The organism is Kitasatospora sp. NPDC088742 (assembly GCF_055584905.1).
This window is the reverse complement of sequence record NZ_JBVJLD010000065.1, coordinates 1-44,831: the sequence shown is the minus strand read 5'-3', so window position 1 is coordinate 44,831 and position 44,831 is coordinate 1. Positions and strand designations below refer to the sequence as shown.

Below are 44,831 nucleotides of genomic sequence, written 5' to 3'. Positions count from 1 at the left end.
TCGGCGTTCTCCTTCTTCAACGCCTTCATCTGCGCGGACTCCTCCGTGGTCGTGCCGGACCGCTGCCCGGAGTCGACCTGGTCCTGACGGACCCACTTGCGCAGCGTCTCGGTCGAGCCGATGCCCAGCTTCTCAGCGACGGCCTTCAGCGCCGCGGACTCGTTCGGGTAGTCACCGAGCACTTCAGCGACCATGCGCACCGCACGACGGCGCAGCTCAAGCGGGTAGGAGGAGGGACGTGCCATGACTCGAATCCTTACACGAAATCGAGTCTCCGCCGAACCCGGAACGGTTCACTTCGTGGTGTCCATGTCGCTGGGCGTTCCGCTCGGCAACAACGGCACTTCCGCGACGGCGCTGCTCTGGTTCATCGCCGGTGCCGTCGTCTTCGCCGGCGTCTGGTCCCGCTTCTTCCGCCGCGGGCCGCTGGAGTACCTCGTCAACCTTGCCACCAAACCCGCAAGGTTCGTCCGATAACCGCCGACAGCAGAAAAGGAGAACGGTCGATGACCATCAGGCTGGCGAAGGGTGGCAACGTCTCCCTCGTCGAGGCGGCTCCCGGCCTCGTCACCGTCGGGCTCGGCTGGAGCACGGCCCCCGGTGTCGACCTCGACGCGAGCGCCCTGCTGTGCGACGCGTCCGGCCGGGTGCTGACCGAGCAGCACTTCGTGTTCTTCAACAACCTGCGCACCCCGGAAGGTTCGGTCCGCCACTGCGGCGGCGACTTCGCGGACGCCACCTCTGGAGACCGCGAGCGGATCGAGGCCGACCTGCCCGCCGTACCCGCCGCCGTCGAGCGCATCGTGTTCGCCGCCGCGATCTACGACGCCGACGGTCGGCGCCAGTCCTTCGCCCTGGTGACGAACGCTCACATCCGCGTGGTCGACCCGATCACCGCCACCGAGGTGGCCAGATACGACTTGACGGGCAGTGAGACGGAGACGGCCATGCTCTTCGGCGAGCTGTACCGGCACGGTGGTGGCTGGAAGTTCCGTGCCATCGGCCAGGGTTACGCCTCCGGGCTCGCCGGGGTCGCCACCGACTTCGGTGTGGACGTGCTGCAGCCCTCCACGCCACTGCCCGTCCCCGCACCGTTGCCCGCGTCCGCCCCGGTCCCGGCGCCGACGCCCGGTCCTGCCCCGACCATCCCCATGTCCAAGAAATCTTCAGGGAGTTCAACCATGACCTGCTTCTTCGACCCCTCGCACGGCGTCGGCACCACGGCCGTCCTGTGGTACCCGCAGTGGGGCGTGCCCCGCCAGATCCACGCCTGCGGCGGCTGCGCCCATCGCACCACCACGACCCCGCCGCCGTTCTACTCCCCGTCGCAGACCGACGGGTATCCGCAGCCGGCACAGCAGGGATACCCGCAGCAGGGCTACCCCCAGCAGGGTTATGCCCACATGCCCGGCCACGACCGGCCCGAGGGGGGCCGCCGATTCGGCACCGGTGCGCTACTCGGTGCCGGCGCCGCCGGCCTGGTGGGCGGCGCCCTGCTCAACGAGGTGTTCAGCGACGACGAGTGAGACCTGCAGTCCACGTACGGAGCGCCGGCCTGACGCGGTGTCCGGAAGACGTCATGCGCCTGACATGTTTCTGTTACCTCCTCCGTCTTCCGCGGTTCTATCTACGCGCGGATACTCGGGTCTGCACGCGGATACCGCCGCCCGTTCGCCCCCAACTCCAGTAGGAGGAACGGAAGATGATCGCCGTACGTAACATGCGCACCAGCGCGGCTCTCGCCGCCTCGGCCCTCCTCGCGGCCACCGTGACCGGGCTCGCAGGCCCGGCCGCTCCCGCCGCGGCGGCCACACCCCACCGGATCCTGTTCGACAACAGCAAAGGGGAGACGGCCGGCAACGCCGACTGGATCATCTCCACCAGCCAGCCCGACCCGCTGGCCCAGAACGCCAACCCCACCACCGAGAAGAGCTGGACGGGCGGGATCTCCGCCTGGGGCGTCGCCCTCCAGAAGGCCGGGCAGTACAGCCTGAAGACGCTCCCGTCGGGCTCGACCATCACCTACGGAACCGGCGGCACACTGGACCTCGCGAACTTCGACACCTTCGTGATCCCTGAGCCGAACATCAGGTTCAGCACCACCGAGAAGACCGCGATCATGAGGTTCGTCCAGAACGGTGGCGGCCTGTTCCTGATCTCGGACCACACCCAGAGCGACCGCAACAACGACGGCTGGGACTCGCCGGCCATCATCAACGACCTGATGACCAGCAACGGCGTCAACAACACCGACCCGTTCGGCTTCTCGGTGGACCTCAAGAACATCTCCACCGACAACCCCCGCGCCATCGCCGACAGCACCAACCCCGTGCTCAACGGCCCCTCCGGCAAGGTCACCGGCTCGATCCTCCGCGCCGGTACCACCTTCACCCTCAAGCCCGCCGACAACCCGGCCGTCAAGGGACTGGTCTACCGCACCGGCTACAGCGGCAACACCGGTGCCTTCTTCGTGACCTCCGCCTTCGGCAGCGGCCGGGTGGCGATCTGGGGCGACAGCTCGCCGGCCGACGACGGCACGGGGCAGTCCGGCAATACCCTCTACGACGGCTGGAACGACCCGGCCGGCACCAACGCCGCCCTTGCGTTGAACGCCACCGCCTGGCTCGCCAAGGCCGTCTGACCGTCCGCGCCCGCCCGACTGGTACACCGAAGCGACTCTGTGATCTATCCGGTTGAGGGGCCGGCGAGCCGCCGCCGGTCATGGTTGCGGCGGCCCGTCGCCTGGTGGTGTCCACGCCGAGACTGTGGTCCCCGCGTGTCCACGCCGTGCTCCAGCGGGACGGCGGGCGGTGCGGCCGACGCCGCATCGCCCGCCTGATGCGACGAGCCGGCCTGACGGGCCCGCACCGCCGGCGAGGACAGCGCACCACGGTCCCCGCCCCGAACGCCGCCGCCCGTCCCGACCTGGTCCTGCGCGACTTCGAGCCCAACCACGAAGCACTCGACCGGCGTTGGTGCGGCAACAGCACCTATGTCCCGGCCACCGAGGGCCGGCTCTACCCGGCCACCGTCATCGACATCGCCTCGCGCCGCGTCATCGGCTGGGCCACCGCCGACCACCCGCGGACCGAACTCGTCGCCGACGCCCTTCGCACCGCCTGCCACCAGCGCCGCCCGAACGGCCCGGCAATCTTCCACTCGGATCGCGGCTGCCAGTACCTCAGTCGCGAATTCGGCTTTCTGGCAACGGAGTTCAGCCTTCGACTGCCAGTCGGCCGCGCCGGGCAGTGCTGGGCAATGCGCTCGCCGAGCCCTTCTTCGCCACGCTGAAGCGGGAGTTGATCGACGAGCCCCGCTGGGTACGAAACCGTCCTGGCGGCCTGACCACCACAACGACGGTGTCCGTCAAAGCGGAGCAAGCCCAGAGGTAGCCGATCCGGCAGCCGACCACGAACGATCCTGACCGTGCGGACGGCAGTTGTGGCCGCCTGCCCTCAACGGTGCTGCTGCTGTGGGGGGTTGAGCCGTGGTCAAGCAGGTCACGATTGGGCAACGGCGCGCACTTCCTCTTGTCGGCCCAATTGTTAGCGTTAACAATCTCATCGGAACGAAACAGTGGCGTCACTTCCGGTTCACGCAAGCCGCCTGGAAGCGGCGCTGCCCGTCCGCTCGCACTACCGGGCTGTGTACTCCCGCCGTCACCAGGGCTCCACGTGCCGCACTCGGTAGGAGGGGGTCAGTCGGGCCCGCCACCCCCGTTTGCCCCTTCGCCCTGGTGCATGCACAGAACGATGAGGAGATGCCATGTCCGCGCTCGGTACCCGGCTGTCGCCGCTGCTGCTCGCCGTTTTCCTGCTCTTCGCCGGGGCGGTGGTGGCCGCCCCTCAGCGTGCGGCCGCCGCTGATCCGGGTTACCTGATGGTGCACTTCACCGGCGATTCCGCGAGCGGGCAGATGCTGTACCTCGCACACAGCACGGACGGCCTGCACTGGAGTGACCTCAACGGCGGGGCGCCGGTCCTGAACGCGAGGATCGGTACGAAGGGGGTGCGCGACCCCGCGCTGGTGCGCTCTCCCGACGGCAGCAAGTACTGGATCGTCGCCACCGACCTGTGCATCCGCTGCGGCTCGACGTACCAGAACGGCAGCCCCGACTTCGTGGTGTGGGAGTCGACGGACCTGGTGACGTGGTCGGAGCCGTGGCTGCTCGGCGCCGCCGGGCTGGTCCCCGGCGGGAAGAACGCGTGGGCGCCGGAGGCGATCTGGAACCCGGAGACCAACGACTACGTCCTGTACTGGGCGACGAACGCCACGGTGAACGGCGTCTTCAAGTACCGCATCTACTCCGCCCGCACCACGGACTTCCGCACCATCACCACCCCGCAGATCTGGATCGACCCGCCCGGCACCACGCCGGTCGTCGACACCCAGATGACCGAGGTACCCGCCGGCACCGGCCCCTACCGTTACCTGCGGGTCTCCGGCGACGGCCAGAACAACGTCGAGGGCACCAACTCGATCCTGGGGACGTGGACCAACCTCGGCAACCTCTCCAGCATCGGCCTCACCGGCAACGTGGTCGAAGGCCCGGTCTGGATGAAGTTCAGGGACCGTGCCGAGTGGGCCCTCTACATCGACTACAACAACCCGCAGGGCGTCCGCGAGTACCGGCCGATCCTGACGACCAACCCGTTCGACGTCAGCACCTACCGGCTCCAGCCGACGACCAGCTACGACATGGGCGGCACCGCGAAGCGGCACGGTGCCATCACGACCCTGACGGCGGCCGAGGAGAGCCGGGTGCTGGCCCGCTGGCCCAACACTCCCGCGCAGCGGTTGCAGTCGTTCAACTTCCAGGAGCGGTACGTGCGTCAGAGCGGTTTCGACGTGCGGATCGACGCGAACGTCAGCCCGCTGGACGACTCCCGGTTCCGGCTGCGGCCGGGTCTGGCGGGCACCGGCACCGTCTCCTTCGAGTCGGTGAACTACCCCGGTTACTTCCTGCGGCACGCGAACTACGACTTCCAGCTCGTCCGCAACGACGGCAGCGCCCAGTTCGCCGCGGACGCCACCTTCAACAAGGTCGCCGGCCTCGCCGATCCCACCTGGTCGTCGTTCCAGTCCTACAACCACCCGGACCGCTACATCCGGCACTACGCCTACCAGTTGAAGCTCGACCCCATCGCCACCACGACGGCTCGCGGCGACGCCACCTTCCGCGTGACCAGCTGAACCGCATCGCCGGAAGTGCCGGAGCCGGCGTCGATACGTCGCCCCGACCTGCCACGTCCGCACGGCCGAACAGCATGGCTGTGTCCGCTCACCCTCATACCCCCGCCCGATGAAGGAGTCTGTCGTGATCAAGCCACCGTGGATACGCAGTGCCGGGCGCGCGGTGCTCGCGGCCGGTGCCACCGCCGCGCTCGCCGCCGGCCTGCTCACCGCCACAGCCACCACCTCGCAGGCCGCCACCCAGGGGCCGTGCGACATCTACGCCGGAGGCGGCACTCCCTGCGTCGCCGCGCACAGCACAACCCGCGCCCTGTACGGGACGTACAACGGTCCGCTGTACCAGGTCAAGCGCGCGTCCGACAACGCGACCAAGAACATCGGCCTGCTGAGCGCGGGCGGATACGCCGACGCCGCCGCGCAGGACGCCTTCTGCGTGCACACCAGCTGCGTCATCACCGTCATCTACGACCAGTCGCCCAAGGGCAACAACCTCACCCAGGCGCTCAAGGGCCACTGGCCCGGCCCGGCCGAGAACGGGAACGACAACCTGGCCAACGCCTTCGAAGCGCCGGTCACCGTCGCCGGCCACAAGGCGTACGGCGTCTACGTGGCCCCCGGCACCGGCTACCGGAACAACAACACCAACGGCATCGCGGTCGGTGACCAGCCCGAGGGCATGTACGCCATCTTCGACGGCACGCACTACAACGCCGGCTGCTGCTTCGACTACGGAAACGCCGAGACGACCGGCAACGACGACGGCAACGGCACCATGGAGGCCATCTACTTCGGCAACAGCACGGGCTGGGGCTCCGGTAGCGGCAGCGGCCCCTGGATCATGGCCGACCTGGAGAACGGACTGTTCTCCGGGGTCAACCGCGGCGTGAACCCGGGGGACCCGACCATCAACCACCGGTTCACGACCGCCATCGTCAAGGGCGGCCCGAACCACTGGGCGATCCGCGGCGGCAACGCCCAGTCGGGCGGCCTGTCCACCTTCTACGACGGCGTGCGCCCCAACGCCACCGGCTACAACCCGATGAAGAAGCAGGGTGCGATCATCCTCGGCATCGGCGGCGACAACAGCAACACCGGCCAAGGCACCTTCTACGAAGGCGTCATGACCCAGGGCTACCCCTCGGACGCCACCGAGAACGCCGTCCAGGCCAACATCACCGCCGCCGGCTACGACAGCGGCTCGACCAGTACCGGAACCCTCACCCCCGGCTCCCGGATCTCCCTGCAGGCCACCACCGCGCCCTGCTGCACCTCCCACTACCTACGCCACGACAGCGCCGATACCAAGGTCGTCATCTCCAGCATCAACTCCGCCAGTTCGGCCACCGACAAGGCCAATGCCACCTGGATCGTCCGCGCCGGACTGGCCGACACCTCGTGCCTGACCTTCGAGTCCGCCGACAGGCCCGGCCAGTTCCTGCACCACTCCAACTACCAGCTCTACCTGAACACGGACAACGGCGTCAGCTCGTTCGCGAAGGACGCCACCTTCTGCCCCACCGCGGGCAACAGCGGAGTCGGCACCTCCTTCCAGTCCTCCAACTTCCCGGCCAAGTACATCCGCCACTACAACTACACGGCCTACATCGCCGGCAACGGCGGCACCAACGCCTGGGACAACACCAAGTCGTGGGCCCAGGACACCAGTTGGCTCACCGCGGCTCCCTGGAACTGACGAGGACCGAACCCGTGGGCGGCTCCCGGCCGGAGCCGCCCACGGGTTCTCCATCGGCCCGCACCTTCCTACGCCCCGGAGGCACCAGATGAGCGCACCACCCCTCCCGTCGCGCCGGCTCTTCCTCGGCATGGCCGCGGCCGTGCCGCTGTCCACCACCGGCGTGCTGACCCTCGGCAGCCGGTCCGCGAGCGCAGCGACGACCTCCCCGTTCGTCATGGCCTACTTCACCCAGTCACCGAGAAACCTCGGCACGGACTACGGTCTGCACCTCGCCGTCAGCACCGACGCGCTGCAGTGGATGCCGCTGAACCAGAACAACCCCGTCGTGACCCCGACCGCGGGCGACGGCGGCCTGCGCGATCCCGTCATCGTGCCCAAGCAGGACGGCACCTACGTCGTCATGGCGACCAACCTGAAGGGCACCGACTGGAGCAGGAAGAGCCCGTACATCCACGTCTGGGACTCCGCCGACCTGCGCTCCTTCGACAACTACCGCCTGCTGAAACTGCACGACATGGCCACCCACACCTGGGCGCCCGACGCCTTCTGGGACCCCTCCCGCGGCCAGTACGCCATCATCTACTCGGCCGTCAACAGCAGCGGCCACAACGTGATCATGGTCAACTACACCACGGACTTCCAGACCGTGACGTCGCCGCAGGTCTTCTTCGACCCCGGATACGACATCATCGACGGCACCCTGGTGAAGGACGTCAACGGCGTCAACTACCTGTACTACAAAGGCCACAACAGCCTCACGGGTGCGAAGTCCACCTCCCTCGCTCCCGGCAGCTTCACCCAGTTCACCTCGGGCCTGGCGCCTCAGGGAGGCATCGAGGGCCCGATCCTCGCCGAGGCCGCCGGCACCTGGTACCTGTGGGGCGACGCCAACGCACTCTTCTGCACCTGGCAGACCAGTGACCTCTCCACCGGCACCTGGACCGCCACCGACCGGCGCCTCCACACCCAGCCGCTGAACTCCAAGCACGCCGACATCAAGCCGATCCCCCGGACCGTCTACGACAACCTGATCGCCACCTGGGGAAGGCCCGCCTGGAACCGGCTGAAGTCCTACAACTTCCCCGACAGGTACTGGCGGCAGGCCGACTCCCTCGGCCGCATCGACCCGTACCCGTTCGACCCCTACACCGACTCGCAGTGGAAGCTGGTGGCAGGTCTGGCCGACTCCTTCGGCGTCTCCTTCCAGTCCGCCACGCAGCCGACCCGCTATCTGCGGCACCTCAACTACCAGCTGCGGCTGGAGGCCAACGACGGCAGCGTGAAGTTCGCCCAGGACGCCACCTTCCACAAGACGGCCGGGCTCGCCGACCCGTCCTGGTCGTCGTTCCGCTCCCACAACTACCCGGACCGCTACATCCGGCACTTCAACTACGGGCTGCGCATCGACCCGATCTCCACCGCCACCGGCCGAGCCGACGCCACGTTCTCCGTCTGGTACTGAGGCCACGCGCCCGTTTCGGCCACGCTTCACCTGGCGACCCCCGGCGCTGAGTTCCGAAGGGCGCGAGGAAGGGCTGCACGTGATCGAGGACTGACCTTCCCGCCCTGCAGCCACGGCGCGACGACCACGTTCATGCCCAGCGCGGTGGCGGCGTCCAGTGATGCGGTGTAGCTGTTCAACCAAGTCCCTGACGTGGTCGCCGAGTTGAACCCCAGGCGTACGGTGGTGGCACCGAGCGCCTGGAATCCCTCGAGGATCGCCGTGGACTTCGTGTACCGCCGGGACCCGCTCCCGGCAGCCCGGGGGAGAGGCGACCGGGAGCGGGGTGTCGGAGCGTCAGGAGGCGGTGCCGGTCACCGTGTTGCCGGACTTGGTCAGGTGGTAGGTGACGGTCGCACCGGTCCAGAAGCGGAAGGTGAGCGTCACCGGGGCGTCGTCCTTCAGCGACTTGAGGAAGTCGGCCTTGATCAGGGTGGTGTTGGCGCCGTAGTCGGCGCGGAAGTTGTCGAAGGACTGGTAGGTGGTCCAGGAGGCCGGGCCGGCGGCGGTGCCGTCGGCGTAGGTGGACTCCACGTTGGCCATCAGGGAGCCGTCGAACCGGGTCGGGATGGTGAGGCCGTCGGCCGTTCCGGTGGCACCGGACATCACCGGCTTGGCGTACGAGCGCACGAAGAGCTTCCACGGCACGCCGTCGGAGTACCGGACCTCAAGGGTGGCGTTGACCCCGGCGGCACGGTTTCCGGCCAGGCGGGTGAGGGCGTCGGCGGTCAGGGTGAGCTGGTCACCGTTGAGGGTGTAGTCGCGGTACGGCATCAGTGGGGTGTCGCCCTGCCACAGACCGGTGAACCACTGGCCGTTGCGGTTCAGCGTGACGGTCTGCGCCGCGATGGTGCCGGACTTCGGCAGGAAGAGGTTGTCGGTGGAGGCGGTGCCCGAGCGGGTCCGCCAGGAGGTCTGCATCAGGGACTTCATCTCGGGGACCACCCACTGCATGGTGGAGCGGTTCAGGAAGTCGTTGTAGGCGTCCCAGACCGCGGTGGTCAGGCCGTTGATCCGGGCCTCGTAGGCGACGTGCTCGAAGTACTTCAGCATCTCGCCGCGCTCGACCACGCCGGAGTAGGGCGAGGTGAGCAGGCCGTACTCGCCGAGGTAGACCGGGATGCCCTTGGCGACGAGGGTGTCGTGCACCCGGCGGAAGCCCTCGGTCAGGTCCTTCTGCGCCGTGGCGTCGTAGGTCGGGCCGTTGGCGATGTTCACGCTGAACGGGTACCAGCTGTAGTAGTGCACGGTGGCGACCAGGTTGCGGTCGTTCAGCGAGTTGATCGTCGTCGACAGGTCGTCGAGCCAGTGCTGGGCGTTGTTGGTCTCCTCCGAGGGCAGCACCAGCAGGCGGTCCTTGTTCATCCCGCCGGAGTTGCGGACGATGCGGTGGAAGGAGGTGTTGAGCTCGCGCAGGTACTGGGTCTTCTGGGCGTCGGTCGCGTCGGCGAACTGGGGCTCGTTGATGCTCTCCATGAGCAGCGCGCGGGGCTCGTCCTTGAAGGCGGTGGCGATCTGCTGCCAGGTGGAGTTGAACCGGGACATGACGTTGTCGTGGTCGGTGGACATGAACCTGATCCACTGCCAGGAGTCGTGGTGCACGTTGATCTCGACGTAGAGGCCGTCCGCCAGGGCCCAGTCGACCACCTGCTTGACCCGTGCCATCCAGGCCGGGTCGATGGTGTAGGGCGCGGTGGCGGACTGGTGGTCGGTCCAGGTGACCGGGATGCGGACGCTGCGGAAGCCCTGGGCCTTGAGGCCGTCGAAGGTCGCCTTGGTGGTGAGCGGGTTGCCCCAGGAGGTCTCGCCGGGGATGGCGTCCAGTGTGTTGCCGAGGTTCCAGCTGGGCTGCATGGCGGCGACCGCGGCCATCGGGTCCTGCGGGACGTAGACCGCCCGGTCCCGGGTCTTGTCGTGGTGGTCGGCCGGTGCGGCGACGGCGGTGCCGCCGAGGCTTCCGGCGGTGGCCAGGGCCACCACGAGGGCGGCCGTGCGGTGGAGCCGGCGGCCGCGGGGGCGGGTGGTCTGCTGGGTGTGGTTCACGGGGTGTCCCTTTCGTCGCGGACGGGGTGGGGGAGCCCCTGACGGGTGGTCAGGGGAGCGGAAGGGGCTCGTAGTCGAAGCGGTCGAAGTGGACGGTGCCTTCGGCGGCGTACATGCCGATGACCCGGCCGGTGAAGCCGCCGGCCACCTCGGTGGACAGGTAGCGGCCGCTGAGCGAGGCGAACGGGCTGAAGGTCCCGTCGGGCTCCTCGACGCCGAAGGAGAGGACGTCCGGCCCGGTGCGCGAGCCGCGCGGGGGCTCCGGAGCGGTCTCGACGCCGAGCACCACCGGCCCGGCGGCCACCGGCCGCGCGGCGACCTCGGTGCGCAGCGGGCCGATCCGGGCGAAGACCTTCACCTCCGCGCCGTCCGCCTCGATCTCGTAGTGGTGCTCCTCGTCCAGGCGGACGGCGAGGCCGCCGCGGCCGTCGGCCGGATCGACCAGCGTGCGGGCGCGGCAGGAGAGGTGCTGCTGCCGGCGGCCGACGAACACCGCGTCGTTCTCGTCCAGGGAGGCGCCGACGGCGCGCAGGGTGAGCCAGCCGGAGCGTTCCTTCGTGGTGCACGAGCCCTCCGGGCGTTCGCGCACCGAGATCCATTGGGGGTGCAGCTCGGCCTGGTCGAAGTCGTCCCGGGCCGGGACGGCGGCGACGGGGTGCAACGGCCAGGCGGGGGTGGGCAGTTCGGGGGTGACCTCGCCGACCACCGGCCAGCCGTCGACCCACTCGACGGGTGCGAGGAAGGTCTCCCGGCCGAGCACGTGCCAGCCGGGGGTGCCGCCCTGCGGCCGGACCGCGAGCAGCACCATCCACCAACTGCCGTCCGGCGCCTGGACCAGGTCCGCGTGGCCGGTGTTCTGGATCGGCCTGTTGGTGCTGCGGTGGGTGAGGACCGGGTTGGCCGGGCAGGACTCGAACGGGCCGGTGGGGGAGGTGGAGCGGGCGATCGAGACGCCGTGGCCGCGTTCGGTGCCGCCCTCGGCGATCATCAGGTACCAGTGGTCGCCGATCCGGTACAGGTGCGGCGCCTCGGGGGCCGCGCCGCCGGTGCCCGACCAGGTCCGCTCCGGCTCGCCGAGGGTCTTGCCGGTGTACGGGTCGAGCCGGACCTGGGCGACGCCGGCGACGGTGCACCAGCAGGTGCCGTCCTCGTCCCAGGCGAGGTCCGGGTCGATGCCGGGGACCCCGGGCAGCCGGATCGGGTCGGACCACGGGCCCGCCGGGTCGGTGGCGGTGAAGAGCATGTTGCCGCCGTCGCTGACGTTGGTGACGATCAGCCAGAACCGGCCGTCGTGGTGGCGCAGGGTCGGCGCGAAGATGCCCCCGGAGGACGCCATGTCGCGCGGCAGGCGGAGCTGGCTGGGCCGGTCCAGGGCGTTGCCGAGCTGCGTCCAGTTCACCAGGTCCCGGCTGTGGAAGACCGGGATGCCGGGGAAGTACTCGAAGCTGGAGCACGCCAGGTAGTAGTCGTCGCCCACGCGGCAGACGCTGGGGTCGGGGTGGAAACCGGGGATCACCGGGTTGGTCACGGTGCCGGCCGGCTGGATCTGATCTGACACGTGGTCGGTTCCTCTCGCTGATTCGTGTGCGGCGGGGCATGACAGGGCGCCGCCGGCTCCGCGCCGCGTCCCGCCGGCGGTCCGGGCATTCGGGGTCCAGAGTTCCGGACGGACGTCAACTCCGGTCGGCGACAGCCCTGGTGAGGCGGAGCAGGACGGCGGACGGGGCCGCCGGGAGGGTCACGGTGAGTTCGGCGGTGTCCGGGTTCCAGACGGCCCCGGCCCGGCCGGCGGCCGGGTAGAGCACCTCGGCCCGGACGTCTGCGCCGGCCAGGTGGGGGAGGGCGAGATCCCTGGCGGTCTGCTCGCCGGAGCGCCGCCAGGCGGTGACGTAGGTGGTGGCCGGGGTGTGCAGCGCCAGGGCGAGCCACGGGTCCTCCCAGCCCGGGAGACCGAGCGGCCAGGCGGGCACCGCCTGCGGCAGATCGGCGCGGATCGACTTGTGGACGGTCACCGCCTCGTGGACCAAGTCCCGTGCCTCCGGCGTGAGTTCGGTGAGACGGCCGGAGAGGTGGATGCGGCCGAGGAGCGCGTTGGCCATGGTGAAGGCGACTTCGTCCAGGGAGTCCCCGGGCAGCGGGAAGGCCCAGACGGCGCCCTGCTCCGGGGTGACGGCGGTGGGGGCGGCGGCCGCGATCGGGGCATAGCGCAGCAGGTCCTGCTGGTCGCTGGTGGACTGCAGCTGGAGCCGGGAGAGCAGGGCGTGGTCCATCCGCATGCCGCCGGAGGCGCAGTTCTCCAGCACCAGGTCCGGGTACCGGTCCAGGATGCCGTCGAGCCAGTCGAGTTGGGCCCGGTTGTGGCCGAGCAGGCCGGCCGCCGGGACCTCGGCCGGGTGCGCGCTGGTACCGGACCCGGGGTCGGTGTTGTGGTCGAGCTTGAGGTAGCCGACGCCCCACTCGCCGACCAGGCGGTCCACCACGACGTCCAGGTGGGCCCGGGCCGCCGGATGGCGCAGGTCCAGGTGGTGGCGGCCGCCACCCTCCTCCACCCGCCGGCCGTCACGCCGGAAGAACGCCTCCTCCGGCAGGCTCTCGGCGACCGGCGAGGCCGTCCCGACCGCCTCGGGCTCCAGCCAGAGGCCGGGCACCATGCCACGCTCCCGGATCCGGTCCAGGACCTCGTGGATCCCCTTCGGCCCGGGGAAGCGCGAGGCCGACGGCTCCCAGGCCCCGACGGACGGCCACCAGTTGTCGCCGTCGTCGTACCAGCCGGCGTCGATGACGAAGTACTCCGAGCCCGCCTCGGCGGCGGCGTCCACCAGCGGCAGCAGCTTCTCGGTGGTCGGGTCGCCCATCAGGCAGTTCATGTAGTCGTTGAAGACCACCGGCAGCCGGAGGTGGTCGCGGTGCGGCCGGCGGGTGGCGCGGCGGTAACGGGTGAGCGCGGCGAAGGCACCGTCCGGACCACCGTCGGAGGAGAGCGCGAGCGCCACCGGCACGGTGCAGAACTCGGCGCCGGGCTCCAGCGGGTGACGCCAGCCGTGGTCGGCGTCGTTCGGGCCGTACAGCGCCGCGTAGGCGGTGTCGTCGCGCACCCCGCACTCCCAGCGCCAGCCACCGCCGTTGTGCTCGATCTGCCAAAGCCAGGTGCGCCCGGACCGACGGTCCGTCAGACCGCCCATCGGCAGCCGCCCGCAGCTGGACCACACACCCTGGCCGGCCACCACGCGGCTGCTGCGGCCCGAGGTGGTGTGGAAGCGGCCGCTGCGCTCGGGCGAGGACACCCGCAACGGCTGGCGCTGCCACCGGCATTCGGCGAACCACTCGTTCTCCGCCCACAGCAGCTCGGCGTCGTCCAGCGCCGCCGGGCCGCCCTCGGTCAGGCAGCCCGCCACCAACGAGCCGACCGACTCCAGGTGCAGGGTCCGCGCGCCCTCGTTGCGCAGCAGGACTTCGCTGCGCAGCACAGGCAGGCCGTCCGGCGACCGGTAGACCACCTCGGCGGTCAGCCCGGTCTCCGGCTCGTGGAGTTCGACCGTGAGCACGTGCCGGTCGCCGTCCCGGCCCGAACGGTGGGAGCGGTGGCGCAGCCGCGCGCCGAGCACGGAGTTGACGAGGTGCCGGCCCGACCAGTGGCGGCCGAGGCCGGCGGTGGTCACCTCCACCAGCGGCAGCGGTGCGGAGGGGCGGGGGGTCTTCTCGCCGGGGGCGCCGGTCTTCTCGCCCGGTGCGCCGAGGCGGACCAGGCGGGGCGGGCCCTGCCCGTCCAGGGCGATCTCCAGCTCCAGGGCGTCGTGGCCCCAGCGGATCGTCTCGTGCGGCTCGGTCATGGTGCCTTCCTCGTCGGGGAGACGCGTGGGAGGTCAGCTCGCGCGCAGGACCGCGCAGCCGCCGGGTGCCAGCTCGCCCAGCTGCCGGTCCGTGAGCAGGTCGTGTCCCGGCCGGGGCAGCGGGACGGCCTCGGGGCGGTGGTTGAGCAGCAGGTGCCAGCTCCGGCCGTCCGGGGAGTGCCGGGTGACGGCTTCGACGCCCGGCGGCAGACCCGGCAGCTCGGGGGTGACCCCGGCCTCGGTGAGCAGCCGGCCCACCAGGGCGGCGTAGCCGGCGTCGTCGAGGCGGGTGGACAGGTACCAGCCGTGGCCGGAGCCGAAGGCGTGCCGGGTGAGCGCCGGGCGTCCGTCGAGCGTGCCGTGGGTGTAGGCGGCCAGCGTCTCGGCGCCCTCGGTGTGCAGCGACTCGCTCCAGGAGGCGGCCGCCGAGCCGTCGGAGAGCGTGATCCGCTCGCCCTCGGCGAGCGGGCGGTACTCCTCGACCCGGATGCCGAGCGCCTCGCGCAGCGGTGCGGCCGGGTAGCCGCCGATCCGGGCGTGCATCCGCCCGTCGACCATGCCGCTGAAGTGCTGCACGAGCAGGGTGCCACCGCCGGCCACGTAGCGGCGCAGGTTCTCGGCGCCCGCGTCGGTGAGGAGGAACAGGGCCGGGGCGATGACCAACTGACAGTGGCTCAGCTCGTCCTCGGGGTGGGCGAAGCCGGTGGTGACGCCGGCGTCCCACAGTGCCCGGTGGGCGCCGCGCAGTGCGGCGTAGTAGTCGAGCTCGGAGGACGGGAGCCCGTCCGTGTTCATCGCCCACCAGGCGTCCGGGTCGTGCAGGACCGCCACCTCGGTGCGGACGGTGGAGCCGGCGAGTTCGCCGAGCCGGGCGACGGCCTCCCCGGTCGCCGTGACCTCGCGGAAGATCCGGCTGTCGGGGCCGGCGTGCGGGACCATCGCCGAGTGCCACTGCTCGGCGCCCGCCCGGGACTGGCGCCACTGGAAGAACAGCGCCCCCTCCGAGCCGCGGGCGATGTGGGCGAGCGAGTGCCGCAGGATCTCCCCCGGCTCCTTGGGCAGGACGCGGCCGCCGGCGTAGACGGTGTTGGTCCCCTGCTCCATCAGCAGCCAGGGCTTGCCGCCCGCGAACGAGCGGGCGCGGTCGGCATCGAAGGCGGCCTGGGCGGCGGCGTCCACACCGGGTGCGACGGGATAGTGGTCGATGGAGACCAGGTCGACCTCGCGGCCGAAGGCCCACAGGTCCAGGGTCTGGTAGCCGGGCACCATGAGGTTGGTGGTCACCGGGCGGTCGCTGTGGGCGCGGATCGCGTCGCGCTGCTCGCGGTAGGCGGTGAGGGTCTCGTCGGACCAGAAGCGGCTGAAGTCCAGCGCCTGGCCGGGGTTGCGGTGCCACTGGCTCTCGCGGGGCGGCAGGACCTGCTCCCACGAGGTGTAGTGCTGGCTCCAGAAGGCCGTGCCCCAGGCCTCGTTGAGGGTCTCCAGCGATCCGTGGCGGGCCCGTAGCCAGACCCGGAAGGCGGCCGCGGTGTGGTCGCACAGGCAGAACGTCACGTACTCGTTGTGGACGTGCCACAGGGCGAGCGCCGGGTGGTCGCCGTAGCGTTCGGCGAGGGCGCCGGCGATGCGGAGGGCGGCCCGTCGGTAGGCGGGGGAGGTGAGGCAGTAGGTGTCGCGGCTGCCGTGGGTGAGGCGGGTGCCGTCCGGACGGACCGTCAGGGCGTCGGGGTGGGCGAGGGAGAACCAGGGCGGAGGGGAGGCGGTCGGGGTGGCGAGGTCGACGGCGACGCCGTTCGCGTGCAGGCGGTCGAGGTGGGCGTCGAGCCAGCCGAAGTCGTACCGGCCCTCCTCGGGCTCCAGCAGGGCCCAGGAGAAGACGCCCACGGTGGCGAGGTTGACCCTCGCCCGGCGCATCAGTTCGTCGTCCTGCTTCCAGACCTGCCCGTCCCACTGCTCGGGGTTGTAGTCCCCGCCGAAGGCGAGGCCGCCGAGCCGGTCGGTGAGCCGTCGGATGTCCATCTGGGAGCCGCCCTTCCGGGGGGTGTCAGGTACGGTGCGGGGCCGGTGCGGTGCTTTCACGGACCCTCAGTTCTGGTGCCGTCAAGCGGAGTTGGTCCTCCGGCAGGGAGCCCGCAGCGGTCGTGGCGATCCTCGCCACCACCTGCTGGACGGCGATCTGTCCGAGGTCCCTGCCCGGGCTGGTCACGGAGGTGAGCCGGGGGGAGTGCTGTTCGGCCAGCGGGTCGGGGCAGATGGCGATGACGGAGGCGTCCTCCGGCACCGTCCGCCCGCCGGCGCGCAGCAGGGTGAGCAGCGGGCCGATGGCGTTCTCGTTCTGCACCACGAACCCGGTGGTCTCCGGGCGGTCCGCGAGGATGCGGGCCAGGGTGCCGGCGGTGCTCTGGTAGCTGCCCTCGCACGGCCGGTGGAGGAAGCGCAGGCCGCGCTGCTCCGCGCGGGCGCGGAAGCCGTTCAGGGTGCGTTCGGCGTAGCCGGCGTGCCGTTGGTAGACGCCGTTGCTGTAGCCGATGAAGGCGATGTCGCGGTGGCCGAGGCCGGCCAGGTGGTCGGCGCACAGGGCGCCGGCGGTGGTGAAGTCGTGGTCGACGCAGGAGAGGCCGCCGGGATCGTCGGGCAGGCCGATGAGGGCGGCCGGGATCGCCTCGGCGCGCAGGACCGGGACGCGGTCGTCGTCCAGCCGGACGTCCATCAGGATGACGCCGTCGGCGAGTCCGGTGGCGGCGACCCGGCGGACGCCTTCGGGCCCCTCGTCGTTGGTGAGCAGCAGGACGTCGTAGCCGTGTTCGCGGGCGGCCACGGTGACCGCGATGGCGATCTCCATCATGGTGGGCACGTGCACCTCGGGGTGGAGCGGCACGACCAGCGCGATGACGTGCGAGCGTTTGCCCGCCAGGGCGCGGGCGCCCGCGTGGGGGTGGTAGCCGAGCACCGTGACGGCCCGTTCGATGCGGATCCGGGTCTCGTCGGAGATCGGACGCTTGCCGCTGAGTGCGTAGCTGACCGTGCTGGACGAGACGCCGGCGTGTCTGGCCACATCGGCGAGTGTCACCATCGCACTGCTTCCTTTCAGCCCTTGATGGCGCCGGTCAGCACACCGGCGCGCAGGTGCTTCTGCACGAACGGGTACACGATCACCAGCGGTACCAGGGTCAGGACCACGACGGCCATCTGCAGCGACAGCGGGGCGGTCTGCACCTGGGTGTTCCCGAAGCCGGAGTTGACCGAGCCGGGCAGGCCGTTCGCCCGGTTGACGTAGGTGAGCAACACGTACTGGAGCGGCCACTTCTGACTGTCCGTCGGCATGTAGAGCATGACGTTGAAGAAGGAGTTCCAGTACCCGACGGCGTAGAACAGCGCGGTGACGGCGGTGACGGCGCGGGAGGTGGGCAGGACGACGGACCACAGGATCCGCCAGTCCCCGGCGCCGTCGATCCGGGCCGCGTCGATCAGTTCGGAGGAGGTGTCCTGGTAGAAGGCGCGCAGCACCAGGATGTTGAAGACCGAGACCGCGCTCGGCAGGATCAGCGCCCACCACTGGCCGTAGCCGCCCAGCCCGGTGACCACCAGGAAGCTCGGGATCAGGCCGCCGCTGATGAACATCGTGACGATGAGCAGCAGCAGGAGGAAGCGGTGCCCGACGGAGCGCGGCCGGGAGAGGCCGTAGGCGCAGAGCACGGAGACCACCATGGAGATCGCGGTGCCGACCACGGTGATGCCCAGGCTCACCACCAGTGCGGTGACGACCGTCGGGTCGCTGAGCATCAGCCGGTACGGCTCGGCGGTGAGGCCGTCCGGCCAGATCACCAGGCCGCCGGCCCGGTTGATGGCTCCGGGGGTGGAGAAGCTGGTCAGGACGATGATCCAGAGCGGGACCAGGATGACGGCGAGCGTCGCGCCCAGCGTGAGCCCCTTGGCGGTCCGGCCGACGGCGGTGGGCGGCTCCTCCCAGGGCGGTCGGGAGGAGCGGGCCCGGCGGCGGGAGGCCGCGGCGGCGGTGCGGCGCTTCTCGCGCCGGGAGGCGATGGTGAGTGCGTTGGTCATTTCCGGTACAGCCCGTCCTCGCCGAAGGCGTGCGCCAGCTTGTTGGCACCCCAGATGAGCAGGAGCGAGACCACGCTCTTGAAGAGCCCGGCCGCTGCGCCGTAGCTGTAGCCGCCGGTGGCGATGCCGTAGTAGAAGGAGAAGGTGTCCAGGACGTCGGCGGATTCGTGGCCGACGGCCTCGCGTTGGATCAGGAACTGCTCGAAGCCGACGGACAGCGCGTTGCCCAGCCGCAGCACCAGCATCAGCACGATCACCCCGCGCAGGCCCGGCAGGGTGATGTGCCACATCCGCCGGAACCGGCCGGCCCCGTCCGCCGCCGCCGCCTCGTAGAGCTCGCTGTTGATCGCGCTCAGCGCGGCGAGGAAGACGATGATCCCCCAGCCCGCCTCCTTCCAGATGGTCTGGGAGGTGACCAGCAGAGCGAAGGTGTCCGGGTTGGTCATGATGTCCCAGGTGCCGATGTCGTGCCGGCGCAGGAACTGGTTGAGCACACCGGCGCCGCCCAGCATCTGCTGGAAGATCGTGATCGCCAGCACCCAGGAGAAGAAGTGCGGCAGGTAGACCACGGACTGGAAGAAGTTGCGGATCCGCTCGCTCATCACCGAGTTGAGCAGCAGGGCCAGCGCGATCGGGACGGGGAAGAAGAGGACCAGCTGGACGAAGCTGAGGTACACCGTGTTCCTCATCGCCGCCCAGAACGCCGGATCGCCGAGGAGCTGCTGGAACTGGTCGAAGCCGACCCACTCGCTGTGCCAGACCCCGACCAGCGGGTCGTACTCCTGGAAGGCGGTGGCGATGCCGAACAGCGGGACGTAGTTGAACACCAGCAGGAGGACGACCGCCGGCACCGTCATCAGCAGGAGCGACTTGTCGCGGCGCAGCCTGGTCCGCCAGGTGAGGCGCGCGGGGCCGGCCGGGTGCTCGGGTGCCGTGGTGCTCACTGGCCGGTGCCGTACTTCTCGAGGACGTTCTCGGTCATCCACTTCTTGAGCCGCTCCCCGGGGCCGGAGCGCCAGCCGGCGATGGCCTCCTGCACGTCGGAGACCTTCTTCTTGCCGTGGTAGCAGTCCTTGAGGGTGTCGTTGACGCTCTGCGCGGCCGCCGCCGTGGTGATGGCCTGCGGCATGCTCAGGTTCATGCCCCAGAAGAGCGGCTTGGTGAGGTACTTGACGTTGGCGGCCGACCAGCTCGCGTAGTCCCTGGTGACCTGCTCGCCGCCCGGGTTGCTGGTCACGGACGGGGCGGCAGCCAGGAACTGGTAGCTCGTCACCTGGACGTCCTTCTTCCCCTCCTCCGTGTAGGTCGGCACGCCGTTCACCCGGGTGTGGTGGACGCCCTCGACGCCGAAGTTGACCATGGTGTACTCGGCCGTGCCGTAGGGTGCGGCGAGGTAGTTCGCGACGGCGAGCAGTTCCTCGATCTGAGCCGGCTTCAGATTGGCGTTGAGGTAGCTGATCATGCTGGCGGCGGCGCCCATGTAGATCACCGGCGTGCCCTGGCCGCCGGCGGTGATGGCGTTGAGGGCGCCGCGCCGGTAGTTGGGGTCCGCGGCGGTTCCGGACTGGTGGTCGGCCAGGTTCCAGGCGCCCAGTCCGCCGCCTCCGACGAGCGTCTTGCCGCTGTAGAAGCGGGTGGACGAGTTGGCGACGTCACCGGCGAGCGCGTCCGGGTGCATGTAGCCGGAGTTGGCCAGGCGGTTGTGCCAGTCGAGGGCTTCCAGGAACTCCTGGGTCTCGAACGGGTGGACCAGCTTGCCGTTGTCGATCCTCCACTTCATGGGGACGTCCCAGGAGAACTGGAGGTAGGTCCACACGTCGTCGAAGGCCCAGACGCCCCGCTTGGCGTCGGTCAGTTCCTTGCCGAGGTTCATCAGGTCGGCGGCGGACTTGACCTGGTCGGCGGTGATGCCCCGGGCTTCGAGGACGTCCCGGCGGTAGAAGGTGGCGCCGGGGATGCCGAAGCTGGTGGAGAAGCAGGGGATCCCGTAGAGCTTGTCGCCCCAGACGCCGTGCTGCCAGGCGCCGGTGGGCAGGGCGGCCAGGTTGGGGTACTTCTTGATGTTGTCGCCGGACAGGTAGGGGGTCAGGTCCGCGAGCTGGGAGCCGGCCAGGCCACCGGTGTTGAAGTTGTCGTTCAGCCACGACGGCAGGTTGATCCAGTCCGGCAGCTTCTTGGCGGCCGTCATGGTCGGGATGATGGTGTTGTAGTTGATCCCGTCCGTCGGCTTGACGGTCAGGTCGACCCCGAGGGCCTTGTTCATCGCCTGGTAGAAGGAGTTGTCGATCGGCGGGGTGGTGCCCCACAACGGGGTGACGGCCGTGTAGCTGCCGCCCTTGCCGGGTACGCCGGAGACGGTGGTGGGCGGCGAGGCGGGGTAGGCGAGGTAGGCCGGGTCGGTCGCGGCGTCGCCCGAACCCCGCACGGGGGCTATGTCCGGCTCGACCGCGTTGGTGTTCGGCACGTAGGCCGGCAGGGCGGCCTTCAGACCCTCCTGGGTGTTCACCCCGGTCTTCTTGCCGGAGCCGCCGCCACAGGCGGACAGCACAGGCGCCATCGCGGCGGCTCCCGCGACCGTGGCGGCGGTGGTCAGGAAGCTCCTTCGGTTCAACCCGGATCTCATGATGGCGTGGCCTCTCTGGTCAGCACGGTCGAAGTGTCGAAGCGCTTGCATGTTTCGGCGAGACTAACGACGCGTTACCTATTGGGCAAGAGCCTGAACAAATGAAAACCCTTTGCTGCCAAGGCAGTTGACAGGCCTGCTGGATCATGCCAGCGTCGAAGCGCTTCGATATCTGATCCCCACCAGCCCGCCCGAGGGGTGTTCCACGTGAGTTCCGCGCCTGCGCCTGCCGCCGGTCTGCCCGTCTTCCGCAATCCCACGCTTCCCCTGCGCAAGCGTGTCGACGACCTGCTCGACCGGCTGACGCCCGACGAGCGGCTGGCGATGCTGCACCAGTACGCACCGGCCGTCCCCCGTCTGGGAGTTGCCCCGTTCCGCACCGGCAGCGAGGCGCTGCACGGCGTCTCCTGGCTCGGGGAGGCGACCGTCTTCCCGCAGGCCGTCGGCCTCGGCGCGAGCTGGGACGAGGACCTCCTGCACCGGGTCGCCGAGGCGGTCTCGGTCGAGCTGCGCGCCTTCCACCACCACCGCCCCGCGGTGATCGCCCCCGACCGCGGCCCGATCAGCCTCCAGGCCTGGGCACCGGTGCTCAACCTGCTGCGCGATCCCCGCTGGGGCCGCAACGAGGAGGGCTACTCCGAGGACCCGGTGCACACCGCCCGGCTCGGCGAGGCGTACTGCCGCGGCCTGGCCGGGGACCACCCGGCCTACCTGCGCTCGGCGCCCGTGCTCAAGCACTTCCTCGCCTACAACAACGAGGACGACCGCTGCACCACCTCCTCCGCGCTGCGCCCGCGGGTGCTGCACGAGTACGACCTGGCCGCCTTCCGCCCGGTGGTCGCCTCCGGCGCCGCCACCGGCGCGATGGCCGCCTACAACCTGGTCAACGGCCGCCCCTGTCACGTCAGTCCGCTGATCGAGGCCGAGCTGCGCCGCTGGGCCCGGCCGACCGGCCACGAGCTCTTCGTGGTCAGCGACGCCGAGGCGCCGTCCAACCTGGTCGACCCCGAGTGCTACTTCGACGACCACGCCGAGGGCCACGCGGCCGCGCTCAAGGCGGGCATCGACAGCTTCACCGACCACAACGACGACAGCGAGACTCCGGTCGGCCGGCTGCGCGAGGCGCTGGAACGCGGTCTGATCGAGCAGGACGACGTGGACCGCGCCGTCCGCCGGCAGCTCGAACTACGCTTCCGCCTGGGCGAGTTCGACCCCGAGGAGGACCCGTACGCCGGGATCGGCCCGGAGGTCGTCAACTCGCCCGAGCACCAGGCCCTGGCCCGCGAGGCCGCCACCGGCTCGGCGGTGCTGCTGAAGAACGACGGCCTGCTGCCGCTGGAGGTGGCCCGCAGCCCGCGGATCGCCGTGATCGGCCCGCTCGCCGACACCCTCTTCGAGGACTGGTACAGCGGCACCCTGCCCTACCAGGTCACCGTCGCCGACGGCCTGACCGCCGCCCTGGACGGGAACGGCGGCGAGGTGGTCCGGGTCGAGGGCAGTGACCGGATCATCCTGCGCTCGCGCACCACCGGCGAACCGCTCGGCAAGTCCGCCTTCGACCTGACCGACTGGGGCGGTGGCGCCTCCACCCTGCGCGCCGCCGACACCGGCCGCTACCTCTGCCTCCAGGACGACGACACCCTGGCCGCCGAGCAGAGCGTCATCAAGAGCTGGTTCGTCAAGGAGACCTTCCGGCTCGAACCGGCGGGCCCGGACACCGTGCTGCTGCGCTCGGTGTTCACCGGCAGGTACGCCGCCGTGGACCCGGCCGACGGCCGGGTGGTCTTCACCGCCGAGGACGCGGCCGGGGCGGAGCACTGGGAGCGCGAACTGCTGCGCGACGGCGCGGCCGAGGCCCGGGCGGCCGCCGCGACGGCGGACGTCGCCGTCGTGGTGCTCGGCAACCACCCGCTGATCAACGGCCGGGAGACCGAGGACCGCGCGGACACCGCCCTGCCCGCCGGGCAGGAGGAACTGCTGCGTGCCGTCGCGTCCGTCCGCCCGGACACCGCGCTGGTGGTGATGAGCAGCTACCCGTACGCCGTGGACTGGGCCGACGCGAACCTGCCCGCCGTGCTGTGGACCTCGCACGGCGGGCAGGAGACCGGCCACGCGCTGGCCGACGTGCTGCTCGGCGCGGCCGACCCGGCCGGGCGTCTGCCGCAGACCTGGTACCGCGGCGACGACACCCTGCCCGCGCCGCTCGACTACGACGTCATCAAGGCCGGCTGGACCTACCAGTACCACCAGGCCGCGCCGCTCTACCCGTTCGGACACGGCCTCTCCTACACCGAGTTCGACCACCGCGAGCCCCGGCTCTCCCAGCCGTCGATCGGCCAGGAGGGCTCCCTCGACCTGACGCTGACCGTGGCCAACACCGGCGAGCGGGCCGGCACCGAGGTGGTCCAGCTCTACGTCCGGGCCCTGGACGCCCGCTACCACGCGCCCCGGCTGCGCCTGGCCGACTTCGCCAAGCTGCGTCTGGAGGCGGGCGAGAGCCGGGAGTTGACGTTCCGTCTGCCGGCCGATCGGCTCGCCCACTGGGACGTGACCACCAGTGCGTTCACCGTCGACCCCGGCGCGTACGAGCTGGTCGTCGGCCGCTCGGCCGAGCACCCCGTGCTGACCGTGCCGCTCACCGTGACCGGCCCGGAGCCCGCGCCGCGCACCGTGCTGGACCACCGGACCCTGGCGGCGGACTTCGACGACCACGAGAACGCCGCCATCGTCGACGCCACCCGCATCGACGGCGACGCCCTCACCCCGGCCGACCCCGCCCGGCCCGCGACCCTGCTCTTCCGGGCGGTGGACCTCTCCGGCGCCGTCCGGGTCGAGGCCGAGACGGCCCGCGCGGAGGCCGGCCCCGGTGAGGCGCGGATCGAGTTCCGCACCGGTGACCAACTGCTGGCCGCGCTCGAGGTGCCCGTCACCGGAGGCCCGTACACCTGGACCACCATCGGCGCCGGGCCGGCCGCCCCGCCGGTCGGACGGCACGACCTGCGCGTGGTCCTGCACGGCGCGGTGCGGCTGACCGCCTTCCGCTTCCACACCTTCGGCACGGCCGGCTGAGCCCGCCGTCCCGAAGACCGGCGGCCCGCCCACGGCGGTGGGCCGCCGCCCACCCATCAGCCCCGCCACCATCCAGCGAGGAACCCCCATGCCGCCCATCGATCCCGGAAGCGACGAACTCGCCACCTACCAACCTGATTTGACGGAACCTGAGGACTTCGACGCGTTCTGGCGGCGCACCCTGGCCGAGGCCCGGTCGCACGACTGCGCGGTCAAGGTCGAGCGGGTCACCGAGGAGTACCTGCTGCGCACCGTCGAGGTCGACGACGTGCGCCTCCCCGGCTGGAACGGCGAGCCGGTGGCCGCCTGGCTGCTGCGCCCGCGCGGCGCCACCGGGCCGCTTCCCGTCGTGATCACCTACATCGGCTACTCCGGCGGGCGCGGCCTGCCCACCGAGCACCTGTTCTGGTCCGCCGCCGGGTACGCCCAACTGGTGGTCGACAGCCGGGGCATGGGGCATGCCACCCCGGACCGGGGCGAGGGCGACGGCACCCAGTGGGCCGAGGGCTTCATGACCAAGGGCATCGAATCGCCCGACACCCACTTCTACCGCCGGCTGATGACGGACTGCGTGCTCGCCGTGGACGCGGTCGCCCAGCTCCCCGGCCTCGACCCGGACCGGATCGTCCTGGCCGGCGCCAGCCAGGGCGGCGGCCTCGCCCTCGCCGTCGCCGGACTCACCGGGGACCGGGTGGCCGCGGTGATGCCGGACGTGCCGTTCCTGTGCCACTACCGGGAGGGCGCGCAGACCTCTCTGGACGGCCCGTACCAGGAGCTCGTCAAGTACCTGCGCTGGCACAGCCGCGACCGCGCCCAGCAGACCTTCGCGACCCTCGCCTACTTCGACGGGGTCAACTTCGCCCGGCGGGCGACCGCCCCGGCGCTGTTCAGCGTCGGCATGATGGACCCGGTCTGCCCGCCGCAGACGGTCTACGCCGCCTTCAACCGCTACGCGGGCGAGGACCGGACCATGACGGTCTGGCCGTTCGCCGACCACTCCGGCGGCTGCGGCTCCACCCCGCCCACCCAGCTCGCCTGGCTGCGCGACCGCAGGCTCGCGCCGGAGCGGTGACCGCCATGCACAGTCGACTCCCGGCCGGGTTCACCTTCGGCGCGGCCACCGCCGCCTACCAGATCGAGGGCGCCCACGACACGGACGGCCGCGGCCCGTCCATCTGGGACACCTTCAGCCACACCCCCGGCCGCACCCTGAACGGCGACACCGGCGACACCGCCTGCGACCACTACCACCGCTACCCCGAGGACGTCGCCCTGCTGCGCGGCCTCGGCGTGGACGGCTACCGCTTCTCGATCTCCTGGTCCCGGCTGCTCCCGCAGGGCACCGGGGCGGTCAACGCCAAGGGCCTGGACTTCTACGACCGGCTGATCGACGAGCTGCTCGCCGCCGGGATCGCCCCCGCCGTCACCCTCTACCACTGGGACCTGCCGCAGGCCCTGGAAGACCGAGGGGGCTGGCGGGTGCGGGAGACCGCCGAGGCGTTCGCCGGCTACGCGGCGCTGGCGGCCGAGCGCTACGGCGACCGGGTGGAGCGCTGGATCACCCTCAACGAGCCCTACTGCTCCGCCTTCGTGGGCTACGCCGAGGGGCGGCACGCCCCCGGTGCCCGGGAGGGCCGGGGCGCGCTGGCCGCCGCCCACCACCTGCTGGTGGCCCACGGCCTGGCGGTGTGTCAGCTGCGCGCGGCCGGTGCCCGGGAGGTCGGCATCACCCTCAACCTCGACCGCATCCGTACCGTCTCGGCCTTCCCCGAGGACCGGGCCGCGCTGCGCCGGGCCGAGGTGCTGCACAACGAGGTCTGGACCGAGCCGCTGCTGGCCGGCCGCTACCCCGCGCTGGAGGCCGAGACCTGGGGAGGACTGGCCGACGGCCCCTGGCGGCTTCCCGGCGACCTCGGACTCATCGGTGCCCCGCTGGACTTCCTGGGCGTCAACTTCTACCGCCCGATCACCGTGGCCGCCTCCGCGCACCGCGAAGCCGACCCCGAGCGCCGCACCGCCGTGGACATCGGCGTCACCGAGCTCGACCCCTACCCGGGCTGCCGGACCACCATGGGCTGGCCGGTGGTCCCGGAGGCGTTCACCGAGCTGCTGGTCGACCTCGACTCCCGCTACCCCACGCTGCCGCCGGTCTGGATCACCGAGAACGGCTGCGCCGAGGCCGACACCGTCGGCCCCGACGGCGTGGTGCACGACCCGGAGCGGATCGACTACCTCGCGGACCATCTCGCCGCCGTCGCCGACGCGGTGGCGGCCGGGGTGGACGTCCGCGGCTACTACGTCTGGTCCCTGCTGGACAACTACGAATGGGCGCGCGGCTACAGCCAGCGCTTCGGCCTGGTCCACGTCGCCCCCGACACCCTGACCCGCACGCCCAAGGACAGCTACCACTGGTACCGGGGCCTGATCACCGCGCACCGAGCGCGGACGGAGGATTCCATCCGATGAAGTTCACCGACGGCTACTGGCTGATGCGGCCCGGCTGCACCGCGCGCTACGCCACCGAGGTCGCCGACGTCCGGGCCGACGACCACCGGATGACCCTCTACGCGCCCGTCAAGCACGTGACCAAGCGCGGCGACACGCTCAACAGCCCGCTGCTGACGGTCGACTGCTGGTCCCCCGCGGAGGGCGTGATCGGCGTGCGGGTCACCCACCACGCCGGATCGGTGCGCAGCGGACCGGAGTTCGCCCTGCCCGGCACCGAGCCGGGCAGCGGCAAGGTCCGCCGGGACGGCACGCTGGCCGAGCTGAGCGCCGGTGAGCTGACCCTGAGGGTGGACACCTCGGGGCCCTGGCAGCTGGAGTTCTCGGCCGGAGGCAAGGTGCTGACCACGGTCGGCGAGCGCGGCACCGGCTTCGTCACCGACGCCGACGGGCGGCACTTCATGCTCGGTCAGCTCTCGCTCGGGGTGGGCGAGTTGGTCTACGGCCTGGGCGAGCGGTTCACCCCGTTCACCCGCAACGGCCAGGTGGTGGACATCTGGCAGGCGGACGGCGGCACCACCAGCGAGCAGTCCTACAAGAACATCCCGTTCCACCTGACCAACCGGGGCTACGGCGTCTTCGTCAACCACGCCGGCAAGGTCAGCTACGAGGTCGGCTCCGAGTCGGTCGGCCAGGTGCAGTTCAGCGTCGAGGACCAGTCGCTGGAGTTCTTCGTCGTCCACGGCCCGGACCCGAAGCGGGTGTTGGAGCGCTACACCGCGCTCACCGGTCGCCCCGCCCTGCCGCCGGCCTGGGCGCTGGGTCTCTGGCTGACCACCTCCTTCACCACCGACTACGACGAGGCCACCGTCAACCGCTTCGTCGGCGGCATGGCCCAGCGCGGCATCCCGCTGAGCGTCTTCCACCTGGACTGCTTCTGGATGCGCGAGTACCAGTGGTCCGACTTCGAGTGGGACGCCGACACCTTCCCCGACCCGGCCGGCATGCTGGCCCGGCTCAAGCAGCAGGGGCTGAGGATCTCGGCCTGGATCAACCCGTACATCGCGCAGAAGTCCAAGCTGTTCGAGGAGGGCACGCGCCAGGGGTACCTGGTCCGCCGCGCGGACGGCACCGTCTGGCAGTGGGACCTCTGGCAGCCCGGCATGGCCCTGGTCGACTTCACCAACCCCGCCGCCACCGACTGGTACATCTCCAAACTGCGCCCGCTGCTGGACCAGGGGGTGGACTGCTTCAAGACCGACTTCGGCGAGCGCATCCCCACCGACGTCCTCTGGCACGACGGCTCCGACCCGGAGCTGATGCACAACTACTACACCCACCTCTACAACAAGGCCGTCTTCGACCTGCTGCGCGAAGTGCGCGGCGAAGGCGAGGCGCTGCTGTTCGCCCGCTCCGCCACCGCCGGCGGCCAGCAGTACCCCGTGCACTGGGGCGGCGACTGCGAATCGCACTTCAACGCGATGGCCGAGTCGCTGCGCGGCGGGCTCTCCCTCGGCCTGTCCGGCTTCGGCTTCTGGAGCCACGACATCGGCGGCTTCGAGGGCACCCCGACCCCGACCGTCTTCAAGCGCTGGGTCCAGTTCGGCCTGCTCTCCTCGCACAGCCGCCTGCACGGCAGCAACTCCTACCGGGTCCCGTGGGACTACGGCGACGAAGCCGTGGACGTCACCCGCGAGTTCACCCTGCTCAAGCACCGCCTCGCCCCCTACCTCCAGCGCGCCGCCCAGCAGGCCCACGCCACCGGCATCCCGGTGATGCGCGCCATGCTGCTGGAGTTCCCCGCCGACCCCGCCGCCCACACCCTGGACCGGCAGTACCTGCTCGGTGACGACCTGCTGGTCGCCCCGGTGTTCACCGACGACGGCACGGTCGAGTACTACGTGCCCGAGGGCACCTGGACCAACGTCCTGACCGGCGACCGGATCACCGGCCCGCACTGGGTGCGCGAGCAGCACGGCTTCCACACCCTGCCGCTGCTGGCCCGCCCCGACTCGGTCATCCCGCTCGGCGCCGACGACCAACGCCCGGTCTCCGACTGGGCGGACGGCATCGAGCTGCTGGTGCACGAGTTCACCGACGGCGCCGAGCGCACCGTGCCGATCCCGCGCTCCGACGGCCCCGGCGAGGCGGCCCGATTCCACCTCACCCGCACCGGCGACCGCCTGCTGGTGACCACCGACAGCCCGCTCCCGTGGCGGCTGCGCACCGGCGGCCCCGACGGCACCCTGCACAGCCTCCCGGCCGGCACCGGCCAGGCGGACTTCCCGTACCAGGTCTGAACCCGTGCGGCAGGCGGGCCCCACGCCGGGGCCCGCCTGCCGCACGCTCCTTTCGGACCGGCATCCGGTCGCGCGCCGCACCGGAGCGGCGACCGGCCCTGCGCACCCACCACCTGACACGAACAGGGGAACCACCTTGTCCTACCGCATCCGCGCAGGCGGGCTGGAGCGGCACACCGCCGCGGAGATCCTCCGCATCGAGCCCTGGGGACCGGAAGCCGTCCGGGTGCGGGCCTCGGCCGGGGTCCTCGACCCCGCCGCCCCCGGCGCGCTCGGGAGCCCGCCGCCCGCTCCCGGTGCGCGGCTGTCCGCCTCGGACGACGGCTCCGCCCGGTTGGTCAACGGCCTCCTCGCCGTCGAGGCCTCGCCGGACGGGCGGCTGACGTTCCGTCACGCCGGTTCCGGTCGCGAACTCCTGGCGGAGCGCAACCCGCCCGCGCACCCCGGCGGCCCCCGGGTCCACGGTGCCGGCGGCCGCACGGAGCAGCGCTTCGAGGCCTACGACGGCGAGCGGCTGCACGGCCTGGGGCAGCATCCGCACGGGCGGCTGGACCAGAAGGGCTGCGTGCTCGATCTCCTCCAGAGCAACACCGTGGCCGTGGTCCCCTTCCTGCACTCCTCGCGCGGCTACGGACTGCTGTGGAACAACCCCGCCACCGGCCGGGTCGAACTCGGCACCGACACCACGCGGTGGACCGCCGACGCCGGCGGCCGCATCGACTACTGGATCACCGCCGGAGACACCCCGGCCCGGATCCTGGACTCCTACACCCTGGCCACCGGCCGCCCGCCGCTCCTGCCGGACTGGGCGTCCGGCTTCTGGCAGTCGAAGCTGCGCTACCGCACCCAGGACGAACTGCTCGCGGTGGCACGGCAGTACGCGGAGCGCGGACTGCCGCTGTCGGTCATCGTCTGCGACTTCTTCCACTGGCCGCGGATGGGGGACTGGCGCTTCGAGGAGAAGGAGTGGCCCGATCCCGCCGCCCTGGTACGGGAGTTGGCGGACCTCGGGGTGCGACTCGCCGTCTCGGTGTGGCCCACCGTCGAATCCGGCAGCGACACCCACGACGAACAGCGCACCGCCGGGCACCTGGTGCGGGACGTGGACGGCGCCCTGCTCACCTACCCATGGCCGTCCCGGTACGCCGGGGACGCGCTGATCCGCCCGATGGCCTACTACGACGCCACCCACCCCGGTGCACGCGCCGCGCTGTGGCAGCGGCTCGACGCCAACTACCGCTCGCACGGGGTGGCGTGCTTCTGGCTGGACGCCTGCGAGCCCGACCTGCCGCCGGACCGCGCCGCGCGCGCCGTCTACGCCGCCGGCCCGGCCGCCGCTGCCGCGAACCTCTACCCGCTGGAGCACGTCCGCGCGGTGGCGGACGGTCTGCGCGCGGCGGGGGAGGACCGGCCGCTGTCGCTGGTCCGCTCGGCCTGGGCGGGCAGCCAACGGCACGGCGCCCTGCTGTGGTCCGGCGACATCCCCACCACCTTCGACTCCCTCGGGCGGCAGATCAGGGCCGGACTGAACGTCGCGATGAGCGGCATCCCCTGGTGGACCACCGACATCGGCGGCTTCTTCGGCGGTGACCCGGACGACCCCGCCTACCGCGAGCTGATGATCCGTTGGTTCCAGTACGGCACCTTCAGCCCCGTCATGCGGCTGCACGGGGACCGCAGGCCCAACTACCCGGCCTTCTCCACCGACATGACCGGCGGGCCGAACGAGGTCTGGTCGTACGGAGAGGAGGCGTACGGCATCCTCCGCGACCACCTGATGCTGCGCGAGCGTCTGCGCCCCTACCTGCGCGGGCTCTCCGAGGAGGCCCACCGCACCGGCGCCCCGCCGATGCGCCCGCTGTTCTTCGCCTTCCCCGAGGACGAGCACGCCTGGGAGGTGGACGACCAGTTCCTGCTGGGCCCCGACGTGCTGGTGGCGCCCGTGTACGAGGCCGGCGCCCGGACCCGCCGGGTGTACCTGCCCTCCGGCGCCCGCTGGCTCGACCCGGCCACCGGGCAGGTGTCCGAAGGCGGCACCACGATCGAGGCCGACGCCCCGTTGGAGCGCATCCCCGTCTTCGTGCGCGAGGGGGCCGAGGTCGCACCGGTCCTGCGCTGACCGGCCGTCAGGACTACGGAAGGGCTTCCGCCGGGCGCAGGTGCTCGCTCAGCCACTGCGCGGTGCTGCTGACGTGCATCAGGGCGGCGGCCTGACTGAGCGAGGCGTCGCGGACCGACAGCGCCCGGAAGATCGCCTCGTGCTCGGCGATGGTCCGGTCCGAGGCCTGGGCGTCGACCAGACCGCGCCAGGTCCGGGCGCGCAGGGTACGCCCGGAGATGCCCTCCAGGAGCGCGAGCAGCGTCTCGTTGCCCGTGGCCGCAATGACGGCGCGATGGAACGCGACGTCATGGGTGTTGAGCAGTTCCACGTCGTCACGGGCCTCGCGCATGGCCTCCAAGTGCCGCCCGACCTCGGCCAGCTGCTCGTCGGAGATCCGGGTGGCGGCCAGCGCGGTGGCGGCCGGCTCCAGGAGCCGCCGTACCTCGACGAGGTCCTGCACCGCGGCGGAGTCGCCCTGCAGCAGCTCCACCGCACCGCCGAGCCCCTCCAGGAGGAGGCTCGGCTGAAGGCTCGTCACGTAGGTGCCGTCGCCCCGCCGGACCTCCAGGACCCGGGCGACGGCCAACGCCTTCACGGCCTCCCGCGCGAGATTGCGGGAGAGGCCGAGCTGAGCGGCCAGCTCCGGCTCCGGCGAGAGCCTAGAGCCCGGTGGCAGCGCTCCGCTGCGGATCAGCTCCCGGATCTGCGCGATGGCCTTGTCCGTCAGGGACACCGTCTGCTCCTTCCGGTGCCGGGGCCGGTGGTCCGTCGTGTCGACTGCGTTCCTCCGGGCGTGCGTCCACCTGGCGGGGAGTGTAGCGGTTGGCGGCCGGCCGGTCCCAGGGCTCCCACGACGGAACACCACAGACATGCGATGTCTGTCGAAAAAATAATGGGGCGAATAGTGCTAAATGCACTCAAGGCCACGCTCGATGACCAGCAAACATCCCTGCACACCCGTTGACAGCAGGGCGTTACATGGACGACCTTCGTGCGTAACCTCCGGCGCTCCAGGGGCGTGCCCGTCGCACGGTCCTCGCCCCGACGTGCCTCTCCTGCCCACCACTTCAGGGGTCTCCTCATGCCGAGTTCTCTCAAAAGGCGTCAGTTCCTGTCCGTCGCCGCAGGTGTAGCGGCAGCAGCCATGGCCGGCGGCGGCCTCGGCGTCGGTGCCGCGTACGCGGCACCGAGTACCTACACACCCGACTGGACCTCGGTCGACCAGCACCCGCCGGCTCCGGAGTGGTTCCAGGACGCCAAGTTCGGGATCTACTTCCACTGGGGGGTCTTCAGCGTTCCCGCGTACGACAACGAGTGGTACCCGCGCAACATGTACAAGGCCGACAGCTCGGCCAACAAGCACCACATCGCGACCTACGGCCAGCCGTCGGCCTGGCCGTACCACAACTTCATCGACGGAGCGCGGGACCTCGCGGGCAACACCGTGCAGTTCGCGCCGAAGCTGAAGTCGGCCGGCGGCAACTTCGACCCCGACGAGTGGGCGCAGCTGTTCGTCGACGCCGGCGCCAAGTACGCCGGCCCGGTCGCCGAGCACCACGACGGCTTCTCGATGTGGGACAGCCAGGTCAACGAGTGGAACTCGGTCGCCAAGGGCCCGAAGCTGAACCTGCTGCAGCTGTTCGCCACGGCGATCCGCGCCAAGAACCTCAAACTGCTGGTGGCCATGCACCACGCGTTCAACTTCAACGGCTTCTACGAGAGCGCCCCCGCGCAGTCGGACCCGAGCCTCAAGAAGCTCTACGGGCAGCTGGGTGCGGCTGCGGAGAACCAGCTCTGGTACGACAAGCTGAAGGAGGTGGTCGACCGTGCCCAGCCGGACATCCTCTGGCAGGACTTCGACCTGAACAGGGTCGACGAGACGCAGCGCCTCAACTTCCTGTCGTACTACTACAACCAGGCCAACTCCTGGGGCCGGGAGGTGGTCGCCACCTACAAGGACGGCCTGAACAACAAGGGCGAGGTCTTCGACTACGAGCGCGGCGGTCCGGCCGACCTCACCAGCCCGTACTGGCTGACCGACGACAGCATCTCCAGCTCCAGCTGGTGCTACACGCAGGGCATCGGCTACTACAGCATCCAGCAGATGCTGCACTCGTTCATCGACCGGGTCAGCAAGAACGGCAACGTGCTGCTGAACATCGCGCCGACGCCCGACGGGACCATCCCCCAGGGGCAGAAGGACGTCCTGCTCGGCATCGGCGACCACCTCAAGCGCTTCGGCGAGTCGATCTACTCGACCCGGGCCTGGACGGCGTACGGCGAGGGCCCGACGAAGATGGGCGGCGGCTCGTTCACCACCCCGCACGCCGGCACCGCCCAGGACATCCGCTTCACCCGCAACAAGGCCGGCAACGTCCTGTACGCCACGGTCCTCGGCTGGCCCGGAAGTTCACTGACCGTCAAGACCCTCGCCGCGGACCGGATCAACCTCTCCTCGCTGACCTCCGTGAAGCTGCTCGGCTCCACCGCCGGCACCTACATCGACCTCCCCGCGCCCACCCAGAGCTCCGCCGGCCTGACGGTCACCCTGCCCTCCACCGCGGCGCCGTACGGCGCCAACGCCTACGTCCTGAAGCTCGCCTTCTCGGGCCCCATCCCCACCCTGGCGCAGGCCTCCGCCGCGGTCGCCTACGCGGACGTCAACTACACCGGAATCACCGCCGCTCTGGCCCTCGGCGACTACACCGCGGCCGCCCTGACCACGGCCGGACTGGGCCCGCGCAGCATCTCCTCGCTCCGCCCGTCCCCCGGCTACCAGGTCATCGGCTACTCCGGAGACGACTTCACCGGCACCGCCTGGACCTTCACCGCCGACAACCCCGACCTCAGGGCCACCGGCAACAACGACCAGATCGCCTCGCTGAAGGTCCAGTTCAACCCGTCGGCGTACTTCCGGCTCACCAACGTCACCGACGGCCTCGTCCTGGACAGCGGCGGCAACGTCGCCTCCGGGGCCAACCTCAAGCAGTGGGGCTGGGACGGCAGCACCAACCTCCAGTGGCAGGCCGTCGAGGTGGGCGGGGGCTACTACAAGCTGGTCAACCGCACCAACGGCATGGTCGCCGACGGCTGGGGCGCCACCACCCCCGGCACCGAGGCCCGGCAGGCCGCGTGGAACGGCGGCACCAACCAGCAGTGGCGGATCACCTCGCGCGGCAGCAACACCTACTCGATCGCCAACCGCACCACCGGCCTGGTCCTGGACGGCGGCGGCAACGTCGCGGCGGGCTCCGTCACCAAGCAGTGGAGCTACAACAGCAGCTCGAACCTGCTGTGGACGTTCACGGCGCTCTGAGCCCCACGGCAGCGGCGCGGCCGACGCCCTGGCAGCCGCCCGCGCCGCTGCCCGCCCGCGGTACGACCGTTCAAGCATCGACCTGAACGTCTCCGCTGCCGACCGCCGGCTGCCCACCAGCGGTCACTACCGTCTCGTCAACATCAAGAGCGGACTGTGCGCGGACGTGCAGGCCGGATCCACAGCCGACGGGGCGAAGGTCGTCCAGTGGCCCGCCAACGGTGGCTCCAACCAGGAGTGGCAGGCGGTCGGCCTGTGACGGCCCCGGCCAGGTGAGCCGCGGCGGGCGTTCACGATCTCCGAGCGGCCGGGGGTTGCGCCTGGACCTCGACCACCAGTGCGTGGCCGGGGCGGTTGGCCGTGCCGGGGGCGGCCAGGCCGACCTGGGCCAGGTACCGGCCGGTCAGGGTGAGGGCGGTGGACCGCTTCGCCCAGGCGGGCCAGGTGTGTTCGGGGGAGGAGAGCTCGGGGCGCACCCGAAGGGTGTAGCGGGTGTCGGGCTCCAGCCCCGGCAGGCGTACGGGGGCGCCGTTCTCCGCGACGGAGGTGTCCAGTTGGACGTAGGCGAAGACGGCGTGGTCCCGGTCCCGGGAGACGACACCGTGGACCCAGGCGGCCGGGTCGGGGTGGTCGGTGCGGACCACGTCACCGCTGTGGAGCAGTGGCCGCAGCTGCTTGTACGCGCCGACCCACGCGGTGAGGGCCTCCAGCTCGTCCTTCGGCCAGGTCGAGATGTCCGATTCGATCCCGGCGTGCCCGAACAGGGCGGTGGCACAGCGGAAGGCGAGCGCGGTGTCGCGGTGGCTGATGTGGGCGGGGGCGGAGCCGACGTGCGAGCCGATCAGCTCGTAGGGCAGCAGCAGCCCGGTCCAGCGCTGGATGGCCTGGCGTTCGATCGGGTCGATGTTGTCCGACCCCCAGATCCGGTCGGTGCGTTCGAGGATGCCGAGGTCGGCGCGCGCGCCGCCGGAGGAGCAGGACTCGATCTCCAGACCGGGGTGACGGCCGCGCAGTTCGTCCAGGAGCCGGTAGACCGCCGTCGTCTGGGCGTGCACGCCGGGCCGGCCGGCGTGCACGGCATCGGCCAGGTCGCGGTTGTGGTCCCACTTGACGTAGTCGATGCCCACCTCCCCGACCAGGGTGCTGATCCGCTCCAGCAGGTAGGCGTAGGCGTCGGGGTGCGCGACGTCCAGGACGTGCTGGCCGCGCTGCTCGTACGGGAGGCGGTCCGGGTCGGCGAGGAACCAGTCGGGGTGGGCACGGGCCAGGTCGGAGTCGGGGTTGACCATCTCGGGCTCGAACCAGAGACCGAACTGCATGCCGAGCGCGTGGACGTGGTCGGCGAACGGGCGCAGCCCCTCGGGCCAGACCGTCTCGTCGACGTACCAGTCGCCGAGGCCGGCCCGGTCGTGGCGGCGGTGCCGGAACCAGCCGTCGTCCACCACGAACCGCTCCACGCCGACCTCCGCCGCGGTCCGCGCGAAGGCGCGCAGGCGCTCGGGGGCGTGGTCGAAGTAGACCGCCTCCCAGATGTTCAGGGTGACCGGCCGGGCGGTGGCCGGATGCTGCGGCCGGGCCCGGAGCATGGCGTGGAAGCTCCGGCTGATCCCGTCCAGACCCGTGCCGGAGGTCGCGAAGTAGACCCACGGGGTCCGGTAGGACTCACCCTCCGCCAGCCGGACCTCCCCGGCGTCCAGCAGCTCGCCGCCACCGAGGACCGTCGTCCCGTCGGCCAGGCGCTCCGCGTACTGGACGTGGTTGCCGCTCCAGGCGGTGTGGACGCCCCAGACCTCGCCGTGCCGGAAGCCGAAGCCTTCGGTGCCGGCGAGCAGCAGCCCGGCGTCGAAGCCGGTGCGGCCGCGGCGGCTCTCCCGCGACCAGACGCCGTGCCTCAACGGCGAACGCTGCGGGGAGCGTTCGCGGGCCCAGCGGCCGGCGAAGTCCAGCAGCTCCGCCGCGTGGGCGGGGACCGGCAGCACGCAGGCCAGCGCCTCGAGGGTGTAGGTGTCCGTCGCGGTGTTGGTCAGGGTGTGGCGCAGCCGCACCACGCCCTGGCCCGTCATCTCCAGCTCGGTGTCCAGCGCGAGCCCGGCGCCGGTGTCCAGTGCCCGCACCCGGACGGTGCCGCCCCGGCCTTCGTCGGCCCGTGCGGCGACCGGTTCGGCGATCGCGAAGCGCAGGGGGCGGACCCGGCCGTCACGGTGCCCGGCCAGGGCGGGCCGTCCGAACCAGCCCCAGCCCAGCCCCTGAGAGGGCATCAGGCTTCCGGCCTGGAGCTGTGCTGAGCGGCCCATGGCGTCGAGCACCTGCGCGGTGTCGTCGGCGCGGAGGCCGGGATCGACGCCCCAGTGCAGTACCCGGGGCAGGTCCGGTCCGGTGGTGTCGAGCACGAGGGCCGCGTCAGCGGCCGACAGCACGACGAGGTTCGCCTCAGTCATTTCGTCCTCGTTCAGGGGTGGCTGGTCCGGGGCAACGGCGGGCGCCGAGCCGCGCGTGGACGGAGCGCACTCCTAGAAGTAGCACGTTCGCCTCCGCACTGAACATCCCATCTCAGGAGTCGGAGAAGGAGTCGCGACGGTGCGGGCCGGAGCCGCTACGCTCCTCAACATCCATGCTCACGAGGGGAATTGACAGAGTGCGGCCGCTCCGCTGCGGTCCGCACACCTCCGATGTCCGACGGCCGGCCGGTTCATCCGTGCGGGCACGTCCTGACGGCCCGTCGGGCGCTGCCGGCATCGACGGCTCCCCGGTGGGCCCAGGGCCGCCAGCGTGAAGATCTTGTGATCGCTCACTTTTCACGTGCAGGAAATCTTGACGCAACTCCCAGGCGGTCCCACAGTGATGGCCATCGCGCAGCCGTTCACCTCAGGCCGAATTGTTAACGCTCACATAACGCCTGCCGGAGCGCCGAGGCTGACAGCAGCACCGGGTGGCAGCACCACCCGCCCACAAGGGAGATCTCGATGTACCGACAAGGTTCCGGTCGCAGGCTCGCGGCCATGGTGCTCACGGCCGTGGTGGGGCTCGGTGCGATGCTCGTCGCCGGTCCGGCACAGGCGGCCGGCACCGGTGCCGTTCGCGGTGTCGGCTCCGGCAGGTGCCTGGACGTGCCTGGTGCCAGCCAGGCCGACGGCACGTTCCTGCAGATCTGGGACTGCACCGGTGCGAGCAACCAGCAGTGGACCCTGACCGACGGCAACCAGATCACCGTCTACGGCAACAAGTGCCTCGACGTCCCCGGCCACGCCACCACCGCCGGCACCAAGGTGGAGACCTGGTCCTGCACCGGTGGTGCGAACCAGCAGTGGCGGGTGAACACCGACGGCACCATCGTCGGCATCGAGTCCGGGCTGTGCCTGGACGTCTCCGGCGCCGGCACGGCCAACGGCACCGCGGTGCAGCTGTGGAACTGCAGCGGCGGCAGCAACCAGAAGTGGACCGGTCTGACCGGCAGCAACTCCTGTGCCCTGCCGTCGACTTACCGCTGGTCCTCGACTGCCGCGCTGGCCCAGCCGGCCAACGGGTGGTACTCGCTGAAGGACTTCACCACCACCACCTACAACGGCAAGCACCTGGTCTACGCGACCTACTCCGACGGCAACTGGCACTCGATGGGCTTCAGCCCCTTCACCAACTGGTCGGACATGGGCAGCGCCCCCCAGACCGCGATGAACTCCTCCGCGGTGGCACCGCAGCTGTTCTACTTCGCGCCCAAGAACATCTGGGTGCTGGCCTCGCTCGGCTGGGGTACCCAGTGGGCCTTCACCTACCGCACCTCCACTGACCCGACCAACCCCAACGGCTGGTCGGCTCCGCAGGCGCTGTTCACCGGCAGCACCTCCACCGGCGGCCCGATCGACCCGACGCTGATCGCCGACGACCAGAACATGTACCTCTTCTTCGCCAACGACGCCGGCGGCATCTTCAAGGCGACCATGCCGATCGGGAACTTCCCGAGCAGCTTCGGCTCGTCCTACGCCACGGTCATGACCGACACCGTGAAGAACCTCTTCGAGGCCCCGCAGGTCTACAAGGTCCAGGGCCAGAACCAGTACCTGATGATCGTCGAGGCCCGCGGCGCCACCGAGCAGCGTTTCTTCCGGTCCTTCACCGCCTCCAGCCTCAACGGCCCGTGGACCGTGCAGGCCGGCTCCGAGAACGCCCCCTTCGCGGGCAAGGCGAACAGCGGTGCCACCTGGACCGACGACATCAGTCACGGTGACCTGGTGCGCAACAACCCCGACCAGACCATGACCGTCGACCCCTGCAACCTCCAACTCCTCTACCAGGGCCGGGCCGCCAGCCCCGCCGGCACCCCCTACGAGAAGCTCGCCTACCGGCCGGGCCTCCTCACCCTCCAGCGCTGACCCCCCACAGCGGTAGCACCCACGGCCCTGACGAACCCCAGCCGCAGCCCGGCAGTGGTCCGTCAGGGCCGTTCCGACGTCGCGCTCGCGCCGGCTCCCGCCGCCGGGACAAGGGAGTTGACGACCGCTCAGCCTGGGCCTGCCGAAGGGCGAGGGCTAGTACCCGATGATCGTCGACCCCTGCAGCCTGCAGTCCCTGTACCAGGGCCCGTCTCCCGGCACGCCGGAACAGTGGACGGCGGTGGACGGCCTGCGGCCCGGTCTCCAGCGGGGGAGTGCGGGCCAGAAGGAGACTCCTGCCCCGGCCGGAGGGTCGCTCAACTCGCCCACCTACAAGCTCCTGGCCGCTCTCCCGACCGACCCCGAGGCACTTCTCAAGAAGATCTACGCCGACGCCAACCTGAACCACGGTGCCGGCTCCGGCTCCACCACCGGCCCGGACCAGCAGGCCTTCGTCGCCATCGGCGACCTCCTGCGCGCCTCGGTCGCGCCGCCGCAGGTGAGTGCCGCGCTGTACCGCGCGGCGGCCCGCATCCCCGGTGTGACCACGGTCGACGACGCGGTGGACGCGGCCGGCCGCCACGGGGTGGCGGTGGCGCGCACCCACGGTGGCGAGCGATCCGAGTGGATCTTCGACCGGGACACCAACCGGCTGCTCGGCGAGCGGACCGTCCTGCTCGAGGACAGTGCCTGGGGCAAGGCCGGTGACGAGGTGACGTCGGTCGCCATCGTCGGCCGCGGCTTCAGCGACGCCCCCGGGCAGGTTGCCGGCGCGGGATCGAGCACATGATGTGAACGAGCCGATCGTTGGCACGGTGATGTCCGCGAGGCCTGCCGTTGAGCCGGCATTGGCTGCGCCGGCTCGGCCCGGCGGGGTTCGCCAGTCGTCCCCCGACGGCGGCAGCGCGTCAGCTCTGTGCGGGGCCGTCGTCCGCCTGGACGGTGTCCTCGGCTGCGCCTTCCCTCTCGCGAATCTTGCGCACCAGCTCCGCCTTCCGGTCGGCCGCACCCTGGCGGTCGAGGTTGCGGTGCGGGCCGTTGTTCTGGCGCTCGGTGCGGGACAGCCTCTTGCGCTGGCCACCGCCCATGCCGACGGGGTTGTTGATGTTCTTGCTCACGGTTACGGATTCTCCCGGTACTGATCTGAAGGGATCTACGGACTCATGGGGACGGGCAGCGACGTCGAAGGACGACACAGTGACGCTACCTGGTCCCGTCGGCCCCTCCCACCACTCATCGCGATGCCGCCGCTGCGCGGCACCGTCGAGCAGCGGACCGCCAACGTGGTGCTGTTCCTGTATGCCGACCCGTGCCGGCCGCGGGGGAGGACCCGACCGGCGCCGAGGAACCCGGGCTGGACCGGGCGGCAGTGCGGTGCGGATCAACCGGCGCCCCTTGCCAGGTGATTGACTCTTCGTCAGGCTCGTACACGTGGGGGGAGAACCACGCAGCTGTTCGACACGGCCTCCCCCGGCCTGCCCGCGTCACCCCGACGCGGGCCGAGCGAGGGGGGAAGACATGCTCCGCAGATTCCTGCTGTCCCACCGTGCCCCGGCCACGCTGGTGCTCGCCGCGGCGCTGGCCGTCGCGGGCGGCGCCGCCCCGGCGACGGCCGCCGACCGGGAAGGGGTGGTGCGCGGTGACGGCGCACCGGGTACCGTCCCGGGAAGTTACCTGGTGATCCTCAAGTCCCGGGCGCTGAAGGCCGATTCGGGTGCCGAGCTGGCGGCCCGGTACCACGGGAAGCTGCGCCGCAGCTTCGACGCGGCGTTCCACGGCTACTCGGTGGAGCTCGACTCCCGGCAGGCCCGCCGGCTGGCCGCCGACCCGGCCGTCGCCACGGTGGTCCCCAACCGCAGGGTGCGGCTGGACGCGACCAGCACGCAGACCGCGCCGTCGTCCTGGGGCCTGGACCGGATCGACCACCGCCGGCTGCCGCTCGACCACCGCTACGACTACCCGGACACGGCGGGCCAGGGGGTGACCGCGTACATCGTCGACACCGGGGTGATGATCGGCCACCACGACTTCGGCGGCCGGGCCGTCTACGGTTACGACGCCATCGACGGCGACTCCGTCGCCGAGGACGGCCACGGGCACGGCACCCATGTCGCGGCCACCGTGGCGGGCGCCCTCCACGGCGTGGCCAAGAAGGCCAAGGTGGTCGCCGTCCGGGTGCTCGACGACTCCGGCGAGGGCACCACCGAACAGGTCGTGGCCGGCGTCGACTGGGTCACCACGCACGCCGTGAAGCCGGCGGTGGTCAACATGAGCCTCGGCGGGGATCCCGACGAGGCGATCGACACCGCCGTCCGGAACTCGATCGCCACCGGCCTCACCTACACGGTGGCGGCGGGCAACGACGGCGTGGACGCCTCCACGCACTCGCCCGCGCGGGTCGCCACCGCGCTCACCGTCGGCGCCACCACCAGTGCCGACCGGCGCGCCTCCTACTCCAACTACGGCCCGCTGGTGGACCTGTTCGCCCCGGGCTCGGACATCGTCTCGGCCGCCACCTGGTGGGAGGACGGCGAAACCAGCATGTCCGGCACCTCGATGGCCGCCCCGCACGTGGCCGGCGCCGCCGCCCTCTACCTGGCGGCCCACCGCACCGCCACCCCCGCCCAGGTGGCCACCGCCCTCACCGGCAGCGCCACCACCGGCTCGCTGCACGACCTCGGCCAGGGCTCGGCCGACCGGCTGCTCCACACCGGCAGCTCCCCCGTCGGCCCGCCGGGACCGCGCTTCACCAACACCACCGACCTGATCACCGACAACGGCCCGGTCGAGTCACCCGTCACCGTCACCGGCGTCTCCGGCCGGGCCCCCGCCGAGCTCGAGGTCGAACTCGACGTCAAGCACGGCTGGAGCGGCGACCTGCGGGTCGAACTCATCGCCCCCGACGGCACGGTGTACCTGGTCAAGCAGGAGGAGATCTCCGACGGCAGCCCCGACCTGACCGGCATCTTCGCCGTCGACGCCTCCAGCGAGACCGCCAACGGCACCTGGCGCCTGCGGGTCACCGACGTCTTCCGCTACTTCAGCGGCTACCTGGACAGCTGGACCCTGCGGTTCTGACCCGGGCGTGGCGCTCACCCGGCCCGCGGCGGCGCGAGCGGGGTGGGCGCCGTAGCTGCGGCCCCTTCCCGTACGAGGTGCGCGCGGCCCTCCACGGTGATCGGCGGTGGCGAGTGTTGCTGCGGGGGCGTCAACCGACCACTGCTTGAGTCGATGTCGATCTCGTGGTCGGCGATCGTGCTCGAACGGGCACTCGCCGTTTGCGAATGGGCCGAGGTCGTGCGGCTTCGTGCCAGGCCGTCCGCGTCAGGGGCGTGGCGGGTGCCGGCGACCAGCGCGCGGGTGGGTCATCCGTTGCCACGGCCCGCATCTGCTGTGACGCAGCGTCAGCCGTCCGAGATCACCCGGCGTCCGGCGGCGCCCGGGCAGCGACACCCCGGGGTTGCCGGATCGGGTCTCCCCGCCGACGCCCGTCCGGCCGCCCGGGCTGACGGCCGGAGATCGCCCTGGCGGACGCCCCACGGCTATCCGCCAGAACGGCGGCGAGGAGTACGGAGGTGAATCGTCCGCCCGGCGGGTGCGTTCCAGCCGGTCGGCGGGGGTGCCCCAGGCGGCCGGAGGAGTGACCACGGGCGGGCCGCCTGTTGGGGTTGAGCCGCGCCGTGATCACGTGGAGCTAGCCTCGGACCGGAACACGCCGCGGCTGAGCAGCACACACCTGCGCGTCCACCAGATCTGAAGCGGAAGTCCCACATGGTCCCTGTCCTGATCGTGATCACATCGGTGGTGGCCGGCTGGTCGCTCCTCGCCGGGCGACTGGAGCAGTGGCAGGTGCGCGCGCCGCTGGTGCTGGTGCTCGCGGGGGTCGTCACCGGCCTGTTCACGCACAGTCAGATCGCCATCACCCTGAACTCCCAGGTCGCCCAGCACGTGGCCGAGGTCATCCTGGCCGTCCTGCTGTTCGTCGACGCCACCGAACTCCCGGGCGGGCGGCTGTTCGGCCACGATCCGGGCTCCGCCGCCCGGGCGCTGCTGGTGGCCCTGCCGCTGAGCCTGGCCGCGACGGTCCTGCTGGGTGGCCTGCTGCTGCCCGAACTACCCGTCGCCGTACTGCTGTTGATCGCCTGCGTCATCATCCCGACCGACTTCGCCCCGGCCGAGACCCTGGTGCGCGACCGGCGCATCCCGGCGAAGGTGCGCAGCGTGCTCAACGTGGAGAGCGGTTACAACGACGGGATCGTGTCGCCGATCTTCCTGTTCGCGCTGATCCTGGCCGGCTCGACGTCCCAGACCCGCACGCCGATGGAGGCGCTCGGCACGGCCGTGCCGTTCGCGCTGAAGGCACTCATGGTCGGCCTGTTGCTGGGGGCGCTGATCGCCTGGCTGATGAACCTGGCCGAGCGCGGCCGGTGGACGACCGGGCAGTCCCGGCGGATCATCGTGCTGATCGCACCGCTGCTCGCCTACACCTCGACCTCGGCACTGAACGGGAACGGCTTCGTGGCCGCGTTCGTCTGCGGTGTCGCCTTCCGGTACGTCCGGCAGGCACCGGCCCGCCGAAGGGAGGCCCCGGCCCCCGCGGCCGACGCCCCGGCACCCGCAGCCTCGGACTTCCAGCTCATCGAGGACACCAACTCGATGATGACCATGGTGATGTGGTTCTTCTTCGGGAACGCGGTGGTGCTCACGCTGAGCGAGGCCATCGACTGGCCCGTGCTGCTGCTCTGCGTGGCGGCGCTCACCGTCCTGCGGATCGTGCCGGTCCTGTTCGCCTTCCTCGGCTCCCGGTTCAGCTGGCGCGAGCGGCTGCTGGTCGGCGCGCTCGGGCCGCGCGGCACCACCTCGATCGTGTTCGGCCTGCTCGCCTTCAACGCCCTCCCGGACGGGGTGTTCTCCACCGGCGTGCTCGACGCCACCACGCTCGTGGTGCTCGGCAGCATCCTGCTCCACGGCGTCGGCTCGACCGGCATCATCCGGCTGTTGCGCGGCCCGTCGGCCACCCGCCCCGCTCCTGCGGAGGCTGCCGAAGTGCGCTGACGGACCGACAGGCTCCGCAGGACGACGGGCTCCGGAGCGACGACCACCGACCGGCGGGGTGGTACCAGCCGTCCGACGGGGACGGTCCGGCCGCGCACCGGATGGGCCGTCACCCGTCCCCTCTCCAGGCTGGTGGCGGACTGCCGCTGCGGCAGTCCGCGAGGAGAGGAACGTCGTGAACCCCGCACCCGACCCGTCGCCGACGGACGCCGTACCCCTGTCCGCCCGGGAGACGCTCGGAGCGCTGTACGAGCACGCCCGGCCGCACCGGTGGGTCGTCGCGCTCGGACTGCTCTGTGCGCTGGTCGGCGCGGCCGGCGGGCTGCTCCAGCCGCTGGCGACGAAGGCGCTGGTGGACCGGCGGAATCGGTGGTGCTGTCCGCGCGGCGCACCCTGGTCGGGCGGCTGCTGCGGCTGCGGCTCACCGAGGTGGAGCGGATCGAGCCGGGGGATCTGATGTCCCGGGTCACCTCCGACACGACGTTGCATGCCGAGGATCTCCCGGGCCACCGAGCGGTCGCAGGAGGCGGGAGGGGAGATCTCCACCGCGCTGGAGCGGGCCTTCGGCGCGTTCCGCACGGTCACGGCGTCCGGCGCCGAGGACGAACTCCCAGGTCCGCGCGGCCTTGGCGGTGGAGGCGAGGCTGGGGCCGCCGTGCGCGGTGACCTGCCCGGTGTCGGCGGCGGCCTCCCGGGCGGCGCGGCGGGAGCCGACGGCCTGGAGGACCGAGCCGGTGCCGTAGCAGGCTGATGCGGCGGTGGCGACGAGAAGTCCGGCGAGCACGGGGTGGCTCCGTTCGTTCGAGGGGTGGGTGGGGTGGCGGCGATCTGGCGTACCGTCGGAGCGCAGGCCTTCTGCCGCTCAGGTCAGGGAGTTGACGACTGATCAGCCCGGGCGTGCCGGCGGCGGAACAGGGCGGGAAGGCTCGGTACGGTGATGAAACCCTCGGCCCGGGCACTGGCGATGCCGATGCGGGGAATCTCACCGCTCTTCTCGAAGAGCAGATAACGCGGTTCCCAGATCGGGCGGTACTTCGCATTCGCCCGGTAGAGCGACTCGATCTGCCACCACCGGGAGAAGAACCCGAGCACCGAGCGCCAGAGCCGCAGCACCGGCCCGGCGCCGAGCTTCGACCCGCGCTCGAAAACGGAACGGAACATGGCGAAGTTCAGCGAGACCCGCTGGAGGTCGACGGTCTTCGCCTGCTGGAGCAGTTCGATCACCATGAA

At 71.2% G+C, this 44,831-nt stretch carries 30 protein-coding genes and 3 pseudogenes; 19 read left to right on the top strand and 14 right to left on the bottom strand.

Annotated features, from left to right (window positions below):
• Nucleotides 1–245, bottom strand: a 245-nt coding sequence (locus tag ACZ6ZR_RS34725) for a transposase (protein ID WP_465649347.1), incomplete at its 3' end; no start/stop codon positions are given.
• A 64-nt stretch (nucleotides 246–309) separates the two neighbouring features.
• Between ACZ6ZR_RS34725 and ACZ6ZR_RS34720 the strand changes: the two genes are divergently transcribed.
• The 7 genes and pseudogenes from ACZ6ZR_RS34720 (at nucleotide 310) to ACZ6ZR_RS34690 (ending at nucleotide 8,351) form a co-directional block, all read left to right on the top strand.
• On the top strand, nucleotides 310–477 hold the full coding sequence (locus tag ACZ6ZR_RS34720; protein ID WP_465649345.1) for a DUF418 domain-containing protein: 168 nt from the start codon (nucleotides 310–312) through the stop codon (nucleotides 475–477).
• A 29-nt stretch (nucleotides 478–506) separates the two neighbouring features.
• Nucleotides 507–1,058: pseudogene (locus tag ACZ6ZR_RS34715) on the top strand (TerD family protein); the annotation flags it as partial.
• A gap of 644 nt (nucleotides 1,059–1,702) precedes the next feature.
• The gene (locus tag ACZ6ZR_RS34710) at nucleotides 1,703–2,641 is read left to right on the top strand and encodes a hydrolase (RefSeq protein WP_465649343.1); all 939 of its coding nucleotides are present in this window, start codon (nucleotides 1,703–1,705) and stop codon (nucleotides 2,639–2,641) included.
• A gap of 80 nt (nucleotides 2,642–2,721) precedes the next feature.
• Complete coding sequence (locus tag ACZ6ZR_RS34705) at nucleotides 2,722–3,291, top strand: transposase (RefSeq protein ID WP_465649341.1); 570 nt, start codon at nucleotides 2,722–2,724, stop codon at nucleotides 3,289–3,291.
• Between the two features lie 474 nt (nucleotides 3,292–3,765).
• Nucleotides 3,766–5,193, top strand: coding sequence for a glycoside hydrolase family 43 protein (locus tag ACZ6ZR_RS34700; RefSeq protein WP_465649339.1), 1,428 nt, complete (start codon nucleotides 3,766–3,768; stop codon nucleotides 5,191–5,193).
• Nucleotides 5,194–5,302: 109 nt separating this feature from the next.
• Nucleotides 5,303–6,886, top strand: coding sequence for an alpha-L-arabinofuranosidase B (locus ACZ6ZR_RS34695; RefSeq protein WP_465649338.1), 1,584 nt, complete (start codon nucleotides 5,303–5,305; stop codon nucleotides 6,884–6,886).
• 88 nt (nucleotides 6,887–6,974) lie between these two features.
• The gene (locus ACZ6ZR_RS34690; RefSeq protein WP_465649336.1) at nucleotides 6,975–8,351 is read left to right on the top strand and encodes a glycoside hydrolase family 43 protein; all 1,377 of its coding nucleotides are present in this window, start codon (nucleotides 6,975–6,977) and stop codon (nucleotides 8,349–8,351) included.
• A gap of 336 nt (nucleotides 8,352–8,687) precedes the next feature.
• On the opposite strand, the gene ACZ6ZR_RS34685 is transcribed toward ACZ6ZR_RS34690, so the two are convergent.
• From ACZ6ZR_RS34685 to ACZ6ZR_RS34650, 8 genes are all read right to left on the bottom strand, one after another.
• Complete coding sequence (locus ACZ6ZR_RS34685) at nucleotides 8,688–10,433, bottom strand: cellulase family glycosylhydrolase (RefSeq protein ID WP_465649334.1); 1,746 nt, start codon at nucleotides 10,431–10,433, stop codon at nucleotides 8,688–8,690.
• A 49-nt stretch (nucleotides 10,434–10,482) separates the two neighbouring features.
• Complete coding sequence (locus ACZ6ZR_RS34680; protein WP_465649332.1) at nucleotides 10,483–11,991, bottom strand: glycoside hydrolase family 43 protein; 1,509 nt, start codon at nucleotides 11,989–11,991, stop codon at nucleotides 10,483–10,485.
• Between the two features lie 115 nt (nucleotides 11,992–12,106).
• Nucleotides 12,107–14,263: a glycoside hydrolase family 36 protein gene (locus ACZ6ZR_RS34675; RefSeq protein ID WP_465649330.1), complete on the bottom strand. Its 2,157-nt coding sequence runs from the start codon at nucleotides 14,261–14,263 to the stop codon at nucleotides 12,107–12,109.
• Between the two features lie 33 nt (nucleotides 14,264–14,296).
• Nucleotides 14,297–16,282, bottom strand: a complete 1,986-nt coding sequence (locus ACZ6ZR_RS34670; RefSeq protein WP_465649328.1) for a beta-galactosidase — start codon at nucleotides 16,280–16,282, stop codon at nucleotides 14,297–14,299.
• Between the two features lie 25 nt (nucleotides 16,283–16,307).
• Nucleotides 16,308–17,336 carry a LacI family DNA-binding transcriptional regulator gene (locus ACZ6ZR_RS34665; RefSeq protein WP_465649326.1) on the bottom strand — a complete coding sequence of 343 codons (1,029 nt, stop codon included), beginning with the start codon at nucleotides 17,334–17,336 and terminating at the stop codon, nucleotides 16,308–16,310.
• Between the two features lie 14 nt (nucleotides 17,337–17,350).
• Nucleotides 17,351–18,325 (bottom strand): carbohydrate ABC transporter permease, encoded by a 975-nt coding sequence (locus tag ACZ6ZR_RS34660; protein ID WP_465649324.1) that lies wholly within the window; start codon nucleotides 18,323–18,325, stop codon nucleotides 17,351–17,353.
• Complete coding sequence (locus tag ACZ6ZR_RS34655; RefSeq protein ID WP_465649322.1) at nucleotides 18,322–19,269, bottom strand: ABC transporter permease; 948 nt, start codon at nucleotides 19,267–19,269, stop codon at nucleotides 18,322–18,324. The genes ACZ6ZR_RS34660 and ACZ6ZR_RS34655 overlap by 4 nt, the downstream gene beginning before the upstream one ends.
• Nucleotides 19,266–20,936 carry an ABC transporter substrate-binding protein gene (locus ACZ6ZR_RS34650; RefSeq protein ID WP_465649321.1) on the bottom strand — a complete coding sequence of 557 codons (1,671 nt, stop codon included), beginning with the start codon at nucleotides 20,934–20,936 and terminating at the stop codon, nucleotides 19,266–19,268. The genes ACZ6ZR_RS34655 and ACZ6ZR_RS34650 overlap by 4 nt, the downstream gene beginning before the upstream one ends.
• A gap of 219 nt (nucleotides 20,937–21,155) precedes the next feature.
• Here ACZ6ZR_RS34650 and ACZ6ZR_RS34645 point away from each other — a divergent pair, with 219 nt between their 5' ends.
• The 5 genes from ACZ6ZR_RS34645 (at nucleotide 21,156) to ACZ6ZR_RS34625 (ending at nucleotide 30,881) form a co-directional block, all read left to right on the top strand.
• Nucleotides 21,156–24,017, top strand: coding sequence for a glycoside hydrolase family 3 C-terminal domain-containing protein (locus ACZ6ZR_RS34645; RefSeq protein ID WP_465649319.1), 2,862 nt, complete (start codon nucleotides 21,156–21,158; stop codon nucleotides 24,015–24,017).
• 139 nt (nucleotides 24,018–24,156) lie between these two features.
• A complete protein-coding gene (locus tag ACZ6ZR_RS34640; RefSeq protein ID WP_465649317.1) occupies nucleotides 24,157–25,089 on the top strand; it encodes an acetylxylan esterase in 933 nt (310 codons plus the stop codon).
• A 5-nt stretch (nucleotides 25,090–25,094) separates the two neighbouring features.
• A complete protein-coding gene (locus tag ACZ6ZR_RS34635; RefSeq protein ID WP_465649315.1) occupies nucleotides 25,095–26,483 on the top strand; it encodes a GH1 family beta-glucosidase in 1,389 nt (462 codons plus the stop codon).
• Nucleotides 26,480–28,762 carry an alpha-xylosidase gene (gene yicI, locus ACZ6ZR_RS34630; protein ID WP_465649313.1) on the top strand — a complete coding sequence of 761 codons (2,283 nt, stop codon included), beginning with the start codon at nucleotides 26,480–26,482 and terminating at the stop codon, nucleotides 28,760–28,762. The genes ACZ6ZR_RS34635 and yicI overlap by 4 nt, the downstream gene beginning before the upstream one ends.
• A gap of 136 nt (nucleotides 28,763–28,898) precedes the next feature.
• The gene (locus tag ACZ6ZR_RS34625) at nucleotides 28,899–30,881 is read left to right on the top strand and encodes a glycoside hydrolase family 31 protein (protein WP_465649306.1); all 1,983 of its coding nucleotides are present in this window, start codon (nucleotides 28,899–28,901) and stop codon (nucleotides 30,879–30,881) included.
• 13 nt (nucleotides 30,882–30,894) lie between these two features.
• Here the strand turns inward: ACZ6ZR_RS34625 and ACZ6ZR_RS34620 are convergent, their stop codons facing one another.
• The gene (locus tag ACZ6ZR_RS34620; RefSeq protein WP_465649305.1) at nucleotides 30,895–31,596 is read right to left on the bottom strand and encodes a FadR/GntR family transcriptional regulator; all 702 of its coding nucleotides are present in this window, start codon (nucleotides 31,594–31,596) and stop codon (nucleotides 30,895–30,897) included.
• Between the two features lie 348 nt (nucleotides 31,597–31,944).
• Here ACZ6ZR_RS34620 and ACZ6ZR_RS34615 point away from each other — a divergent pair, with 348 nt between their 5' ends.
• Together ACZ6ZR_RS34615 and ACZ6ZR_RS34610 are read left to right on the top strand one after the other, a co-directional pair.
• Nucleotides 31,945–34,179, top strand: coding sequence for an alpha-L-fucosidase (locus ACZ6ZR_RS34615; RefSeq protein ID WP_465649303.1), 2,235 nt, complete (start codon nucleotides 31,945–31,947; stop codon nucleotides 34,177–34,179).
• Nucleotides 34,180–34,207: 28 nt separating this feature from the next.
• A complete protein-coding gene (locus ACZ6ZR_RS34610) occupies nucleotides 34,208–34,438 on the top strand; it encodes an RICIN domain-containing protein (protein WP_465649349.1) in 231 nt (76 codons plus the stop codon).
• A 31-nt stretch (nucleotides 34,439–34,469) separates the two neighbouring features.
• Here ACZ6ZR_RS34610 and ACZ6ZR_RS34605 read toward each other — a convergent pair whose 3' ends face one another.
• Nucleotides 34,470–36,617 carry an alpha-galactosidase gene (locus ACZ6ZR_RS34605; protein ID WP_465649301.1) on the bottom strand — a complete coding sequence of 716 codons (2,148 nt, stop codon included), beginning with the start codon at nucleotides 36,615–36,617 and terminating at the stop codon, nucleotides 34,470–34,472.
• A gap of 525 nt (nucleotides 36,618–37,142) precedes the next feature.
• On the opposite strand from ACZ6ZR_RS34605, the gene ACZ6ZR_RS34600 reads away from it, so the two are divergent.
• Both ACZ6ZR_RS34600 and ACZ6ZR_RS34595 read left to right on the top strand, forming a co-directional pair.
• Nucleotides 37,143–38,546, top strand: a complete 1,404-nt coding sequence (locus tag ACZ6ZR_RS34600; RefSeq protein ID WP_465649299.1) for a non-reducing end alpha-L-arabinofuranosidase family hydrolase — start codon at nucleotides 37,143–37,145, stop codon at nucleotides 38,544–38,546.
• Nucleotides 38,547–38,712: 166 nt separating this feature from the next.
• Complete coding sequence (locus ACZ6ZR_RS34595; protein ID WP_465649297.1) at nucleotides 38,713–39,336, top strand: CU044_5270 family protein; 624 nt, start codon at nucleotides 38,713–38,715, stop codon at nucleotides 39,334–39,336.
• Nucleotides 39,337–39,454: 118 nt separating this feature from the next.
• Here ACZ6ZR_RS34595 and ACZ6ZR_RS34590 read toward each other — a convergent pair whose 3' ends face one another.
• The gene (locus ACZ6ZR_RS34590) at nucleotides 39,455–39,664 is read right to left on the bottom strand and encodes a DUF6243 family protein (protein ID WP_465649296.1); all 210 of its coding nucleotides are present in this window, start codon (nucleotides 39,662–39,664) and stop codon (nucleotides 39,455–39,457) included.
• Between the two features lie 400 nt (nucleotides 39,665–40,064).
• Here ACZ6ZR_RS34590 and ACZ6ZR_RS34585 point away from each other — a divergent pair, with 400 nt between their 5' ends.
• The 3 genes and pseudogenes from ACZ6ZR_RS34585 to ACZ6ZR_RS34575 form a co-directional block, all read left to right on the top strand.
• Nucleotides 40,065–41,624, top strand: a complete 1,560-nt coding sequence (locus tag ACZ6ZR_RS34585; RefSeq protein ID WP_465649294.1) for a S8 family peptidase — start codon at nucleotides 40,065–40,067, stop codon at nucleotides 41,622–41,624.
• A gap of 693 nt (nucleotides 41,625–42,317) precedes the next feature.
• Nucleotides 42,318–43,601 carry a cation:proton antiporter domain-containing protein gene (locus tag ACZ6ZR_RS34580; RefSeq protein WP_465649292.1) on the top strand — a complete coding sequence of 428 codons (1,284 nt, stop codon included), beginning with the start codon at nucleotides 42,318–42,320 and terminating at the stop codon, nucleotides 43,599–43,601.
• Nucleotides 43,602–43,776: 175 nt separating this feature from the next.
• Nucleotides 43,777–44,205, top strand: a pseudogene (locus ACZ6ZR_RS34575) (6TM ABC transporter family protein); the annotation flags it as partial.
• Here the strand turns inward: ACZ6ZR_RS34575 and ACZ6ZR_RS34570 are convergent.
• Nucleotides 44,197–44,385, bottom strand: a pseudogene (locus ACZ6ZR_RS34570) (hypothetical protein); the annotation flags it as partial. The pseudogenes ACZ6ZR_RS34575 and ACZ6ZR_RS34570 overlap by 9 nt on opposite strands.
• A gap of 83 nt (nucleotides 44,386–44,468) precedes the next feature.
• Nucleotides 44,469–44,831, bottom strand: a 363-nt coding sequence (locus ACZ6ZR_RS34565) for a phosphatidylglycerol lysyltransferase domain-containing protein (protein WP_465649290.1), incomplete at its 5' end; no start/stop codon positions are given.

Excerpts from the sequence above, each read along its gene's own strand:
- ACZ6ZR_RS34720 (WP_465649345.1), top strand. The coding sequence starts at position 310 with ATGTCGCTGGGCGTTCCGCTCGGCAACAACGGCACTTCCGCGACGGCG.
- ACZ6ZR_RS34710 (WP_465649343.1), top strand. The coding sequence starts at position 1,703 with ATGATCGCCGTACGTAACATGCGCACCAGCGCGGCTCTCGCCGCCTCG.
- ACZ6ZR_RS34705 (WP_465649341.1), top strand. The coding sequence starts at position 2,722 with ATGGTTGCGGCGGCCCGTCGCCTGGTGGTGTCCACGCCGAGACTGTGG.
- ACZ6ZR_RS34700 (WP_465649339.1), top strand. The coding sequence starts at position 3,766 with ATGTCCGCGCTCGGTACCCGGCTGTCGCCGCTGCTGCTCGCCGTTTTC.
- ACZ6ZR_RS34695 (WP_465649338.1), top strand. The coding sequence starts at position 5,303 with ATGAAGGAGTCTGTCGTGATCAAGCCACCGTGGATACGCAGTGCCGGG.
- ACZ6ZR_RS34690 (WP_465649336.1), top strand. The coding sequence starts at position 6,975 with ATGAGCGCACCACCCCTCCCGTCGCGCCGGCTCTTCCTCGGCATGGCC.
- ACZ6ZR_RS34675 (WP_465649330.1), bottom strand. The coding sequence starts at position 14,263 with ATGACCGAGCCGCACGAGACGATCCGCTGGGGCCACGACGCCCTGGAG.
- ACZ6ZR_RS34670 (WP_465649328.1), bottom strand. The coding sequence starts at position 16,282 with ATGGACATCCGACGGCTCACCGACCGGCTCGGCGGCCTCGCCTTCGGC.
- ACZ6ZR_RS34665 (WP_465649326.1), bottom strand. The coding sequence starts at position 17,336 with ATGGTGACACTCGCCGATGTGGCCAGACACGCCGGCGTCTCGTCCAGC.
- ACZ6ZR_RS34660 (WP_465649324.1), bottom strand. The coding sequence starts at position 18,325 with ATGACCAACGCACTCACCATCGCCTCCCGGCGCGAGAAGCGCCGCACC.
- ACZ6ZR_RS34635 (WP_465649315.1), top strand. The coding sequence starts at position 25,095 with ATGCACAGTCGACTCCCGGCCGGGTTCACCTTCGGCGCGGCCACCGCC.
- yicI (WP_465649313.1), top strand. The coding sequence starts at position 26,480 with ATGAAGTTCACCGACGGCTACTGGCTGATGCGGCCCGGCTGCACCGCG.
- ACZ6ZR_RS34615 (WP_465649303.1), top strand. The coding sequence starts at position 31,945 with ATGCCGAGTTCTCTCAAAAGGCGTCAGTTCCTGTCCGTCGCCGCAGGT.
- ACZ6ZR_RS34605 (WP_465649301.1), bottom strand. The coding sequence starts at position 36,617 with ATGACTGAGGCGAACCTCGTCGTGCTGTCGGCCGCTGACGCGGCCCTC.
- ACZ6ZR_RS34600 (WP_465649299.1), top strand. The coding sequence starts at position 37,143 with ATGTACCGACAAGGTTCCGGTCGCAGGCTCGCGGCCATGGTGCTCACG.
- ACZ6ZR_RS34595 (WP_465649297.1), top strand. The coding sequence starts at position 38,713 with ATGATCGTCGACCCCTGCAGCCTGCAGTCCCTGTACCAGGGCCCGTCT.
- ACZ6ZR_RS34585 (WP_465649294.1), top strand. The coding sequence starts at position 40,065 with ATGCTCCGCAGATTCCTGCTGTCCCACCGTGCCCCGGCCACGCTGGTG.
- ACZ6ZR_RS34580 (WP_465649292.1), top strand. The coding sequence starts at position 42,318 with ATGGTCCCTGTCCTGATCGTGATCACATCGGTGGTGGCCGGCTGGTCG.